Genomic DNA, 55,999 nt, shown 5'->3' with positions numbered 1-55,999 from the left:
GCGCCCACACCGATGAGCTGATCAAGCTGTTCGAGCTCGACGCGACCAAGAAGTGCCGCACTTACTCCAAGGGGAATCGCCAGAAGGTCGCGCTGATCGCCGCCTTCTCCAGCGACGCGGCGCTGTACGTGTTCGATGAGCCAACCAGTGGCCTCGACCCCTTGATGGAAGAGGTGTTCCAGACGCAGGTGCTCGCGCTGAAACGGGCGGGTAAAAGCGTGCTGCTGTCCTCGCACATCCTAAGCGAGGTCGAGCGCATGTGCGACCGCATTGGGATCATTCGCGAGGGCCGCATCATCGAAACCGGTACGCTGGATGCGATGCGGCAGCTGTCGCGCAGCACCGTGCGGGTGACCACCACGGCGCCGCTCGCCGACATCGCCAAGCGCCCGGACGTCCACCAGTTCAAGGCGGAGGGGGACCACACCGCGACGTTCGCCGTCGACTCGGAGAACCTCGGGGCCGTGATCACCACGCTGACTGGGCTTGGCATCGTGACGCTTCAGAGCACGCCACCGACGCTTGAGGACCTGTTCCTGCGCTACTATAACCAAGGTGGTGAGCACGATGGCCAATAAGTTCAAGTCCGTGGGCCTGGTGCTGGCGTTGAACCTGCGCCGGGACTGGCTTAAGATTGTGTTTTGGCTCCTCGGCCTGGGCGGGTTGATGACCGCCGCGGCCGCGAAGTTCGACGGCCTGTATTCGACCCAAAAGGCGATGTCCTCAATCGCCGAGACCCTAAGCACGCCGGCGATGGTCAGCATGTTCGGCCCGTTCACGCCCAAGCCGCCGTATACCGTGGCCGTGATCTACGGCGCGATGATGATGGTCTTCATGGGACTGTTCGCGGCGATGATGAACGTGTACTTCGCCGTGCATGCCACCCGCGTCGAGGAGGACGCCGGTCGCACCGAGTTCATCTTGGCCCACGCGGTCGGGCGCCAAAGCCCGCTGGCCGCGGCGATTCTGGAGCTGGCGGCGATCAACCTGGTCGCCGGCGTCTTGGAGGCACTGGGGCTGCAGGCCGCGAACATGACCGGGGGTTCTGCGGCGGGTAACTGGCTGTTCGGGCTGGGGCTGGCGGCGTTTGGCTTCATGTTCGGCTGCTTCTCGCTGTTGCTCGCCCAGGTCGCAAGCTCCGGGCGCAGCGCGACGATTCTCAGCTACGTCCTGCTCGGCGGCCTGTACGTGGTGCGGATGGGTACCGACGTTCAGAATCCGGACCTGAGCTGGTGGACGGTTTTTGGCTGGATTGAAAAACTCAACCTCTACACCAAGAACACCTGGTGGCCGCTGCTTTTGATGCTCGGCCTGAGCGCGGTGCTGCTGGTCGCGGCCGTTGCGCTGTCAACCGCCCGTGACACCGGGGCCGGGCTGATCCAGCCGCGGCCCGGTCGCGCCCGCGCCTCGCGCTTCTTGGCCGGACCGCTCACGCTGCTGGCGCGGCTTGAGCGCACCAGCACGCTGATCTGGCTGGTGTCCTTGTTCATCTTGGGCGCAAGCTACGGCTCGATTTTTGGCACCGTTGGTGACCTGGTCAAGACCAACCCGGCGATCGGGCAGCTGATGGGGACTGGCGCTTTGCACGCCGCCGGTCGCACCATGGTGTTGACCTTCGCCAACAAGCTGAGCATCATTTTCGCCGTGGTGGCGACGATTCCTGCGGTGATCACGCTGCTGAAGCTCAACGGTGACGAGCGCGGTGGTTACCTCGAGCTGGTGCATGCCAAGCCGGTGTCTCGGCTGCGCCTGTACATCAGCTTCCTGGTCCATGCGGTGCTGGTTGGGTCTGCGGCGCTTGTGCTGGGCATCCTCGGCATGGCCGTGGCCGGCTCGGCCAGCCTGACCGCCACCCCGATCTCGATTGCGCGTTACCTACGGGCCTTTGTCGGCTACTGGCCGGCGATGCTGGTGACGCTGGGCGTTGTGATGGTGGTGATTGCGGTGTTGCCGCGGCTTCAGGCCTGGGTCTGGGCGATTCCAATTTACGGCGTGCTGTCCCTGTACCTCGGGAACATGATCGGGCTGCCGGAGTGGGCGACCAAGATCACCCCGTACGGCTGGGTCAACCTCGTGCCGGCTTCGGCCATTGACTGGGGGGCTTTCGCCTGGATGACCGCGCTTGGCCTCGCCTTGATGGTCGCAGGTTACGTCGGCTACAAGCGGCGCGACCTGCTGACCAACTGAGGGCGCCGTGGGTGCGGCAAGAGACGCGGCCAAGGAACAGCGCATCCTGACCGCGGCGATGCACGAGTTCGCGCGAGCGGGCTATCGCGACGCCAAGACCGACGTGATTGCCAAGGAGGCCGGCGTCTCCAAGGGCCTGGTTTTCCATTATTTTCAGAGCAAGGCGAACCTCTACGTGGCGGCGGTGCGGTGGACGCTGCAGCGGATCAACGCCATCGCCGACTGGACCGTGTGGCAAAAGGCGCCGGACCTGCCGACCATGGTACGACGGGCGATGCGCTACAAGCTGAAGCTGCAAGTCGAGTACCCCGACGAGTTCGCGCTGAGCCTCGCCGCCTATTCGGACGGCAGCCAACTGCCGGAGGCGCTGAGGCCCAAGCTTCAGGCGCTGTGGCAAGACGAGATTCAAGGCGCCGTGCCGCAGCTGACCGGGCCGGTGTTCGGCCGGATGCACCTGCGCGAGGGTGTGGCGGCGACGACGGTGCAAAGCCTGGTGGTGATGATGAGCGACCTGATCTCCACCAAGGCCAAGGCTTTCATGCACCAACACCCCGACGCGACGGTGGCCGACCTCGAATTTCTGGTCGACGACACACTGGCGATTCTCGATGTGATGGAGCACGGCTTCCTGGCGCCGGAAGGGTCGACCGGCAACACCGCCGGCTCAGGCGCCGCGGCGAGCGGTCCCAACGCCCCAGGCGTGGCCGCGTCAGACCCGGCCGCGGCCAGCGGCCCGGGTCAGCCAGTCCCGGGCGGCGTCGGGCCGCAAAAGGCGAATGAGCCGCCGGCCACCAAACGCCCGGCAAACGATAACTGAACTCTCAGGCAGCGGCCATCGACCGCTGCTTTTTGTGTGTCTTGACACACCGAATTCTTAGCGAAAAATAGGCCGGGCCTCACCGCGCCGCTGGTCCGGACCTGTTACGCTGGTGGCGTCTACCATTCTGGTGACCGGAATATTCGAAGAGAAAGTCGGGGGAATTATGTCAGAAGACAATAAGCAATTGCGCTGGTACAACGTCGCCTTGATCGCCTTTGTGGCGGTGTGGGGCCTCGGCAACGTGGTGAACAACTAGGCGCTGCAAGGCCCGTCCGTCATTGTGTCCTGGGTGCTGATTATGGCGCTGTACTTCGTGCCTTACGCCTTAATCGTCGGCCAGCTGGGCTCGGCGTTCAAGGACGAGGCCGGCGGGGTGGCCAGCTGGATTCGCAACACGTCGACCAAGCGCCTGGCCTACTACGCCGCCTGGACCTACTGGGTGGTTCACGTGCCGTACTTGGCGCAAAAACCAAGCGGCATTCTGGTGTCTTTGAGCTGGCTGTTTCAAGGCAACGGCAAGTTCGTCAATGAGGTCGACTCTCGGCTGGTGTCCCTGATCGCGCTGGTGATTTTCCTGGTGTTCTTGTGGTTGGCCTCGCGGGGGCTGACCACGCTCAACCGCATCGGCTCGGTGGCCGGTACCGCGATGTTTGTGATGTCTTTGCTGTTCATCCTGCTGGCGGTGTCGGCGCCGTTCATGGCCCATGCCCCGGTGGCCACGGCTCACTTGGACAAGCTGAAGACCTACCTGCCGAGTTTTGACCTCGGCTACTTCGCCTCGATTTCGATGCTGGTGTTTGCCGTCGGTGGGGCGGAGAAAATCTCGCCGTACGTCAACCGCACTAAAAACGCGGCCAAGGAGTTCCCCCGGGGGATGCTGGTCTTGGCGCTGATGGTGGCCGTCTGCGCGTTGCTCGGTTCCTTTGCCATGGCGCTGCTCTTTGACGCCAACCACCTGCCCAAGGACCTGATGGCCAACGGCGCCTACATGGCCTTCGCCAAGCTCGGCGGCTACTACCACGTCGGCAATATTTTCGTGATTCTCTACGCGCTGGCCCAGGCACTGGCGCAGATCTCGGCCTTGGCCTTTTCCATCGATGCGCCGCTGCGTATTTTGCTGGGCGACGCGGATCCCGAGTTCGTGCCGGCCGGGCTGGCCAAGCTCGACGACCGCGGCACCCCGACGCGCGGCTACCTGATGACCGGCATTTTGGTCAGTCTGCTGATCATGGTGCCGACGCTTGGCATCAAGAACATGAACGCGCTGTACAACTGGATGCTCAACCTCAACGCGGTGGTGATGCCGATGCGCTACCTCTGGGTATTTTTGGCCTACATCCTGTTGAACCAGCAGCTCAAGAAGTTCCCGTCGGCCTACCGCTTCGTCAAAAACAAGTACGCGGGGATGGCCATCGGCGCGTGGTGCCTGGTGTTCACCGCCTTCGCCTGCCTGCTGGGCATGGTGCCGAAGGTCAACTTCGCCAAGGAGCCCGGCACCTGGTGGTTCCAGTTGGCACTGAACATTGTGACGCCGCTGATTCTGCTGGCGCTGGGCCTGATTCTGCCGGCGATTGCGCGGCGGCACCGCGGCAAACAGGCGGCCTGACGCCAGCTTGCCGGGCAGGTTCACCGATCGAATTGGGGCCGGTCGCTTGCGACCGGCTTTTTGGCGTGGTGGGGCCGCGCTGCCGGATTGGGTTTGACACCCGTCGGCTCGCGGCCCATTATTAAGTTAATCCACTGAACGATGGGGGCGTTAGATTGGCTGGATTAACGATTTATATTGGGGATATTTTTCTGGCCGTGGTCAGCACCCTGGGGTTCATGACGGTGTACACGCAGATCGATGCCGGGACCAAAAGGCGGCTGGCGCAAAAGCGCAGCCTCAGCCGCTTGGCCGGCAGCCTACCGAAGCTGGCCTACATCGGCGCCATCCTGATTCTGCTGCGGGGCCTTGAGATTGGGGCCCCGGCCGAGCCGTACTGGCTGTTCGTCAACCTGCAGCTGATCATCTTGGTTTACAGCAACTTCCTGGTGCAGTCGGTGCCGGCCGCCTTGGGGCTGCAGACGCTGGGGCTGGTGCTGTTCGTGTCGACCGGCGGCATCAACTGGGTGACCGGGCCGCTGTACCTGGCCGCCTGCCTGCTGGTGTATTCTGAACGCTTCTGGGGCAAACGCGCGGCGCAGCACCAGCTGCTGTACCTGGTGGTGCCGATTCTGATTGGCGCGGTGTTTTGGCTGGCGGTGGCCACGGAGTTCCCGACGGTCACCCGAGCCGGCGGCATCGCCCATTTTCTGGGCTACGGCTGGGCCTACCTGGCGCTTTGGGATTACGAGCATTATCAACGCAAGGACCAGCAGGTGCTGGCGCAGCTGACCCGCGATGTGCAGTACGACGCGCTGACGCAGGTTCGCAACTGGGCGATGTTCCAGCGCGATTTCTCCACCCAATACGCCGCGCTTGACGCCGAACACCCCAACCTCGCACTGGTGGCGCTTGATGTCGACCACTTCAAATGGATCAACGATGACCACGGCCACCTGGTCGGCAACCAGGTGCTGATGACGGTGGCCAGCCAGCTTGAGGCCAAGCTGCAGCAACGCGACGCCGCCTTTCAGCTCTACCGCACCGGCGGCGAGGAGTTCGCGATGATTCTGCCCGGCCTGACGCTTTCGGAGGCCCAGACGCTGGTGGCCGATTGCCAAAAGCTGCTGCGGGGCCTGGTGATTCGCCACGCGACCGGTGAGCTTCGCATCACCGCCTCCTTTGGCCTGGCGATGGCCACCCCGCAGGACGGCAGCCCGACGGCGGTGTTCAAACGCGCCGACCGCTACTTGTACCAGTCCAAAACCGCCGGCCGCGACCGGGTGACCGTCGAGGGCCAGGCCGCCTGACAGGCGCCATCGAACCACGCAAAAACCGTTCGTCTCGTGATGCGACGAACGGTTTTTGCGTGGGTGGGCTTGGCAGCGGGGGCCCGGCGGTCGGGGGGCGCCGGGGCCGCGAAGCCCGGGTGTTGCGACTTAGTGGCGGTCGACGTAAGGCGCGTATTCCGCGGCCAGGCGGCGGCTCAGCGCCTCGCGCTGTTCGGGCGGGATGAAGGCGGCGGCCGCCGCGGTTTGGTTGAAGGCGAGCAGATCGGCGTAGGTCACGCCGAACAGCTGGCCGAACAGCTCGTACTCGCGGGCCAGCGTGGTGTTGGACACGGTGCGGTTGTCGGTGTTGATCGTGATTTTGGCCCCGGCGGCCCGCAGCGCCTTGAAGGGGAATTCGGCCAGGTTATTGGCGGCCTTGGTCTGCAGGTTGGAGGTCAAACACAGCTCCGCCACCGCACCGGCCGCGACGAAGCGCTGAATCAGGGCAGGGTCTTGCCCGATGGCGGTGGCGTGGCCGATGCGCCGCACCCCGGCGGCCAAGGCGTCCGCGATGTTGGCGGCGCAGTGGCACTCGCCGGCGTGGAAGGTCATCGGCAGGCCAAGCGACTGCGCGAACTGCAGCGAGGCCGCCACGGTGGCCGGCGGGAAGGCGGCCTCATTGCCGGCAAAATCGCCGCCGCCGACCCCGCGGCCGACCAAGGGGGCCGCCGCGGCAAAAATCGCCTGGGTCACCGGCGCCGGGCTTTGGCGCATTCCGCACACCAAGGCGTTGGCCTGCACGCCGAACTCGGCGCTGGCCGCGGCGAGCCCGGCAATCACGGCCTCGATGGCCTCAAGCGCCGACAGCTCACCGTCCATCGAAAACTCCGGGGCGAAGCGAACCTCGATGTACCGCACGTTTTCCGCCGCGGCCTGGGCGACCACGTCGTGAGCCGCCAACCGCAGCGCCGGGGCGGTTTGAAGCAGCGGCCGAATGACATCGAAGGGCCGCAGGTAATCCATCAAGGACTGCGCATCGGGTGGGGCGCAGACCTTGGCCTGCAGCGCCGCGTCGTCTGCCGGCAGTGAGACGTTGGCCTGTGCCGCAAGCCTACGAATGACGGGTAAAGACAGCGACCCGTCGAGGTGGCAGTGAAGTTCGACTTTGCCGAGCTGGTGCAAAATTTGTGCGTCCATGTGAGCCTCCTGATCGTCAATCTGAAACTCTGGTCTGAATACGCTATACTATAGATATTAACACGCAAGGGAGTGGTGACGCATGCGGATGGTTGACTTGATTACCAAAAAACGCGACGGCGGCGAGCTGACGGCGGCCGAGCTGAACTGGCTGATCGCGGGGTACGTCGACAATACGGTGCCGGATTACCAGATGAGCGCCTTTTTGATGGCGACGTACTTCAAGGGGATGACGGACGCGGAGCAAACCGCGCTGGCCATGGCGATGCTGCATTCCGGCGACCGGCTGGACCTCAGCGGCATTCCCGGCGTCAAGGTGGACAAGCACTCGACCGGCGGCGTCGGCGACAAAATTTCGCTGCCGCTGGCGCCTTTGGTGGCCTGCCTCGGGGTGCCGGTGCCGATGATCTCCGGGCGGGGGCTGGGCCACACCGGCGGCACCCTGGACAAGCTCGAGAGCATTCCGGGCTTCACCGTCGCCGAGACCGAGCGGCAGTTCAAAGACCAGGTCGCCACGATTCGCCAGGCCATCGTCTCAAGCTCCAAGGCGCTGGCGCCGGCCGACCGGCTGCTTTACGCCCTGCGCGACGTGACCGGCACCGTCGAGTCGATTCCCCTGATTGCAAGCTCCATCATGAGTAAGAAGCTGGCCTCCGGCACGGACGCCTTGGTGTTCGACGTCAAGGTCGGCAACGGCGCCTTCATGAAGACGCCGGCCCAGGCCGAAAAGCTTGCCCGCGCCTTGGTCGCCATCAGCAAGCAGGCCGGCGTGGCCGCCGTGGCGCTGTTGACCGACATGAGCCAGCCCCTGGGTGTCACCATCGGCAACAGCCTGGAAGTGGCCGAGGCCATCGCCATCCTCAAAAACCGCGGGCCCAAGGACGTGCGGGATCTGACCGTGGCGCTGGCGGCCCACATGCTGGTGCTGGGCCAACGCGCGGCAAGCCTCGAGGTCGCGACCGGAATGTGCGAGGATGCGCTCAAGGACGGCCGGGCCCTGCGCGCGTTCAAGCAGCTGATTGAGGCGCAAGGCGGCGACGTCAGCGTCGTGGCCGATCCGCGCCGGCTGCCACAGGCCAAGTTCAAGGTCCCGGTCACGGCCACGACCGCAGGGGTGGTCACGGCCATCGATGCCAATGCCCTGGGCACCGCCGTGATGCAGCTGGGCGGCGGCCGCCAGACGCTTGATTCCAAGCTTGACCTCGCCGTCGGGCTGGTGTTGCATAAGAAGGTCGGCACCCCGGTGTCGGTCGGCGACACGCTGGCCACGATCCACGCCGATCAAGAAGACGTGGCGCAGGTGGCCACGGCGGTTGCCGCCGCCTACACCATTGGCCAAGCGGCGCCGGCCAAGCAGCCGCTGATTCAGCAGGTGATTCGCGCCTGATTCCGCACCGCGAAAATCCGCCCCTGTGCCGATACATTTTGGCTTCGGGCGTGTATGATGGTGGCAAAAGCACAAAGGAGTGACCGACATGCGTCATCACGAGAACATCACGATTCGCCGCTTCGCCAAGGCCGACCTGACCGCGTTCGCCGATTGGGTGCGACCGCAGATCACCGGCGCCAGCCTGAACATGGCCGTCATCACCGACACCCACGACCGCACCAAGCTGTCGCGCAGCTTTTACGGCCCCAACGGCTACTGGCACCTGCTGGAGCAGCACTGGCTGACCGGCGAGCTGCCGATCGACTGGCGCGTCCACCTGGGCGATCTGGTTGACGGCTCGGAACCCGCCTTTTTGACCCAGTGGCGGCTGCGCAACATCGTCAGCGACTACGCGGCGACCGCGCTGCCTTACGTGATCACCAAGGGCAACCACGACGACAACGACAAGTTCGCCGAGCGCAACCGGCGCTTCACCGGCAGCTTCCACCCCTGGGTCTTCAACGAGTACGTGTTCGCCAAGATGAAGGCGCAAGTCGGGGCCCCGCTCGTGTCGGCCCACGGGCTGTCCGTGTTCGACTGGGCCAACATTCGCGTGATTACCTTGAACACCTCGGATGTGCCGGTGCGGTGGCTCGGTGGCCGCAAGAACTACGACGTCAAAAAGACTTTGGCGGTGACGGCCGCGCAGGTGCAGGAGCTGATCGACGCCCTGCAGTCGGCCGGGTCGCGCGACGTGTTGATCATGAGCCACGCCCCGGTGATGACCAGAAGTGGCAAGCCCGGGCTGCGCTTTAACGGCCGCCAGGTCCACGAGGTGCTTCGCGCGTTCAACGCCAAGCTCGCCGGGCAGGTGACTTTCGGGGAGCACCCAGACTTTGGGGGGCAGGCGCAGTTTGATTTTAGCCACACGAAGGGCACGATCATCGCCAGCCTCGCCGGCCACTGGCACACCGAAGAGGACTTTGCGGTCAACGGGATTCACTACTGCCTGCTGAACACCGCCGCCTTGATGGGGCGCAACCACGGGCTGACCACGCGCTTCAACCGCAAGTGGAACCGCCTGATCAACACACCCAGCGAGTACGCCGGCTACGTGGTGTCGATCAACGCCGCCACCCGCCGGCTCGGGGTGTTCGGCTACGGGGCCGCGACCCCGTCGCGCGTGTTCGGCTACTGAGGCGATTAATGGGATGAATCAAAAGGGCGGATCGCTGCGGTCCGCCTTTTTGATTGGCCGGACCAATCGGCGTGAAGTTGCGCAGGTCAACTTAAAAAATAACAGGGAAGCGCTTGCAAAAATTCGGAACCCGTGCTATACTTTAGTCAAGGTCAAGGAAGGATTGCTCAGCCAGTCAACCAAGTCTCATCAGCTTCGAAGGAAGATCCCGGCAAGTCGTTCAACACAGGATGACGCACTGAGCTCCGGAAACACCAGAAACACAGCATTAACTGCAAAGAACCGGTAACACGAAATTGGAGGTGTGAGTCTAATAACAAGGCTCAACGAACCAAGCGTGACCACTGCGAGTTAAAGGTGCAACACGGGTAATTAGCATAACACCAAACAACGCCAAGTAATTAGGCCGCACCATGCAATACCGCAGTCTAAGCGTACAAGTGAATATCAGAACAGTTTGAGGTGGAACCATCAATTTAATGTCACTGCAAGTTTATCGTCACCAGCTGACAATCACCCTGACCTAGGACGCGCGCATGCCATCAACATGCGCGCGTCTGTTTGTGTGCCGCCACCGCCTTGGGCCCGGTGAACCGATCGCGCAACGGTGAGCTAAAACATTGACGGCCAAAATGGCAGGGCTTACACTAACCTTGGATGATTATTCTAGGACAGGGGGGCGGCCAAAGGCCTTGGCCGCAGCACGCCCACTGCCCATGGGGAACGGTCCGGGACATAAGCATTCCCAGTACCCCGCTCATACCAAGCCGAATCGGGCTTTCAACACACGTGTTTTCGCGTAACGGCGCCCACCTGCGGGCCCGAATACCAGGGTTGGACCTCCACCCACCGGCTGTTTAGTGTTCCGCCTACTCGCTTGCGAGGTAGCTGCGGCGGCGCATTACCGGTGGCTTGTGCCACTCGGCCGCAAGTCGCACCACGCCACTTGCGGCAACCACGATTCTCGCAACCAAGCAGCAAAACGGCCAAGGCCAGCGGCGATGCACGCGCCGCTGGCTTCGGCGCGGCCGCCGCCGGGGCAACCCGCGGCGGCTTTTTGGCGTGTCTGGGGTGGCCGCGGCCCGGGGTCAATTGCCCGTGACTCGAATTGCAGGTACAATGGGCTCAGAGAATGCAGATGGGAGACTGGACAATGAAATTCATTTCTTGGAACGTGAACGGGCTTCGCGCGGTGCTGAAGAAGGACTTTGAGGCGACCTTTGCGGCGCTTGACGCCGACTGGTTTTGCCTGCAGGAAACCAAGATGCAGGCGGGGCAAGTGACGCTTGACCTGCCCGGCTACCACCAGTACTTCAACTACGCCGAGCGCAAGGGGTATTCCGGCACCGCCATTTTCACCAAGCACGAGCCGCTGGCGGTCACGTACGGCATCGGCACCCCGGAATTGGACACCGAGGGCCGCGTGATCACGCTGGAGTATCCCAAGTTCTACCTGATCACGGTGTACACCCCCAACTCCGGCAGCGAGCTCAAGCGCCTAGACTTCCGCCAGGCGTGGGACAAGGCCTTTCTCGCCTACACCAAGACGCTGGCGGCCCAAAAGCCCTTGGTCTACTGCGGCGACTTGAACGTTGCGCATCAGGAAATCGACCTGAAGAACCCGAGTGCCAACCACCACAACGCCGGCTTCACCGATGAGGAACGCGCAGGCTTCACGACGCAGCTGGCGGCCGGCTTCACCGACTCCTTCCGCCACTTCTACCCGACATTGACCGACGCGTTCTCTTGGTGGAGCTACCGCTTCAACGCCAGAAGCCGCAACGCCGGGTGGCGCATCGATTACTTCGTGGCCAGCGCCGGCTTTGTGCCGTTCATGCAAGACGCCAGCATCCACAGCGAGATTTTGGGCAGCGACCACTGCCCGGTCGAGCTTGTGACCGCAGACCTGCTTTAGGAGGCAACATGGATTTTATCGCGATGGATTTTGAAACCGCCAACCGCAAACGCGCCAGCGCCTGCTCGCTGGCCCTGGTGGTGGTCCAAAACAGCCAGATTACCGACAGCTTCTACACCCTGATTGACCCCGAGGACGACTTTGAGCCGATGAACGTGCAGATTCACCACATTCGCCCGAGCATGGTGGTGGGTCAGCCGAACTTCGCCGGCGTGTGGCCGCACATCCAGTCGTTTTTCACCCGCAACCGGCTGGTGGTGGCGCATAACGCGCCCTTCGACGTGTCGGTGATGCGCCGCAGCCTGGAGCGCTACCACCTGGCCGTGCCGCGCTACCAGGTGATCGACACCGCGCAGACCAGCAAGCGGCTGATGCCGGAGCTGGACAACCGCAAGCTCGATACCGTCAGTGCGGCGCTGCACATTCCGCTGACCAACCACCACAACGCGCTGGCCGACAGCTACGCCTGTGCCCGCATTCTCTTGGCCCAGGCCGACCGCTTCGGGCTGGCGGCGCTGGCGCCTTTGACCAAGCTCACGGCGGCGTGATGTGTTAGACTGGTCAAAACGAAAGGAGTCGATAACTTGGTCGCAGAGATTCGCATGCTGCACAACGAGCCGCTGAGCCGTTACACGTTCACCAAAACCGGCGGTCCGGCCGACCTGCTGGCGTTTCCCAAAACCGTCGCGGAGGTTCGCCAGCTGGTCGCCATGGCTTGCGACCAAGGCCTGCCGCTGACGGTGATCGGCAACGCCTCGAACCTAATCGTCCAAGACGGCGGCATTCGGGGGTTGACCATGATTTTGACGGACATGGCCGAGGTCGCCGTCAGCGGCGACCGGGTGACCGCCCAGGCCGGGGCCCGGCTGATCGACACCACCGAGGCGGCCTACCGCGCCGGGCTGAGCGGCTTCGAGTTCGCCTGCGGCATTCCCGGCTCCATCGGCGGGGCGGTGTTCATGAACGCCGGCGCCTACGACGGGGACATCGCCTCGGTACTTGAAAGCGTCACGGTGCTGACGACGGCAGGTGAGCTGGCGACTTACAGCAACGCCGACATGGCCTTCAGCTACCGCCACAGCCTGGTGCAAGACAACGGGGCGATTGTCCTTTCGGCGACCTTCGCACTGACGCCGGGCGATCCGGTGGCGATTCGCACCAAAATGGATGACTTGAACGCCCGTCGCGCCGCTAAGCAGCCGCTGGAGTACCCGTCTTGCGGCTCGGTCTTCAAGCGGCCGCCGGATCATTACGTGGGGCCGATGATTCAACAGGCCGGCCTGCAGGGCCACATCATCGGCGGTGCCCAGATTTCCAAGAAACACGCCGGCTTCATCGTCAATATCGACCACGCCACGGCGACGGACTACCTGAACATGATTCACTACGTCCAGGCCAACATCTTCGAGCAATTCGGGCTGCACCTGGAGCCCGAGGTACGAATCATTGGGGCGGCGCAATAGCCGCCGAGACCGCAATCATCTGATTGCGGCCTTTTTTGTTGGCCGCGGCCCAGCCGGCGCCGCTGGCCGGGATCGCTCGGCGAGCCGCGTTGCCGGTGTCCCCGGCTAGCGGTGACACCGGCCGGCGCTACGTGCGACCTCGCCTTGCACCGCTGCACTTTTCGCGACCCGCCCTCACGCGATCGGGCCTTCACGGTGCCGCACGGGGAACACCGGCCGCGGTTTGCCGCAGGGGCGGCGGTTAGTGGCCGCGCGTGTTCGGTAATCCGCCGCACGGTGGCGGGAATCGCGGTTGAGCCTGCGCCACAGGCGGTCAGACCCGAACGTACCCTGTCATCAAATTGTCATCAATTTTTTTGCGCGGGGGCGTTGCTTTTTGGGGGTCAGTCGGTATAATGGGCTAGAATATTAAACTTAGAGTTTAGTTTTACCAAACAAGGAGGTGTCGCATGGACATCGGTCAGAGGATTCGCGACCTGCGAATCCAAAAGAACCTGACACAAGAGGAGCTGGGAGAGCGAACCGACCTGACGAAGGGGTACATCTCGCAGCTTGAGCACGATCAGGGCTCGCCTTCGATGGAGACATTCTTCGACATCCTGAACGTGCTGGGGCAGACGCCGGCGCAGTTTTTCACCGAAAACCGTGAGGACCAGCTGGTGTACACCGCAGAAGACCAAGTCGAGTACGAGGACGAAGAGCGGGGGTTCAACCTGCGCTGGCTGGTACCGGAGAGCAACGAGAACGAGATGGAGCCGGTTCGCATCAGCTTCGAACCGGGCGGCACCTTCAAAACCTTCGAGCCATCGCCGGCCGAAACCTTCGTCTACGTGACCAAGGGGCGGGTGACCCTCGAGCTCGGCGACAAGCACTACCTGGCCAAGCGTGGCGAGACGATCTACTTTCACGCGACCCAGCAGCACCGCATTGTCAACGCCGCCAAAACCGCCAGCGAAATCCTGCTGGTGGCCACGGCGTCTTACCTGTAAGTCCAGTTAGAGGAGTGGGGAGATTGAGCAACAACACCATCATTGAACTCAAGCACGTCAACAAGACCTACGGCGACACCGTCGTTCTCAAGGACGTGAACATCGAAATCGAGCGCGGCAAGTTCTACACGCTGCTGGGGCCTTCCGGCAGCGGCAAAACGACTATCTTACGCGCCATCAACGGCTTTTTGGACGTGACGTCCGGCGACGTTTTGTTCGAGGGCAAGCGGGTGAACGACATCCCGGCCAACGAGCGGCGCGTCAACACCGTTTTCCAAGACTACGCGCTGTTCCCGCACATGAACGTGTTCGAAAACGTCGCGTATGGCCTGCGCATCCAAAAGCTGCCCAAGGCCGAGATCAAAACGCGGGTGAAGGACGCCTTGCACATGGTGCGGCTGGACGACCTGGCCGACCGCGAAATTTCCGAGCTGTCCGGCGGCCAGCAGCAGCGCATCGCTATCGCCCGGGCCATCGTGCTGGAGCCTTCCGTGCTGCTGCTCGACGAGCCGTTGTCGGCGCTTGACGCCAAGCTGCGCAAGGACATGCAATACGAGCTGCGCGAGCTGCAGCAGCGGCTGGGCATCACGTTCTTGTTCGTCACCCACGACCAGGAAGAGGCGCTGGCGTTGTCCGACGAAATCTTCGTCATGAATGACGGCGAGGTCCAGCAAAGCGGCACCCCGGTGGACATCTACGACGAGCCGATCAACCACTTCGTCGCCGACTTCATCGGGGAAAGCAACATCGTCTCCGGCTACATGATTGAAGACTACCTGGTGGAGTTCAACGGCAAGCAGTTCGAATGCGCCGACGCCGGCATGCGGCCGCACGAGCAGGTCGAAGTCGTGCTGCGGCCCGAGGACCTCGACTTGACGGCGGTCGACAAGGGCAAGGTGACCGTCACGGTCGACACCCAGCTGTTCCGCGGCGACTACTACGAAATCGTGGCCTACGATGGCGCCCAAAACGAGTGGCTGGTGCATTCCACCAACCCGGCCAAGGACGGCGAGACGGTGGGGCTGACCTTCGATCCGGAGGACATCCACGTCATGCGCCTGAACGAATCGGAGGAGGACTTCGACGCGCGGCTTGAAAGCTACGAAGGTGAATAGGGGGGAGTCAGTTGAAGAAAAGTACCACCAACGCGGCCTTTTACGTGCCGTACGGGTTGTGGCTGGCCCTGTTCGTCGTGGCGCCGGTCCTGCTCATCATCTACCAAAGCTTCTTTGACATCAGCGGTCACTTCACGCTGAGCAACTATGCGACGTACTTTCAGTCCGGCACCTACATCCTGATGACCATCAACTCGGTGGTGTACGCGTTCATCATCACGGCGGTGACGCTTTTGATCTCGTATCCCACCGCGTACTTGCTGCACTACGCCAAGCACAAGCAGCTGTGGCTGTTGCTCATCATCCTGCCGACCTGGATCAACCTGCTGCTCAAGGCCTACGCCTTCATCGGCATCTTTTCCCAAGACGGCGGGGTCAACGGCTTCCTCGCGATGTTTGGCATCGCGCCCAAGCAGTTCCTGTTCACGGACTTCTCGTTCATTCTGGTGGCGAGCTACATCGAAATTCCGTTCATGATCCTGCCGATTTTCAACGGCATCGAGGAGCTCGACCAGGGCTACGTGAACGCGTCTCGCGACCTGGGGGCCAAGGGCTGGCAGACCTTCACCCGCGTGATCTTGCCTTTGACCATGAGCGGCGTGAAGGCCGGGGTGCAGGCGGTGTTCATCCCCAGCCTCAGCCTGTTCATGCTGACGCGCCTGATTGGCGGGAACCGCGTGATCACGCTGGGGACCGCGATTGAGGAGCACTTCCTGGTCACCATGAACTGGGGGATGGGCTCGACCATCGGCGTCGTGTTGATCATCGCGATGTTTTTGATCATGTTCCTGACCGGGGAACGCAAGCGGAAAGGGGGCCGGGCCTGATGAAAAAATGGAAGTGGTCTAACCTCTACCTGATCTTCGTCTTCATTCTGCTGTACGTGCCGATTTTCTACCTGGTCGGCTACTCCTTCTCCGCCGGCGACTCGATGAGCAACTTCCACGGCTTCACCTGGCAGCACTACCTGGACCTGTTCGCCGACACGCGGATGATTCAGATTGTGGTCGACACGCTGCTGCTCGCGCTGTTGTCCAGCCTGATTGCCACCATCGTCGGCACGATGGGGGCCTTGGCGATTCACCGCACCAGCCGGCCGGTGATCAAAAACACCGTGCTGAGCATGAACAACATCCTGATGGTGTCGCCCGACGTCATCATCGGGGCGAGTTTCCTGATCTTCTTCACCGCGCTGAAGGTCCCGCTGGGCTTCCTGTCGGTGCTGCTGTCGCACATCGCCTTTTCGATCCCCATCGTGGTGCTGATGGTGCTGCCCAAGCTCAAGGAAATGCGCCAGTCCATGCTGGACGCGGCCCGCGACCTCGGCTCCACCACCACCCAGGTGCTGACGCACATCATCATGCCGTTCATCACCCCCGGGATTTTGTCCGGGTTCTTCATGGCTTTCACCTACTCGCTGGATGACTTTGCCGTCACCTTCTTCGTTACCGGCAACGGCTTTCAGACCCTGGCCGTCGAAATCTACGCCCGGGCCCGGCAAGGCATTAGCCTGGAGATCAACGCGCTGTCCGGCGTGATGTTCATCTTCGCGCTGCTGTTGGTCATCGGCTACTACTTCATCCAGCAAGGCGCCCAGACGCGCAAGGCCAAGCACAAGGGGGGCGAGACACTGTGAAGAAGCTCATGAGCATGATCGTGGCGATTCTCGCCGTGGTCGCCGGGCTGGCCCTGTGGTCGGCCAACTTGAAAAAGACCCAAGGCGCCACCGGCGGCAACACGCTGAACTTCGCCAACTGGGGCGACTACATCGACCCGGCGTTGATCAAGAAGTTCGAGAAGCAAACCGGTTACCACGTCAACCAGGAGACCTTCGACTCCAACGAGGCGATGTACACCAAGATCCAGCAAGGCGGCACGTCCTACGACCTGACCGTGCCTTCCGAGTACATGGTCGAGAAGATGATTAAGGCCAACATGCTGATTCCGCTGGACAAAAGCAGGCTGACCGGCCTGAAAAACTTCGGCAGCCTGTACATGAACCGCTCCTTTGACCCCGGCAACAAGTACTCGCTGCCCTACTTCTGGGGAACGCTTGGCATCATCTACAACGACCAGTACGTCAAGCGCTCCGAGGTTGAACACTGGGACGACCTGTGGAACAAGAAGTGGCGCGGTGACATCATGCTGATCGACTCGGCGCGTGACATCCTGGGCTTCTCCCTGGTGTCGATGGGCAAGTCGATGAACACGACCAACCCGACGACCCTACAGCTGGCCAAGACCAAGCTCGACGCCCTGTCGCCGAACGTCAAGGCGGTGGTCGCCGATGAAATCAAGATGTACATGGCGGAAGGCGAGGCGCCGCTGGCCGTCGACTGGTCCGGTGAGGCCGCCGACATGATGTGGGACAATTCGCACCTGCATTACGTCGTGCCGACCGAGGGTTCCAACCTCTGGTTCGACAACTTCGTGATTCCCAAAACTGCCAAGCACCTGAAGGCCGTCTACGCCTTTTTGAACTTTATGAACGACCCGAAAAACGCGGCTCAAAACGCGGATTACGTCGGTTACTCGACGCCCAACGACGCCGCCTTGCGCCGCCTGCCCAAGAAGGTCCAAAACGACAAGCAGTTCTACCCGGATCAAGACGTCATTCGCCGCTCCGAGGTCTACAAGGACCTAGCACCCAAGACCGTGGGGCTGTACAATGACCTGTTCCTCGAGTTCAAAATGTTCAGAAAATAGCTTTCTCGGATTGAAAAGGCTTGCCCAAGATGGTATGAATCGCCATCAGGGCAAGCCTTTTTGTTTTGCGATTGTCATCGCGAGTCATCCGAAGCCATCGGTTCGGCGGTACTTTCGGCGGTACATTTTTTTGTACCGCCGGTAGCGTGGTCAAACCCTTTGAAAACGTCGAGGGACGCAACTTTTGTCGGCCTGGTGTAGTCTGCTGTCATCTGCAGGTTCTTGTGTCCGAGGTAGTGCATGACGTCGATTTGTGCTGCACCTGATCCGATAGCCCTGGTCGCAAAGTAGTGGCGGAACATGTGTGGCCGAAGCGATAGTCCGGTTGCGAGGTTGACGTCCTTCATTTTCCCGTGCATATAGTCCGAGGAGACGGGCCGGCCAACAGTGTTCACCCACAGCCATTTGGTGGCGTGGTCCGGCACACCGTTCTTCTTCCGCAGGTTGTCGCTTGCCAAAATTGCATAGTGTAGCATTGCCACCATCTCACCGTCTGTCCAAATCGTACGGTAGGAAGGCTTATTTTTGAGCGGCCCGCCGGTCGGGTAGTCTTCGCCACGTTGCAAATCAACCTTGACGGCTGCTAGTTCTTCTCCGGTCGCCTCGTCCTTCTGGAAGCTGATGCTGCTGGTTCGTAGCCCGAAGATCTCTCCACGTCGCAGTCCAAGTGTCGCAACATTAATCATGCAGTACGTATACCTGTCGAAAATCTGCTCGGCTGCCATCATCCATCGGTCGAAGTCTTCGGGATTGATGTCTACCGGTTTCGGTTCGATACCGTGGAGCTCCATGCGGCGCAGCACGTTCTTCTGAATCACGTCTTCTGTCTCAGCCGCGTTCAGCGTGGTCATCATCACACGGTGGATTGTCCGCACGGTGCCAAGACGCAGTTTCTTGTCGTCGGCGAGCGAGTCGAGAAATGCCTGGTACTCTGGACGCTTGATACTGCTCATCGGCCGACTGCCAAAAACCACACGGATGTGATTGTTGAAGTACCTTGTGAACGCGTCGTAGGTTGACTGCCGCCATGCGCCATACTTCATCTTCCGCTCCGCCATTTTGTCGAAGTAGTCACCAAGCCGAACTGACGCACCAGTGAGCGTGTTCAGCTGGCCAGATGCCAGGCTGGCCTCGAAGTCTTTCAGCGCCCGGTCGGCGTCGCGCCAAGTGTGAAAACCGCTTGGGTGAAATTCATCGCGCTTTCCTTGACTATTTTTGAAGCCGCGCCGCACGCCGTAGCGCGTGCCTTTTCGCGTCTCGTAGCTAAACAGCCCCGGATGGCGGGGGACTGGCGTCCATGCCCTCATGTCAATTCCTCCTTTGATTGTTGACAAACGTATGTTCGTTAAATGTGTTAAAATATAGCTGGTATTCCAGCAGGGATTGCGTAGAATCTCTTGTTGGTTTTCCAGCCTGTTGTGGTTATAATGTGCTGAAGAAAAGGGGGCGCGCTAGATGGTAAAGAAGCTTGTAATTTACTTGTGGATGTCATCGTTTTTTGCGATGCTACTGGCGTTCATTACTCATCTTTTTGGGTATGCTTATGACCCGACCGCTTGGCTTTTGCCTTCTTTTTTTGGTTGCGTTTTTCTTCTTTCGGTTCAAATCGGGCCCCATCGGACTTGGTTTGACTATGAGGTTCGATTTCGGTTCCGGAATTTTTGAGTTTGGGGTTTAGGCTCGCGATGCCTTGTTGAGCTGCTGGACTTATATCAGTGGTTTTTTCTTTTTGCTGCAGTGCCTTTAGCTCTGATTCATCTTTTGCCAGTTCGATTTTTTTGCGTTTATTGTCTAAAAATTGTGAATGCCGATCCTGAACCCATCCAATTAGGCCTTCTTCTTTAATGGATTTTCCACCAAGAATTTTTAGTGCAGAATTAATTCCAAAGAAAATCCCGCCAGCCGTTACAGCGCTAGCTACTACCTCGCCAGATTGCTGCATGTACGGAGCAAAGGACACTAATATCGCATGCAGCGTATCCTTGTCCAGTAGTTGCGCAATGAAGGTGAGCGTTATTGGTGAATTCTTCTCGGTATCAATACGTAGCGAGGTACTTTCGTCACCTGACACAACTGAAGAGGCAATCTCAGTTAACGCCTGTAATTGTTGGACGGACAAACCGTTGTTGACTTGGGTGGCAATGACCAAGTTGATTCCATTTTCATCTTGAAAAAGCGGCGAAATCAACTTATTGATGGCTGAATGCCCGTCTTCAATTCGCAAAATTGTCTGCTGAGCGTTTAGGGCAAATAGCAGATTTTTCGGAAGATCAGCACGTTTGAAAGTTTTTATCCAGCAAACGCTTCGACGTTTGATGTCGTCAGTAAGACTATAATTGATGCCATCACGAATGCGGTTTTCAATTCTCTCCTGAAGCAGGTGTTGCGGCTCATCATATGCAGGGCCGTCTATCACTCCAATAGCAAAGATATCGGAATTCCGACCTGGGACGATTACCACATCACCAACGTTGAACTCATAAACAAATTGTCGTATTTGATTTGAGTGTAAAGTGATTGCCAGTTTTGAATCCTCGGGATAGGCTTGCGCCACTAGTTGCCGAATATCTGGAATCCCTGTGGTACCTTTTATGGTGTCAGGGCAACAAAGTGCTTCCATGGTTATTTTGTTAAACCCAAGGCTAATAAAACCGCCTTCAATGAAATCAGTTAAAAACCTTCCACCACGAGCGCGCATCAGCCAGTAATGTGTACCAGCTGGAATTGAAAGCAGGCTATCTGACTCGCTCAGATCCAAGTCTAATTGTTCTGGACGTTTTTCTTTTTCCACGTTGTGTTCCTCTGCTCCATATGGGGGGGCATTTCGTTGCCGTTCAAATCTGCCAAAATTCTGAAAGAAAAGTCCTGGCATGGGGTTCCGTCTACAATCCCAGCAGCTCTCTCTTCTTAGTGTCGAACTCGTCCGAGTATTCCTTGAAATAAAAGCCACGATGTGGGGCCAAAGAATTACCACGTAGCTTTATCGACAACCACCAAAATTACGGGGGCACCGTAATAGTTGGATTTTATGCCCGTCTTTAGTGCCGTAGTGGTGACACTTGACTTACCATTTAAGCTGCCTTGAAGCGTGACTCGATCGGACAGAACCAAAGTCCGTCCCTTTGGCCGTTTGAAGGTCGCAAGGAAGAGGGGCGACTTTTGACCAGGTGGTGCCAAGAGAACATGGTACTGATGCATCTGATCCGCTCCAAAATCAATGATGTCGAATTTGTCAAAGGAGACACCAGCGCCGCGGCTAAGTAAGACGTCGTCCGACTGCTTCATAATGCTTTCTAAATCAAAGGCCTGTTCGATGGGAGTGTATTGACCGTCCTTGGATTTCTTGGCTGCGGCTGCTTTAGCTGACGAAGCGCTGGCGGCCTTTGCTTCTTCAGCCTCGTCAGCAGCATTTGCTTTCTCGATGGAGGCGTCGGCCGCGGCTTGTTTCTTTGATTCAGATGCCGCAAATTCGTCTAAATCGTCGGTAGCGTCGTGGACATTGTGCTTGACGGTAATCGTGGCCGTTTTGTACTGCCGCTTGTATGTCATTTTCACTTGCAGCTTCGCGTCTTTGGTTGTCACCACAATGGGGAACGTGACATACCCATCTCCACCGGCCGCAAGAGTCGTTGGCTGATTCTGGCCAGAGTCATCTTGCATCTCAGCAATTGCGCCGCTTTTCCAGTGTACTGTTACGGTAGTCTGGTTGTTTGCGTAATCTGGAACCTTCACAACGTCGCCGTCTTCATCGAGCTTGCCGGCATATCCAGGCTTGTCTTTCTCTGCCTGCTTAACTTGATCGTTGAAGCTGTAACCCTTCTCCTCTTCCTTTTTACACCCAGCCAAAAGCATAACGGCCACGGCCATAGGAAGAACCCAGCATTTTTTCATACCCTCAACCCCTATAATTCAGGGAACCCGTACCCGTGGACCACGTCATCGTATGTAGCGGGCAGTTCCCGGTTCTCCTCGACATACAGCAGCACCAACAGCTTCTCAGCGAAGCAGTCGGCTTCGTACTCGGCCTTGTCGTTGCCACCGCGAGCCAGGCGGTAGTAGCTGGCAAGGCCCTCGTGCAAGATCACATGGCCCAGCTCGTGCGCCATCACGAACAGCCGCTCTGGCGTGTCCTTGACCTGTGGGTTCAGCAGCACGGTAGGTTGGCCGAAAACGTAGACGGTCTTGCCCATGATGCCAGGTCCCAGATCACGCCACCTGACGTCGATGTTGAGCTGCTCAGCGATTGTGAAAGGATCAGCGGTGCCATATCGGTGCGCGATGAATGGGACCATATCGTTAATTGCCAAAGGCGCTACCACCTTTGTGACGCTGTTTGAGCTTGTCCCAGAAGATCTGGGTTACTGCGAGCTGCAGCTTTGCTTTCTCGTCGTCGCTTAGTTTGTTGCCGCCGAAATTGAAGGTGTTCATGGCGTCTGGATCATCAAGCCACTGCTTGAGATCTGCAACGTCTTCTGTGGTTGCCCATTCCGGAGTGTGGTTTGCCCCTCGAATATAGTCTGACGTTACGCCATAGAAGTCCGCGAATCGGCCAAGCTCCTCGGCAGACACAGCGCGGGTTCCGCTTTCAATTTTGTTGATAATTGTATTGTTGATTCCAATGCGCTTACCAAGTTCAACCTGAGAAAGGTTCTGGCTTTCCCGAAGGTTTATCAGTCGTGTTCTAATAGCATCTGCTTCCATATTAACCTCCTGATATTGCGCATTACGCAAACTAAATATAGCACGAATTGCGACTATCGCTATCTATGTTTCTTAAATCGCAAAAAAGGTGTTGACTTTGCGAAAATCGCTATGTATGATAGCACCATAGAGATTGCTAATATCGCAAAGGAGGTGATCATTTGAGCTTTGAAGTTAATCTCAAGCTGATTCGCGAGTCACGTGAGCTTCAAGGAATCACACAGACCCATATGGCAAAGGTACTAGGTTTACCAGCGGTTGATAAGTATAGCCGTCGCGAGGCGGGGGCCTATCGATTCAAGGCCACGGAAATTCCTGTTGTCGCAAGCGAACTCGGCATTCCGTTGGAAAAAATTTTCATCTCATCTTTGCGAAAATCGAAATCAAAGGAGGTAACTCAATGAACGATGAAGTGAAGGCACATGCGCGTGCCATCGTTGAAATTCTGCGCAAGCATGGGAACCCATATCAGCGGGTTGAGATCGACTGCGAGGGAGCACGAATTGTTTCAACGGACTACTTCGAGCCACTAGTCAACAAGGCAACTGAACCTACACGCCCAGCTGCCTTGTCAGAAAACTCTTCAAAGTATTTGTTCCCAGGCTGTTCATTCCCAGGACCATTAGCAAGCGAGGCTGAGTACCGCCGGCACTATGACGAATATGTGCGCCGATGCATCTACTGAATTGTATAGCCACGGTTTGTCAGCTCGTCCGTGACCCCGGATGCAGAGCAACTGAATGACTTGATCTCGAAGACACTCACTGTTTGACCGGTTTTCAGCGCTGGGCGTAGCTCGGCACGTAGCTGTGACGCTCCCGAGTCGACACGGACGGCCATCTGATTATGGCTGACTTCGACCCAGTTATCTGGATCGAGCTGTTCTAACAGAGCCTTGATGCGAATGGCGTTATCTTCGCCAGATTCTTGAAAGGTCACCAAATAGTTTTTCATTACAATCACCTCCTTTGAGGCGATTATCTCACATGTCAAAGAGCGAAAGAAGGAGAGAACATGATCAACAAGGCTGAACTAATTGCTAAGTACGAGGAACTCCGGGATTGCCTGGAGGATGACCGCGACAAGGCCCTGGAATCTGGATTCACGCTGGAGGCATCAGCGCTGACCGATCTAATCATGCTGGCCCGGCTAATCATCATGGATCTACGGAACTTGGAGGTGAGAGCATGAGCCGCAAAGAAAAAATCGAGTACATCTTCAATCGGCTCGCGGAGAGCGGGCGCCAGTATTCTCGGCGCCAGCTGGAGGCCAAGAGCGATAAGGTGCTTGACGCCATGTATCTGCTCGTATCAGACGCGGAAGACCGCGAGATTCAAGACGAGGCAGCCTCGATTACCATCTGACTCAAGTATGGCGGTACCGCCCGCAAGCCGTGCCGCCACCAATTGACACCGAAGGGAGGTGACAAAATGGCAATTGACATCATTCAAGAGTTCGAGGACGGGCTCAACCGCACCGGTATGTCGAAGAAGGAGCTTGCCATGGCGGTGCATGTCACACAGTCGGCAGTGAGCCGCTGGATTGAGCGGCGCAGCATTCCAGAGATGACCCTGGCCGACCTGATCCACGCAGTCCCGGACAGCTACTTCCAAGCGGCTGCGACCGAGGTACTGACCGGGGTAGACGTGTTCCCGGACGAGCTGCACAGCACTGATCCTCTCACCGTCTACATGGCGATGAGCGGGGCGCTGGTGCGAATGGAGCGGGCCACGGCAGAGATGCAGGAGGCCATGGGCAAAGCGCCGGAGAGGCGCAGCAAAGCCGATTGGCGGCACATCGAGAACTACACAACAATCGGGCGCTCGGTGATCACGTACATGAACGTGTTCTTCGGACTTCTCGAAGACCAAGGGAGGCGAAAAGATGGACGTAGCAGTCAAGACTAGCGACGACGAAGCATTCGCAAAGCTGATCGCAACCATGCTCGTTGAGCAGGTGAAGCCGGTGCTGCGGGACCTGGTCAGACAAGAGGTCAGCGCGGCACTACCGCATCACGGCATGACGCGGCAGGAGGTTCGCAAGGTGATCAAGGTCGCCGATGACCGCCTGGCAGAAGCGACCATCCGGCAGCTCCCAAGCTATCCGGCAGGAACACAGCGCCGGTACTGGTCTGGAGCGGTTGACAAGTATCTGACCGAGAACTCGGTCAATTGAAGGAGGAAACAGGCATGGTAGCAGGAATCGCAGTTCTGATGCTCGGCACCATCGGCGGCCTGGGGATGATTGCTTCGGCTGGCGTTGAACCGACAAACCGCTTCATGACGCGCCACCCGCGCGTCAAGGAGTTCTTCGGATGGGAGGAAGACGAACCGGACGAGGACGACAAAAAAGCCCCAGCGGCGGCCACCGCTGAGGCATCAGAACCAAATCAAAACATTATTTACCTAAGTTTATCACATCAACAGCCAACGCGAAAGGCGGTCAAGTAATGGAACACACAATCACAATCACCACCGAGCTCAAAGAGAACGGAGTAGCAACACTCATCAGCTCTGAAGCAACATCATCCGTTGAGGTTTCGGCCGCACTTGAAGCGCTAGTCTCCTACATCGCAAAGGATGCTGGGAAGAAGCTCTCATTGGTTGCAACTGCCCTGCTCATGACCCTGATGGCGAAAGAGGGTGCCGAAGTTGATTGATCAGAAGACAACCGCTCCAAGCTTCATGCCAGACCCGAATGCCGCGCTGTACGAGCAGGCCATGGACGAAATCACGGCCTTTGGCCAGGCCGATACCCGTTACGTCAAGGACGAGATCACCGCAGGCTACGCGCTGCTGCGCTTGGCCAAGATGAACGCCGAGGACGCAGCCGTGCGTAGTCAGGCCGGCCACTACATCGAGCAGGTGAATGCTTGGGAAAAGGCGTGCTTGGAGAGCCACAACAGCGGTCGCAACTACCTTGAGCATGAGCTTGTAGCCTTCGTCGCAAACCAGCGACAGCACGACAAGAGGTACAAGCTCGACACGCCGTTCGGCAAGGTGACCGTCACAGTCAAGAAGACGGCGACGGTCCACATCAGCGACCCCGACCAGTTGCTGGACTTCGTCAAGCACAGCTGGGACGAGGACACACAGGCAGAGGTGATCACCCGCAAGGAGAGCATCAAGCTCGCCGACCTCAAGCCCGCCATCAAGATTGTTGGCGACAAGGTTGTCGATGAGAACGGCGAGGCGGTGCCAGGACTGGAAGTACAGCCGGTGGGGACGGAGACCCCGAACATCAAGCCGGCCCCAATCGTGAAGGAGCTATGACGATGAAAGTCACAAAAGCACAGCGTTCGCAAATCAAGGTCCCCATCCTGCTGATGGGAGCCAGCGGCTCAGGCAAGACGCTTAGCGCCCTACTGATCGCCAAGGGGATGCTCGAGAAGATACAGCCCGACCTGGAAGAGGCCAAGCAGTGGGAGAACATCGGCGTCATCGACACCGAGCACCAGCGCTCGAGCCTGTACGTCAACACAGAGCATGACGGTGTCACCATCGGCAGCTTCACCAAGGTTGATCTCGAAGCACCATTCACTGCCGACCGCTACGAGGAAGCCTTTACGCTACTCAAGCAAGCAGGATGCCAGGTGATCATCATCGACTCCACATCGAGTGCATGGTCGGGAGAAGGCGGCATCCTGAACAAGGTTGACGAATACGGCGGCCAAATCGGCGATTGGAAGAAGGTCGGCCCAGACCAGCAAAAGCTGCTGAACCTGCTGACACGCAACGACGTCCACGTGATCGCCACAGCCCGCAGCAAGCAGGGCGTTGAAGTCACTCGCACCGACACCGGCAAGGTGAAGGTCGAGAAGGTCGGTTTGAAGCCTGAGATGAAGGACGGCACCGAGTACGAGTTCGCCATCACCTTCCAACTTTACGAGAACCACATTGCCCAGGCGATGAAGGACAACAGCTCCATCTTCGCTCAGCCGCAGGTGCTGGATCGTGAAGTCGGCCGCAAGATTGTTTCCTGGGCTGAGCTAGGCGTCGACCTGGTTGCCAAAATGCGGGAGCGCAAAATCAAGGCACAGGACGCCATCGTCAAGATGACGACTGAGAGTCAAGCGGTCCTGCTCAAGCTGGCAGCGTTGGAGCTAAAGCTAGGCAAGCCAGAACTCAAGGACTGGACGATGGATGAGCTGACCAAAGGTTACAAATACCTGGCCGGCGTGAAGGCGAAGGAAGCGGCACAAAGCGCCGCACAGCAGAAGACGGAGGCACAAGCATGAGCTTTACTTACGACGAAAACAACGCTGGCATCAAGCCACTTGAAAGCGGGGAGTACGAGGTCTATCCGAGCGCTTGGGAAACCCAAGTTGCCAACTCCGGCAACAACATGATCCTGATGAACTACCGTGTCCGCAGCGACGTAGAGCAAAACTGCGCAGGCAGTGAGATTCGCCGCGACAACTACGTGATCACGCCAAACTCAATGTGGCGGTTCAACGCACTGACTAAGGCTGTCGGCGGGGTGCCGCAAGGTTTCGACTTTGGCACACCGGAGAACTGGGCCGAGGCGATGCTTGGCAAGCCATTCCGCGTCAGCATCGAGATGGTCACCGCCGACAACGGCAAGCAGTACTCCGACGTCAAGTCCCTGATGCAGACGCAACACCCGCAGATGACTGAGCAGCCGGTGGTCAAACATCACTCAGCCGGTCAGCAGGCTGCCACCGCGAGCCGCTACGGGGCACCAGCACAGCCGCCACGGCCGGCGGCACCGGACCCGTTTGCTGATGCCGGCAAAGGTACCATGGACATCAGTGATGACGACCTGCCATTCTAGGAGGATGCCATGACACAGATTCGAGACAGCGGGTAAGGGGGCGGTAAGTTGGCAAGACCAATCAAGAAGGGATTGGACTACTACCCTCGCGACACGGACTTCGTTCACAAGCTGGCCGTGCGCAAGATCATGAAGGCAAATGGGCCGGCATCAGTTGCGGTCGTGGATTGCATTGAAGGTTACATTTACTCGGAACGCGGGTACTACATGAGCTACGACGAAGACGCTCGGTTTTTGATTGCTGACGATGTTGGGGTCAAAGAATTGTTCGTTGACGAAGTGGTGCAAAAGGCTGTCCAAGTTGGGTATTTCGACGCTGGCATGTTTGCTGGGCAAAATATACTGACAAGCACGGACATCCAAAAGCGCTACAAGTCTGCCGCAGCTCAGAAGAAGGATAGCTCGATTGAACCCGAGTACGACCTAATGCAGGACGAATGCAAAGATGATAACGAGGTTTCCAATCCTGTAAACTACTTGGAAACTCGGGTTTCCAAGGCTGACAATCCCCAAAGTAAAGTAAAGGAAAGTAAAACAAATAAAAGTAAACCAAATGACAGTCTGTCTGGCGGGCACGCGCACGAAGAATTAGCATTCGATCGCTGGCAGTCCGTCTGGGGCTTCCCAAATGCCGTTGCCCAACAAGACCTTGTCGACTGGGTTTCCGAGTTTGGTGACGAGTTGGTGACGTGGGTGATCGACTACGCCGCTCGCCGCGCCGTGCAAGCCAAGGCTGCCGACAAGTACCTCGATCGCGTGCTGACGCAGTACCGCGAGCAGGGCATCAAGACGGTCGAGCAGGCCGAGGCTGAGGCTAAGGCTCACGAGCAGACGGCCAAAGCTAACGCGCCACGCCAGCAACGCTTTGGTAAGCCTGCACGCCAGGAGACGGCTCCAGAGTGGCTACAGCCTGGCTATAAAGCACCAGAGGTGCCATTCACTGATGACCAGAAAGCCAGCCTCAAGGCCCGTCTGGATGAACTTAAAGAGCTAGAGGCCAGCAAGAATGGCTAGCCACAAGATCACTGTGCCAGGAGAGCCGGTGCCACAGGGCCGGCCACGTGTCTACCGCACACCATACGGAGTGCGTGGCGTTGACCCGCCCAAGTCACGCAGCTACAAAGCACTGGTCTCTTGGCACGCACACCAGCAATGGCACGGAGAGCCGCTAGACGGCGCTCTGAAAGTCAGAGTTGACGTCTACCGGTCAATTCAAAAGAGCGGCTCAAAACGTCAGCACGACGCTAAAATGCTGGGCACAATCCGCCCGACGGTCAAGCCGGACGTGGACAATTACTACAAGGCCGTGTCAGACGCGCTAACGGGCATCGCCTGGCACGACGACAACCAAATCGTGGCCATCACTGTCGCCACGTACTACGACGACGGCGGTGGCCCGAGGGTGGAAATCGAAGTGGAGGAACTATCATGAGCATCAAAATCGAAATTGGTAAGTACGTGATTCGGCAAACTGACTTCGCGCAGTACACGGTCGGAGAAACATACTACGGCAAGGATGGCCGCCTGGTCCCGCTACGGCCACACTACTTCCCCAGCATGACCTGGGCCCTGGACTATGTTCGCCAGAAGCTGGTGCTGGAGAAGGACATCAAGACGGTCGATGACCTGAAGGCGGCAAACGAGTCGGCCATGGCCAGCATGAAGTTTTGGGTCGCTACCACACCGATGAAGGATCTTGAGGTTCCAGCGAAGGGGGCGATGGCATGAAGGCTTTAGTGCCAGGGGAAACGTGTCACGTGATCAAGTACCACGCAGCCTTCCCAGCGGTCGGGGTCGTTGAACCTTGGTACGACTTCCACGGCGTAGTGGTCAAGGTAAACGAGAACTCTGCCATCATCGACGTTAGCAAGTCGCCAGAGCTCACTAAGCGCAGGATTCATGCTACCGGTACCGGACGTATCAACGTATCGGTAAAGCACATCGCGGAGAAGATGATACCAGGCACACGCGGAAATTCGGCAGTCGAGAACGCTCGCGCTCAGCGTATGGCGGTCGGCAAGCAGGTGCTCGAGTGTTACCGCGCCGGACTGACGCGAAGCCAGACCAGCAAGAAGCTTGGGCGTACTGTCAACTATATCATCCGTTGCGAGACAGACTTAGGTATCGCCTGCCCTCAGGAGATGTCAGCACGAGCTTTGAAGCCAGATGGCACAATCCAATACTTCGCCAACCGCTATCAGCCGATGCTCAAGCTGGGGATGCAGAAGGAGAAGCTAACCACCAATCAACGCCTTGAAATTGGCGGTACGACCTACGAGACGGGACACTGGGTCATTTTCGAGGGTGTGGCGCGCATCAAACAGGAGGCAGCGAAATGAAAAGTGGACATGGCGTGATGGTGCTTACGGTCCCCGGAAGCGGGACCTGGCACGTTGCTGGGGATTCGGATAAGGACACGCTGCCGTCTCTGTGCGGGGCCGTCGAGCTATACGTCAGCCCCCACAAGGATGGCGAGCCAGTTCAGTTTACGCGCGACGGGGTAGCCTGCTACGTCGAACCTTTCGACAACAGCATGAAGGTGTGCAGTCGATGCCTAGCTGCGGCATACCACAGGGGGTGGCTGCAGGTCGTTTCGGTGAAGGGGGTAGCCGAATGACAGACAAGATGATCTACATTCCGATTCACGTGTCCGGGGACTACGAAGACTACGTCGAGAACGTGGTTGGCGTATATGACTCGAAGGAAGCAGCGCTCGTAGCTGCGGAGCGTGAGGCCACCGAGTGGAACTGCGACCAGAGCCGCGGCGTTTACGACGACCAGATTGTGCTGCGGCGCTATCCGCTTAACCGCAATATCTTGAGCAACACATGGGAAAATCGGATGTACGGGCCTGCGCTGCGCGATGGATTCGAGAAGACGCTGTACGAGCTGGACGATGCGGGGAATCTGGTCAAGGTTGAGGAGGACGAACGATGAGCTTATGGGCTGTGAAGAACGACAAGGGCGAGTATGCCCATATCGACATGGACGAACTCACGTGGGAGACGGGTTTCGCCACGCTGTGGTTTGGTGTCAATGAGCCGTATGCAAAGCGCACTGCTTCCGATTACGGTGGCCACGTGGTCGAACTGATCGAGGCCCCGGCGAAGGTCGTGGTGAGCGCGGAAGAGGCGGAGATGCTGGAAACGGCAAAAAATCCAACCTTCAGACCGTCCAGCGTGATTACGTCATACTCAAACGATCATCATGGTTGGGACTTAACCAGCGACCTTGAGGACCGCCTCATGCGCGCCTACGTCCTCGGCTGGACGGTCGAGAAGCCGAAGCGGTGGAACGTAAAGGTACCACACGTGGACGGCGCCTACTACATGAAGTTACGCAACGGGAAGCTCTCCGCCAACTCTGTGTTTGGTAACAAGGACCACATTCAGCAATTTACTGACGCCGAAATCTAGCACTACGGCTTGCATGATTGTGAGAAAGTGGAGGTGACTGACAATGACTAGGAAAATTGTGAGCCTTGAGAGCCTGATTGCAATGGACGTTTGTCAAAATGATTATGACGGGCACGAGTACAACTGCACTAGGTACATTAGCGTTGGGCACCCATATGGGGAGCAATATACGAGCGATGATATGGATGGCAAAGGAAATATTATTCGCGTTGAAAATCATACTGACCGCGATGTGGTATCAATCGAATACGCACGCAACGTGATATGCGGCAATCCTGGAGCATATATTGTGAAGCTCAAGGACGGATGCAAATTGAGCTTACCAGAAAACAGTTTTATAGCCGAAACTGTGGAGGTGAAGGACTGATGGCGAATAAAGCTGACATAGACGCGGCACAAAAGGCCATTGATGCCGCGAACAATGCGATTAATAAGCTTGATCTGTGTGGTCTTTATGATTGCGCGTGGCAATCCAACAACGGCTATCAACGTATTATCGATTACAACAAGGAACAGTTGGGGGTGACTGACGATGAGCAATGAGACGAAGCGAGACGTGTTCGAAGTAGCGATGAATCACGCGACGAAAAGCGGTTGGGTTGATTATAGCGAAATGATGAGTAGATATGACGCCGCCCTGCCAGATGATATGCCGGCGATTCCAGAAGCGGTGGGTAATCAAATCGTAGAAGATCAGGGCGAACATCTAAGCGATGAACTACATTGGGCAGCTCAAGGGGCTTTGGGTGATCGCGAACTGTCTAACTGGATTGCAGACAATGAGGACACTTTTGCCCTTGCATGGGTGCTAGGTATCTGGCGCGTGGAAGAAACAGGGGAAATCGTGAAATTGGAGGCGGAGGTGCGAGATGAGAAAGATTGAAGTAGATGTTGAGAAGTACGTTCGGCCAGGCAAGACACACGAGACTAGGTACTGGGGAGGTGACCAGCGATGATCCATCTGACCATCATCGGCGTTCCAGTTCCGCAGGGGCGGCCAAAGTTTTCAGCCCGTGGCGGCTTCGCTAGGGCCTATGACCCAAAGACCTCACGCGACTACAAGTTCACGGTTGCCACTCAGGCATCGCAGCAGTACCACAGCGAGCCGCTGACGGGTCCCGTCGCCTGCCACGTTAAAGTGTACCGGCCGATTCAAAAGTCCGGCAGCAAGCGTCTCAGAGCCGCAAAAGCGGCGGGCCTAATCCGGCCCACGGTCAAAGGCGACACCGACAACTATTTCAAGGCAATCACAGACGCACTGACCGGCCTGGTCTGGATTGACGACGCACAGATCGTCGATTCGAGCTGCAGCAAGTACTACACAGAAGACCCGCGCGTAGAAATCACAATCGAAGAAATCAAGTAGGAATTATCATGAAGGAACTCAAGGACAACAGCATCACCGTTAAGGGCAGCATCCTGTCCATGCAAGAAAAGACCGTCAACAAAGGACAGGTCGTGGACCTGCACATCCGCATCCCAATCGATCAACTACTGCCTGATGTGCGGAAGAAGACTGACCAGCGATGACTAACTGCAATCGCGAGCGCCTCGCGCGGTATTGCCAGTGGTGCGGGAGGAAATTATAACGGCACACGAAAAAAGCGCACCCCTGAAGGCACGCTCACACAAGACGATTATAGCATAAGGGGTGTGTGGCATGGGACTGGTACCAGACATAGACGAGCAGGCAAGCCGAGACAACGCACGTGATCTGCTCAAGGACTTCAGACGCATCGCACGGATGGCGGGGCGGCCACTCACAGACATCAAGTCGCCGACGGTCACCGACATTCCCAGAGCCACCGGCTACGGCAACTTGCAGGAGAAGCGGCTCACAGAGACTTTCGACGCTCAGCAGACGCTGGAGACCATCATCCAGGCGTTGGCGCTACTTCCGGTGCAGAGCTACTGGGTGCTTTTCTACTCGTACTGCACGCCAGAGCCACTGACCGGGTACGAGATCGCGGCCAGGCTCAACGTGGACAACGACGGTGTTGTCCGGTATATGAGGCACCGGGCGCTGATGGAGTTCGCAGAGGCATTTCCCGGTGAGAAGCTACTCGTCTTCTGCTGAATCTTCGGAATTTCAACGGAATCCCAACATTTTGTACCGCATAAACATCGGAACTAAACTTTTTTCAGACATATGATAGTAGCATCGAAGGTCCGCTGGTAGCGACCATCGAGCGCCGAGAGGTAAAGCTCACAGCCTGTGCAAGCCAGGCACGGCGCCTTCGCCCGAACCCCTAACTCGGGCGGATAGTAGAACACCTGTTTCACCCAAAATTTTCTCCTTTAGCTGGTACCCGCCAGCGGGCTGCCAGTCGGTCAGACGGCTGGTGGTCATAGCGCGAGTGTGCGACGCCACAAAAAAGAAGAGGAAGTGACATCCTCTGTCCTAAAAGCCACAGCACACAGAAGCCGCCCTTGAGGCGGTTTTTTCGTGAGGTCATGTGATGAGCCAAATGCGATGGACCAAGTTCGGCTACGTCTGCAAGAATGAGGCCGACATACTCGGCAGGATCTACGCCGAAGAAAAGAAAAGCAAGAAGCACGACAAGCGAGCTAAGCCTGCTGAAGGCCGCCCAAGCAAGCCGCGTTCGTGCGAAAAAGAACACGGAGGTGTGGTGATATGTGATGACGCTAAAGCCAAAACAACAACGATTTGTTGACAATTATGTACAGTCGGGTAATGCCTATCAGGCCGCGGTTTCCGCTGGCTATTCCAAGGCATACGCCAAGGCTCAGTCATCAAAAATGTTGGAAAATGTCGGAATAAAATCAGCCATCGAAAAACGAATGGCTGAGCTTGAATCCGAGAAGATTGCGAATGCCGATGAGGTACTGCAGTATCTTACGACGGTGCTTCGAGGCGAAGCAAGCGAGACCATTGTGGTGGGTACTGGAGACGGTGCAGAAGCGGTTGACAATTCTCCCAGCATCAAGGACCGCATGGCTGCTGGCCGCGAACTACTCAAGCGATACCCGGGGACGGACAAGTTGCTCGATGCGCGGACGCGACAGACCGAGGCCGCTGCTGACATAGCTGAAATGCAGCGCGACGAGCTTAAGGGCATCGGGTACAAGAATCCGTTGATTGAAGCACTGGCTAAGGGCGCGGCGGCACTGTTAGCGAAGGGAGATGACAAGAGTGAAGACAAACGTCAAGGCAGTTAGCTTCTCGCCGAAGCAGCAGAGCTTCATCTTCTCGCCGTTTGACCACCTGTTCGACGTCAACGAGGGCAGCATCCGTGCCGGCAAGACGGCGGCCGACGACTCGCGCCTGGCTATGTTCTACATGATCAGTCCGGACGAGAACCACCTGGTCAGCGCGTACAACCAAGAGCTGGCGTACAACCTCTTCATCGAGGGCGACGGCATGGGACTGGCCTACATCTTCGACGGCTGCAGTCACCTGCGGCGAGATCGGTCGGGCGATCACCTGGCCATCGACCTGCCGAGCGGGCACAAGAAGATCTACTTCAAGGGCGGCGCCAAGTCCAACAGTGCCAACGCCATTCGAGGCATGTCGCTGGGCTCCGTGGCGTACTCCGAAATCAACCTGCTCAACCTCGAGTTCCTCAACGAGACGTTCCGGAGGACGGCTGCGGCCAAGGTGCGCTATCACCTGGCCGACCTCAACCCACCGGCGCCACAGGACCCGATCATCAAGTTCTTCCAGGAGCGCGACGCGCACTGGCTACACTGGCGCATGAGCGACAACCCGATCATGACGCAGCAGCGGCTGGCCGAGATGGAGACGCAGCTCAAGAAGTCGCCGTACCTGTACAAGCGCGACTGGCTGGGCCTTCGGGTGATGCCAGAGGGCCTGATCTACTCCATCTTCGACCCGGACACGATGACTGACGCCACGCTGATCGGTGAGCCGGTCGAGATGTTCTTCGAGACCGACGCCGGGCAGGACGACGCTACTACCATGAGCTGCAACATCGTCACACGGCGGGTGGTGGACGGCGAGTGGAAGTACGTGCTGAACCGAGTGGCGAACTTCTACCACTCCGGCCGAGAGACCGGTGAACAGCGCGCCATGTCAACGTATGCGGCACAGCTCAAGGAGTTCATCTTGTGGTGTACCCGGCACTTCGGCCTGCAGTACAGCGTGGTCGAGGTGGACCCGGCGGCGCTAGCGCTGCGCATGGAGCTGGTCAAGCTGGGCATCGACGCCAGCACGGCCAACAACAACGGCCACGAGGTGGTCGGCGGGCGTAAGGGTATTGAGGTCGGCATTCAGCGGCAACAGAACCTGATGGCCAGCGGTCAGTTCCGTGTGGTCGAGGTGCCGGACGGGTGTCCATACGGCCACTACGATTACACCAAGGAGCTCGGCATGTACGTTCGCGACGAGACGAGCGGCCACCCGGTCGACGCTAACAACCACGCAATGGACGAGAGCCGCTACGCCGCGAACCATTTTTATGCGAATTACATGTGAGGTGATAGACGATGCTGCATGATCTGTGGCTCAAATTGAAGGGGGTGTTTGCTCGCATGGGACTTATCAGCTCAATCAAGACGCTGGCCGACGTGCCTAACCTGACGGTGGACGACGCTGACCTGCAGCGCGTGACTGCTTGGATGTCGACGTATCAGGGCCATCCAGAGTGGTCGGTGTACAACTGGCAGGACGTCAAGGGCGATCCGCACCGCGACGCGCTGCTGTCGCTGCACATGCCTAAGGTCAGCGCCAAGAAGATGGCTAGCCTGGTATTCAACCAAGCGGCGACCATCACGGCCTACGAGGCCGGCAAGGATCCGAAGGCGGGTAAGACGACGCCGGACGACGATAACAACGACCAGAACCTGATGCTGCAGGAGATCCTGCGCCGCAACCACTTCAAGGTCAATCTGGAGCGCTGGCTGGAGTATTGCTACGCCACCGGCGGCATCATGGCGCGGGAGTACGTCAACGATGGCGAGGTGAAGATTCGCTTCGCCGCCGCCGACTCCATCATTCCAATCAGCCAGGACGCCAACGGCATCACCGAGTGCGTGATCGCCAGCTCGAAGGTGGTCGACGGCAAGCACTACACGCTGCTGGAGTGGCACCGTGAGGACGAGCGCTACTACATCGTCGAGAACCAGCTGTACCGCTCGACCTCGACCGACGGCAGCGACCTGGGCACACGTTGCCCACTGGCGGAGGTCTACCCGCAGCTCAAGGAGAAGTCGCTGTACGACAAGGCGACCTACACCCGGCCGACCTTCCAGTATCTCAAGCCGAACATCGCCAACAACTTCAACCTGGACAGCCCGCTGGGTGTGCCAATCTACGCCAACGCGATGGACACGCTGCGGATGCTCGACGAGGCGTACAACGGCCTGATGCAGGAGATGCAGATGGGCCGGCGTCGGATCGTCGCGCCTGACTATATGCTCAAGCGCGCGCCTGATGTCAGGACGGGTAAAGAGTCCTGGTACGTTGACTGGCGCGAGCGCGTGTACCAGCCGCTCAAGATGGACCGCACGGGTGCCAACAAGGACGAGGTGCGCGACATCACGCTGCCACTGCGCAACGACCAGTTCATCGCGACGATCAAGGACCTGCTGAAGGTGTATGCCACGCAGATCGGGTTCAGCGCCTCGACGTTTAGCTTCGACGGCGCGACTGGCCTGCAGACGGCGACTGAGGTGGTCAGCCAGAACTCCGAGACCTACCAGACCAAGAATAGCCACGAGACGCTCGTGGAGCGGTTTATCCAGGACATCGCAACATCATGTCTGGAGCTCGCCAAAAACGCCACAGCGGTCAAATATAGCGCCTCAGCGGACGTTACGGTGATGGTCAACTTCGACGACAGCATCGCCAAGGACCGCGACGAGAACGCCAAGTACTACCAGACCGTGACCGGCAACAAGCCGCTGATGCCTCAGCGTGAGGCGATCAAGCGTGCCAACGGGCTCGACGACCAGACGGCTGATCAGTGGCTGGCGGAGATCAAGCAGGAGGACGCAGGGCCTGACGACGTGGACGACATCTTGACGCAGACGGCAGGTGAGGACAATGGCGCTTAATCCCAAAGACCTGGACGCGCTGTCCACCGGCGCTGAGAAGCTGGCAGCCACCCTGGGCGATCTGGCGTGGGGCTACATCGTCCAGACGCTCGCAAAGCACATCGACGGCAAGGACGACCTGAAGCCAGACGAGTGGCGCCAGCAGATCATCAATCACGCCGGCGAGGTTGCCACGGCAGTACGTGCAGCCGGTCGGCAACCGTTCCAGTCTGTCGCCCGCCAGCTCGACGAGTACGTCGCCACAGTGCCGATCGCTCAACAGCAGAAGATGGAGCCGTGGTTGGCGTCGCTCGCCGAGCAACACGTATTCACGCCACCCAAGTCGCTGCAGGAGTCCAAGGCCGTGACGGGGATCGTCGAAGCTGCCCGCGCCCAGTCACGTAACTACGTCGCCATGGCCGAGCGGGGGATGAGCAAGGAAGCAACCCGTGTCTTCAAGGGCATCGTGTCCGACGCCGCGCTGGCCATCAAGAACGGCAAGGCGCCGCGCGAAGGCATGGCGCAGGCGGCCGAACAGTGGGCGGAGCAGGGTGTACCAACCCTGGTCGACAAGGCCGGCCGACACTGGCAGCCCGACACCTACCTGCGGCTGGTCGTGCAGACGCAAGTCAAGCAGACCACCAACGACGTCATGATCGCTCGCACCAAGGAGACCAGCGGCCTAGTCAAGGTCAGCAGCCATCTGGCATGCCGCCCGACACACCTGGACTACCAAGGCCGCGTGTACTCGGTCACAGGTGACACAGCGGAATACCCCGACCTGTACCAGGCTACAAACTTTGGCAGCGCAGGGGGGCTCGGCGGCATCAACTGCCACCACTACGTCATGACCTACGTGCCTGGCTACGATACGCCGGACATGGACACACTAGACCCCGACAGCAATAACGCCGCGTACGCGCTGACCCAAAAGCAGCGGCGCCTTGAGCGCGAGGTCCGGGCGGCCAAGCGGGAGCAGGTGGCGGCTAAAGAGTTCGGCAGTGACGCACGTATCGCCAAAGCCAATAGGCTGGTGCGTAGCCGTCAGCACCAGCTCAAGACGTTTGTTGACAGCCACCCGAACGCTCTGCGGCGGGACTACTCGCGCGAGAAGATTCTTGCGGCGACGGGCAGGGAAGCAGAGAAGGCTGCTGCCAGCTCTCAATACGTTGCAGATTTGCGATATCTTAGGAGCAAAGCATTTCAGGGCCGATTGCTTTCTGACAGAGAGATGGGTGGGATCGCTAAGCAGGTTCAATCCGTGACGACACAGATGCTGCGTCATCGAAACGGGACACCTTACGAAGACATTGCGCTATTGGATAGGGATACTGGAGCAGTGCTGAGCCTATATGACGGATCGGTTACTGAACACTCGATTGATAAGTATCCGCATTCTATGCTGGAAACTATCAGGAACGCCGAGCGAAATTCAATGGTTGTGGTTCATAATCACCCGATGAGCGTTCCGCCGTCGCCTAACGATCTGCGCGCCCTGCAGTCAAATTACAAAGGCAAAACAGCTTATGGAATTGTTGCTGGTCATGATGGTACAATGTACGTGTACACAAGGGCGACTAAGCCCTTGCCAGATTCAGCGGATCTAAACATGATGATTACGGCAGCTGCAAAAAAGGAACTAACCGGATCCAAGGACACAAGGTGGCTGAGAGCACTCAACAAGGTAGGTGAGGAGTATGGATTCAAAGTCCGAAAAGTTTGATGTGATTGAAGATGACCGCTCCTTTGTGGAGTGGTGGAACAGCTGGAATCCAGAAAACGTCGAGAAGGACGAACAAAAGTAGCATCCACATTGTGGGTGCTTTTTTAGTACCACGACCTGAGTAAGTCGATAAACTGCTCCATTTTTATACCCAAAAAGGGGGAGAAACAATGTTAAATCATCTGATTATGTTCGCGCCTGACGCGGGCGCTGGTGAAGGCGGCACCCCTGCTGGTGCCGCTGCCGGTGCCGATCCAGCCGCGAACGCAGCTCCAGCCACTCCAGCCGAACCGGCGACGCCTACGGGCCCGTCTGCGGACGAAGTACAGGCGGGACTGCTGAAGGACCTAGGCGTCGGCAGCCTTGACGACCTGAAGGCAATCATCGAGGCCAAGAACCAAGCCGATGCTGCTAGCCGCAGCGACCTGGAGAACGCCCAAGCTAACCTCACCAAGTCGGAGAAGGCCACGGCGGCAGCTACCGCCCGCGCCGACGCGGCAGAGGCCAAGCTTGCGGCTGTGACCCAGGGCGTCAGTGCTGATCACATCGACGACGCTCTGGCACTGGCTCACGCCGATTTGGCCAACAAGGTCGGCGGGGCTAAGACAATCGATGATGCGCTCAAGGGCGTGCTCGACCGTAACCCGGCGTTCAAGAGCGAGGCGGCGCCGGCAGCCAACCCAGACGGCAGCGCGATCGTCGGCAACGAGCCGACAGGTAACGCCACCGGCACCACGCTCTCCGACTTCGTCAAGATGAAGACGGCAGAGCAGCTCGAATTCAAACGCACTCACCCAGCCGAATACGCTGGGCTTTTTAAGTAAAGGGAGGAATTAACCATGGCAGAAATCACGCCAACTACTGCATCTCAGATGGTCGACCCGGAAGTTATGGGCAACATCATCTCCGCTGAATTGCCGAAGCGCCTGGCCTTTCGCCAGCTAGCTCCGGTGGACGACACGTTGGAGGGCCGCCCTGGCGACACTATCACCGTGCCACGCTTCAACTACACCGGGGACGCCAAGGACGTCGCTGAAGGCGAAGCGATCCAGTACGATCAGCTGACGACCGGCACGACCTCGCTCACCATCAAGAAGGTAGCCAAGGGGCTGTCCTTCACCGATGAGTCCACGCTGATCGGCTACGGCGATCCCGTCGGCGAAGGCCGCAAGCAGATCACCAATGGCATGGCCGCTAAGATGGACTACGATGTGCTCAATGCGGCGCTTGATGCACGCTTGACGATCGCTGAGCCGGCTACCCTGGACGTGTCCCTGATCGACGCCGTCGAGAACGCCTTCGACGACGACAACAGCCCATACAAGGCAGAAGACCAGGCGGCTTCGTCTACCGGCGTCATCTTTATGAACCCGAAGGACATGCGGACGCTGCGTGCGGCGATTATGAAGACCGAGTCCGGCGACTGGACCCGGCAGACCGATCTCGGCGACAGCGTGCTGGTCAGCGGCTCCATCGGCCGTGTACTCGGATGGGAAATCCAGACCAGTAAGAAGATTCCGGTTGGCACTCAGCTGGCCATCAAGCCGGGCGCGCTCCGCACGTACATGAAGCGCGGCGTCAACGCCGAGTCCGCTCGCGACATCACGCACAAGACCACCCTGTTCAACGCCGACGCAATCTACGGTGTTGCGATTTACGACGACACCAAGATTCTGGTCATCGGGGCCAACTCCGAGGTCGCTGGTGACGGCGCCCAGGACCCGGCTGTAAAGCCGACCTCCCCTCGTGGCTCCAAGCGCGTGAAGTCTACCAAGGACACCACGAACCTGTCCACCAAGGTAGCTGCTGATACCGCTCCGGTCGAGAATCCCGACGCGGGAAAATAACCGCACCGTCGGCGCTTAACGCCGAGCCTACTGCAGACGGTGCAGATGTGACTGTAGGCTGAAAGGAGGCCAATCATGGCTGAGAAGCTTGTGATCTACAAGAAGGGGGAGGACACTCCTTCCTTCACCGGTGATGCGACTAGCGCTGCGATCACCGGGCTGGCGCCCAACACGGCGGTCGCTGCTGGCGACTACCAGGGCGCCTTTTCTGACGGCACCAAGACGTCCGACAAGGTCGACGTGCCAGCCTTCATGGTCAAGGACGCCGCGCTCAAGGCGCCGACCGTGACGCTGACTGTCGGCGATGCCAAGCTCGACTACACAATCAAGCTGGGCGCCGCAAACGGCGGCTCCGCTGCCACCGCACTCAAGCTGAGCTACTCGACCGACGGTAGCAAGTGGACCGACGTGGCGATCGCCGACCCGGCTAAGCTGACCGGGACCGTGGACGGTCTGACCAACGACACCGAGTATCAGGTCAAGGTCGTGGCCACCAACGCCGCTGGTGATAGCCCGGCGTCCGCCATCGTCAAGGCCACGCCGGTGGCTGCGGCCGAAGGCTAGCTAGGAGGTGGCAGCCATGCTAGTCGATCAGGAGTATTATGCCCAGACGTTCATGGGCCAGCCTGTGCCCGAAGCCGTCTGGCCGAGGTATGAGCGTGCCGCCGAAGAGGCTGTGAACTCCCTGTGTCACGGCTTTTTTGATGCTCATGGACTGGCCGACCTGCAGCTCGTGACGGACCAGACGCGCGTCAAGAACGCCATCTGTGCCCAGATCGAGTTCTACCAAGACCAGGGCGGTGTCACTACCAACGAGCGCGCCGCAGCGCAGGAGGGCGCTAAGTCCTTCACGCTCGGCTCATTCTCCATGACAGCCCCGACCGGCGCAGCGGCAAGCGTCGAATGGACTGGTGCCGTTGACGATCGGGTGGTGCGCTACCTGCAGCCGACGGGCCTGCTATACGGTGGGGTGCATCAATATGGCTAAGGACGTGCGACCGATCCCAATGCGTGCGCTGGTGGACAGTATCGAGGTCATCGAGCACCAGTCCGCCACTTCGACCGACAACCTCGGCGAGCCGGTGCGGCACCGATTCGAGCGCGTGCTCGTGCAGCCCGTCGACAAGCGGCAAGTGACCGGCGGTGCCGGTGACAGCGCCCAGCTACAGCACATCGGCAACACGCTGGTCTTCATCGACGCGATCAACTCGGTCAATGTAGACGGCTACTCCGTCAAGCTCGGCGACAAGGTCGAGTACGGCGGCGTGACGCGGCAGGTGATCCAAATCGACGCGCTCAAGGCATGGCTACCGACGCCGCATCACTGGGAAGTGTGGTTGCAATGACCACCACCGTGGAGTTTGGCCGCTGGGCCGATGAGCTGGCCAACCCGGCCGACGTGGAGCGCGAGTTGGCGAGCAAGGTGCGTGAAGACGCGGACCCGTTCGTGCCACGCCAAGACGGCAATCTGTCCGGGGATAGTGCAGACATCATCGACAGCTCGATCATCTACGGCGCGCCCTATGCGCACTATGTCTGGTTCGGCCAGGTGATGGTCGGGCCCAAGCCGAAGCAGTACGTCACCGGTGGACTCGCGCTGAACTACTACACGGGCAAACACAAGCAAGCCGGTGCCGACTGGGTCGAGCGTGCCGCTGATGTCAACATGGCCGGCTGGGAGCGATTCGTAGGAGAGAGGATGACGCAATCATGACCAAGACCCTAGACCTGGACAGCCAGGTGATCAGCTTCATCAAGGCGACCGTGTCGCTGCCGACTGGTATCGACTTTGGGCGCCAGGACTCAAGCGGGCCAGGCGTTGTGTACGTCATCAAGCCGACCAACGAGGTCAAGCGCTACTACGGCGGTCGTGTGCGCCGCGCGTACGCCTTTACCATCATGACGAAGCTGGCGCGGCCGATCGACGCGATCGGTCTGCTGAGCCAGATTGTGGACGCGGTGGAGCATGCGCGCAGCGGCGACATCAAGTCCGCCAACGGTAGCTTCCAATTCGTCAAGGCCGAGATGACTGACAGCCCAGCGTATCGCAGCGCCGTGGAGGATAGCGGGGAGACCTACTCCGTCTACGGCGCTAGTTTCAAAACGACAATCATTCTAAACAACTAAGGAGGCAGTTATATGACTGCAAAGACTGCAAAAGACCTGCTCACGCACGGGAGCATCGAAGAGAACTTCCTGTCTGAATATTTCGTGGGCAAGGCAACGAGTGCTGACGCGGTGCCGGAAGACGTCGCCTACATTGGCGACGGCATCGAGACCATCGACGTCACTCAGGAGGACAAGAAGAACTCCAAGTCCTACTACAACGGTGGCGGGCAGGAGACGACCACCGTCACCGGCTCCACGCGCTCTCTGGCGCTCAGTGGGGACCGTTCCACTGGTGATCCGGCGCAGGACTTGCTTGCGGCGCTGGCCGACCAGACCGGGGCTGCGCGCAACGTATGGCTGCGTGAGCTCGACTACGTCCAATCCGACGACGGTAAGTCGCTGGAGCTGACCAAGGTCCGCACTGGGATCGCGACCGTCAGCGACATCACGGACAAGGGCGGTAACGCGACCGACCCTGGCGCATTCAAGGCCACGCTGACCTACGCCGCCAAGCCAACCGTACTTGATGCGGCCACCGATGCGGATAAGATGACGTCTGTCCTCACGGAGACCCCGTCCATCAACGCGGAGATCCTCGGCGAGACTGCCGTGGTCAAGGGAGCAGCCCCGGCACCAGCGGGGTAATGACAGCGCCGGCCAGCCTGAAAGCTGAGCCTACTGGGGACGGCGCGAAAGTAACTGTAGGCTAACCAGTTCCACACGGTCGTCGGTCGGATCAAACTGCCGGCGATCCTTATCACTCAAAAAAGAGGAGAGAACATCATGACCGAAACTATCAAGATCACCGTACCCGAGACCGCAATCAACTTTGACATCGGCGGCAAGGTCTACACGCTGTCACTGGCCGACAAGAGCCGCGCCAAGATCACCGAGGAGTATCGGGCCATCGAGACCCACGAGATCGCGGCGAACAAGCACATCGAAGACCTGCAAGGTGAGCTGCAGTACAAACTGTCGCACGTCAAGCGTGACCTGACCGATCAGCAGGCCAAGCAGCGTGAGGAGGCCCTGCAGGCGGACTTCACCCGCAAGTTCAACTTCGCGGCCGATCAGGCGGAGACATACGGCCAGCAAGCCTACCCGGCCTTCCTCGATACGCTGTTCGGCGCCGGCTCTGGTGCGGAGATCTACGAGACGTGCGGCCGCAACACGGTGGCCGTCAGCAAGGTCATCGGCATCGTTATGGCCAAGATGAACGCAGCCAACGACGTCGAGGACTACATGCAAAAGTATGCGAAGGAAGTCGACGCGCTCAAGCAGGAAGCTGAAGGTGACGTGCATGGACTTAACGGGGAAAAATGAGAACCAGATCACGGTGGACGGGGTCACGTATCAGCTGAACCTCGGCTACGCGGTCGTGCTCGAAGTCTTCCGAATCCTCGCTGACGACGGCCTGTCAGCGCAGGAGCACGTGGAGCTGGTCACGCGGCTACTTGTACGCGGCAGTGCTAGCGTCGCTCCTGCGGCTCGTGACGGCCTCCTGCAGGCCATCATGGATGAGAAAATTGACCTAGCAGAGAACCGGTTGGCGGCCTCCATCTTCAAAGCGAAAGGTAAGGCATTCGATTTCGACGCCGACGCTAGCCGGATCGCCGCTAGCTTTATGCAGCAGTATCACATCGACCTGACTAACGCTCGGGAACGCGCCAAGCTCTCCTGGGCGTTTTTTAATGCACTCCTGGACGGATTGGGCCCGGACACGCCGTTCCGGCAAGCGACGGCCTACCGAATGATGGAGATCCCGAAGGACGCAACCGACGAGCAGCGCGACCACATCCTCAAGATGAAGAAGCTGTACAGCCTCAAGACGTCCACCGCTAAGCCTGGCTCTATCGAGGCGCAGATGATCGGGCTTGATCGCCTGCAGCGGATCAAGCTGCTCGCACGCATGAAGAAAGAAGGTGACATGAATGGCTGATGGAACGGTCAAGATTGACGTCAAACTGATCACGAGTACCGCCACGGCGGCCGCCACCGCACTCAAGTCGACGCTGAAGGACGTCGACGTCAAGCCAGAGGCGGCGACCAACGCCAAGAAGTTGGCCACGGCGCTCGATGAGACGAAGGACGCTGCCAAGGGCGCCGCCGAAGCCACCAAGGCGGACGCTACTGCTAAGAAGCAGGAAAGTGACGCCGCAGACAAGGCCACCGACTCGACCAAGAAGAAGACCGACTCGACCAAAAAGGACACCGACGAGACCAAGCGCAACAGCGATGAGACCACGAAGGCCGTCGACGCGCAGAAGCAGATGGCGTCCTCACTCGAAGCTCAGGGCAAGTATTGGGACAGCCTGTCGAAGGCGCAAGAGCAGGCGGGGCTTAAAACTTCGGCCGCAGTGTCCCACCTGAACGGTCTCAAGTCCGAGTTGGGACAGACGACCATCGAGACCAACGAGGCGCGTAACAAGCTCGTGCAGCTGTCGGTGGCCGAAGGTGAGAACTCGGCCAAGACTAACGAGGCGCGCAACGCCTACGTCGAACTGGCCGGCAAGCAAGCCGCGCTGGGTCTTGAGACGCAGCGACTCGAGTCAAAAATCGGCGGGCTCACCCCACAGATGGCCGCCGCCGCGGACAAAGTGCGCGCACTGGGCGATCGCTTCACGTCGGCGGGTGAGAAGCTGAGTGCCGTCGGCTCGAAGATGACGATAGGCATCACGGCACCGATCGTGGCCGGATTGGCATACGCCGGCAAAGCAGCCGTCACGTTCGACAGTGAAATTCAGTCGATGGGTTCACTGCTGGACGATGGTACGGTGTCCGCCGCTGGCCTGAAGGCTGAGCTGACAGGACTGGGCAATGCCTCGAAGAAGTGGTCGACGCAGTACGGCGTGTCCACCTCCAACATCAACAACGGGATGTCGGAGCTGATCAAGAAGGGCTACAGCTACAACCAAGTCCTGGGCGCCATGCCGTCGATTCTGGATGCGGCGCGGGCCTCGGGTGATGACTTTGGTGAAGTCATGTCCGTAGCCACGTCCACGCTTGAGCAGTTTGGTTTGAAGTCCAACAACACGGCGCAGATGCTCAAAAACACGCAGCGGGTCACCGACTCGCTGACCTATGTAGCCAATGCAACCTCTTCCGGCTTTCAAGACTTGGGACTGGCAATGCAATATGTTGGTCCAGTCGCAAGCGGGATGGGTATGAGCCTTGAGCAGACTGCCGCAATTCTTGGTAACTTAAGCCAGGAAGGTATTGAAGGCGAGAAAGCAGGCACCGGCCTCAGGTCTGTACTATCGAGTCTGACTGTTCAGTCCGGTCAAGCGGGACCTGCCATGAAAAAGTTAGGTGTCAATGTTGCCGCCTTTAAGAGCGGCGCTATTGGGTTACCGGAAGTAATCGACGAAATTGCTGAGACGACTAAGGGCTGGAAGGATGCACAAAAGGCGGCTGTTTTGCAGCAGGCGTTCGGTATTGATGGCCAGTCTGCCATGAATATCCTTATCAACGAAGGCAGCGCGTCGCTACGCAAACTAACCAAGGATACTCAAAACTCTACCGGCTACACCAAGAAGCTGGCCGAGACGATGAACAACACCTCGCAGGCCAACGTCGATAAGTTCAAGGCATCACTCAATACTTTGGCCATCACGGTGGGCGCAAAGCTCCTGCCGCAGATTACCGACCTGGTGAAGAAAGGAACTGACCTGGTCAACTGGTTCTCCGAGCTAGATGAAGGCACGCAGGACATGATTCTGAAGTCAATTGCGGCAGCCGCCGTAATGGGCCCAGTCATCTCTGGTGTCGGAAAACTGAGCACCGGGCTTGGCGTGCTGTCGCGAATGGGTGGCGGCGCAATTGAGTTCCTTGGTCGCTTCACTGGAGGGGCGGCAAAGACTGGTAAACAAACTGGCTTGCTTGCTGGATTATTCGGCAAGCTGACTGGTGCAGCGCCGGCGGCCGGCGCGGGTATCGCGGAGGCAGCTACAGCAGCTGAAGGCGCTGGTGCGGCGATGACTGGGGCTGGAGTCGGGACGACCGGCTTTGTCGCCAGCCTTGCGCCGTTAGCACCAGCCCTGTTGGTGGCCGGTGCTGCGGTTGCTGGCGGTATCGCTTGGTGGGAGCTGTACGGTAAGAAAGCAGCAGAATCCGCTGATCGTACTAAGCGGTGGGGCGCGGATATTGGCCCCGTCGCTGACAAGGCAGCTACGCAGTTACAACAAGCTTCCGGCAAGATTGCTGGCGCCTTCGACGATACGAACCATACGGTGAAGGAGAATGCCGCAACTATCGTCAAGGGATTTGACGACATGACGAAGGCAGCCAAGGCGGCCGCGGACGAATCTGACAAGGTGGCTAAGAAGCTTGCTAAATCTCTTGGCGGTGAAGCCGGATCCAATCTTGAAGCTGCGGCGGCCAAAGAAAAGGCAGCAAATGCAAAGCGCATTGCGCAGATACAGTCTGACCAGAAGAAAGTTGACGTCATCACAGCGGCGGCCAAAAAATCTGGTGTCGCGCTAACAGCAGAACAAATTCAGGTGCTTGATAACCTTCGTGCTGACAGCGCAGCTTCGGCAGTAAAGACTCTCAAATTGTCAGGCAAAGAAGAAAACAACGTTCTGAAGGCCATCCTGGGTGAAAAGGTGACCATGTCTCGTCAAGCAGCCGACAATCAGTTGCAGGACATGACCAACTCTTACCACAAAGAAGTATTGGCTAACGAGAAGGCACAGGACCAAATTAAAGACAAACTCAAGAACAACGCAACTGAACGAAATGCTGCACTCGAAGGATTGGAGAAAGACCACCAGGCCAAGATGAATGGCATTTATCGCGGCACCATTCAAGCGATGAAGGTTCGTGGCGACACCGAAGACGAGATCGTCAAGAACATGTCGTATGCCTTCAAGATGTCTGCTTCTGATGTCAAGAAGGCTCTCAAAAGTTACGACGATTCGATGGCGAAGAGCACCAAGTCGACTAAGAACTTTGCGGCCTCTGTCGGCGACGGCATGAGTGAGGCGACTAAGAAGGCCGGCAACGAGTGGAATAAGCTGGTGCTTGATCCCAAGACTGGGAAGGTTGTCACCAACCTGCCTGAAGTGCTCAAACAAACGGCGTCTACTCAGCAAGGGTGGAGTCAGCTTGAATTTGAACTTAAAAATGCCCACATCACTAGCAATGCCAAGCAAGCCATCGTGGAGGCGATGGCTGCGACAGACCAGTGGAAGAAGCTTCCTACATGGGAGAAGACTGCCATTATCCGTACGCAAGGCCGCGAGCAACTTGCCAACGTGATGGAAGACTTTGTCGACTGGGACTCCCTGGACCCGAAGGAGCAGCAAGCAGTCGTGAAAGGAGACTACGCTCCGTTGATTGACGCGCTCACCAAGAGCGGCGATTGGGATAAGCTGACGCTTAAAGAGAAGACTGCGCTGGTCAAGGACAAAGCCTCCCTGCCACTTATCAACATGCTTGAAGCATCAGGAGACTGGCAGAAGATGACGTTCAAAGAGAAGATGGCCATCGTCAACGCAAAAGGGGCAGGTGATCTTGCTACCCTGGCGCAAAAGTACGATGGATTTGTCACACTGCCAGACGCAGTTAAGAAGGCTGCGTTGAAGGACCCAGGTTTTCTTGAATCAGTAGCAAACGACTCGATTAAGTATGGCAAGTTCAAAGATTTACCGGACGCCATCAAAAAGGCGATTCTAAATGATGAAGACCTGCAGCAGAAGCTAATTGATGCAGGTGTGATTATTGATAAGTACAATCTACTCAAGCCGAACAAGAAGAAGGCGACGGCAGATACTAACAGCGTACAAAATAACTTCGGGCTGGGTACAGCGGCAGTAAACAAATACAAAAACACTAGCCCGGGCCCTACTAAGCATGCGAAAGGCAAGAACGACGCCTCCAAGGAAGTGGACGCCGCTACCAAGTCGGCTCAAAAGTGGGCTGGTCAGGGTATGGGCCCGACAAAGGTCGCGAAGGGCTCGAATCCCGCTAGCAGCCCGATCGACCAGGCAACCAAATCAGCAAAGGCGTGGCAAGGCCAAGGCATGGGTAGCACGAAGACGGCCAAGGCGCTTGATCATGCTAGCGGCCCCGCTAAAACAGCAAGGGATGCAGTCTCCAAGTTTGCATCTGGCAAGTCGACCTTCACCAAGACACTGAGTGTGGTGGCAAACTTCGGCAAGGGCGTCGCAAAGGTGCTCGGATTCCGAACTGGTACTTCCAACTTCCATGGTGGCGGGGCCATCATCAACGACGAAACCGGTCCCGTATACCAGGAGCTGCTGACCTTACCAAACGGCACCATGGCTGTGGCAAAAGGGCGCAACGTGTTTCTCCCTGGCCTTCCCGCCGGCACCGCGATCACCCCGGCCCGCAAGACGGCGCAGCTGATGCAGTCGGGTGTGATCCCGCGCTTCGCCGGCGGTACCAGTGGTGGCACCAACGATGTGCTCGACCGCCTGACCGGCTTCACGCCGGAAATGGCGTCCGGCTTCACGCCTGAAACGTCGTCGGTGCAGATGTCGCTGGATAGCGGGTCTTCGGTCGCCATCAAGGGACTGAGCAAGTCGATCGGTCAGCTTGAGCAGGCTGTGGCCACCATGCTCCAGCAACGCGCGGCGACGCCGGACGTGCTGGAGATCCACACGCACGCCCACCTCGACAAGCGCGAGATGACGGACGAGATGGCAGCACCGCTGCGTGTGAAGATGCAGCAGATTGACGATATCAAGAACCAGAGAAGAGGTATTCGAAATGACAGACTATCCAACTAGTCCTAGCGTGCATGTCAAGTACGATGGCGTCGAGTTGACGGAGTGGATCACCATCTCGGATATTCAGCGCAACATTGGCCCAAACCGAACAATCACAGCAGACAAGATTGGAATCGTGGCCGGCAAACGCGTCATCAGCGCAACCGATGACGATAACGTCATCAAGATCACTGGCGACATGAACTACTCGCTTGTCGCCAAGCGCCGCGAACTGGCAGCAGCTTTGGCAAAGCTAGAACCGACGATTCTCACCATCGACGACGAGCCAGACAAGTACTACCTGGCCATCGTTAGCGAGCAACCACAACTTGTGGAGGACCAGTTTCACGGCGAAGTGACCATTACGTTTCATGTTCCTGATGGCGTAGCTCACGCTGCCGATGAGCGACTCTTCCCGATCGGCGCCGACGGGAGCGTGACGGTCTCAAATGACGGAACCGCTGAGACCCCGCTGGACATTGACGTGATCTTTACATCTGACGCCAATGCGATTGGGTTTACCAGCGAGGACAACATCCTACAATTTGGGACGCCCGAGGCTAACTCCGACGACAGCGACTTTGTGGCGTCAAAGGTGCTGATCAGTGACTATATGGAGCCGGCTTCCAAGGAATTGTGGACGGTTAACGCCGGAAAGATTCGCTGGCGCGCAGACGATGGCGATCACACGTCTAAGGCCGATGGCACGCTGTCTTGGCAGAGCAAGTTGGTCAGTGTGGCTAGCTATGGCAGTTTCGACCATAAGACCGAGGCCGGATATTGGCACGGGCCGACGCTCAACAAGGAACTGACCGAAGCTGCCGACAACGTGGAGGCCGTCTTCTTCGTGACCTTCAAGCCGAGCAAGAGTGGCTCCAAGTGCCAGGGATTGCTCGAAGGTAACCTGGTCGATGCTGACGGTAACTTTATCGCCGGCTTCGAACTCAAGGACAACGTGCAGACGGCTAACGCGGTCACATACAGCTTTTTCGTCGGCGATGAACGGGTCAATACGACCGCGCTGCCTGCTAAGGTGCTCAAGGAAGGTAGCGGCTTTTACGGCACTGCCACGATCAAAAAGGTTGGCAATAACTTCACCTTCCGCCTGGCACGGCTCAATGGCAAGACTGGACGCGAGACCTGGGGGAGTCCGACGCTCAGCCGAGTAAACAACACGGTGGCGATGCTTCCAACGTCGCAGATCGCATTATACGGCGCACAGTGGCGAGACTTTCCGGCGATGCAGATTGAGTTTGCTCACGTAAAGGTGACGAAAATCAACACGGAAGACGACACGCTTATCCCGCTGACTTTCACCAGCGGCGACGAGCTACACGTCGATGGTGAGACCAACCAGGTCTACATCAACGGGGTCAGAAATGACTCCTATCGTGTGCTTGGCAGCAGTCAGATGCTCAAGGTCGGAAAAGGCGACACCACCATCTACGCCATGTCTGATGGCACCTTTAGCGGCACACTGACAGAAAGGGAGAAATACTTGTGATTATCCATGTCATTGATCGTAACTACAACGCACTCACCACCATCGACACCGCCGCGTCGTCAGGCGTAAGCCTGCAGGACCTTAAGATCACTCCCGGTCTTGACGGCGGCACGCTGCTGACAATCATGGAGGCCACCGTCTCCAAGGACACGAACGAGAGCGCGCTGATCGCACCCGGCGTCTACCTCGCGTGGCAGGACGGCGCCGGGAAAGACGTCTGTGTGTCCGTCACTTCGACTAACGGTGAGGATGAGACCAGACGGCCCATCATAGCCAAGGACCTCGGCATGGAGCTGTACAACGGCAGTGCCTCGGTCTTCGCCTCGACGGCGCCGCAGTATCTTGACTACTACGTTGAGCGCGAGCTCTACGACAGTGGCTGGGCGATCGGCGTCAACGAGCTAGGCCACGACGTCAAGAAGCTGGTCGACACGTCCGGTGATGAGACGCCGCTGGCTCGCCTGCAGCGCATCTGCACGGCTTTTGACTGTGAGATGACCTTCAGCTTGGACTTCCAGAATCTGCGCATCAAACGTAAGCTCGTCAACATCTACCACCACATCGGCGCCGACAAGACCGACAAGGTCTTCTATTCGGGGCGCGATGTGGTGACCATGCGGACGTCGGTCAACACCGACAACGTGATCACCGCAATCCAGGACTCGAACAGCGGCTTCGACGACCTATCGACCGGCGATGGCCGCTATTTCACACGGCTGGGCGAGTCGATCATCTACGACCGTGTGGCCAACGCGCAGTATGGCCGCGGCAACACGTCGGAGGAGCGGTTCAGCGGCTTCATCACGAAGTCGGCCGCTTCCACGGCGTCGACGCCGATGGACTGCTACACGGAGCTGCTCAAGATTCTACAGTCCAGCAACGAGCCGAGTTTCAGCGCTGAGGTCGAGCTTGTCTTCCAGGACGGCGACTTCGGAGTCGGCGACTCGCTGACTTTTGTGGACGAGGACTACAATCCCGCACTGCGGCTCAAAGCGCGCGTTGCCAGCATGGAGCTGCATCCAGACGATCAGACACAAAATACCATCATCATCACCAACGCCACCCAACTTGCCAGTCGTATCAGCAGCGACCTGCTGGCCAAGAGCCGGCAGCTTGAAGACACGTCAGTCTACACGCTCAAGCTAAGCACCGACAACGGCGTCGGCTTCGTGGACGGGGTAGCCAAGACCACGACCATCACACCAACGGTCACGCGCGACGGTGAGGACATCACGTACACGCTAAAGCCTGGCGACCTGCTGTGGTACAAGGTAGACAAGCAAGGCGTCCACGACACCGAGTGGGAGACGGCCAATGCCAACGCGCTGGCCGTCACCGTGGCCGACACGGACGTTGTCGAGTCCGGCCAAGTCAGGTGCGCACTGCTGCTCATCAAGAAGCCGCTGGTGCAGGCGATTTACTTTATCGACGGTCTCAAAGATGTGGCGCGCAAGGTGCTGCGACTGCGGACTGACGACACGGTGGTCAGTGCGCACATCTCTGACACGCACTACGCGACGGACACCATCACGCGCGACGACCTGGAAAACTACTCCAGAAGCGCGAACCACGTCAAGAACGTGGCGGAGCTGTCGCAGCTGGTGGACCTAGACTACATCGTCCAAAACGGTGACACGCACGACGGCGGCACGGCGTCGAAGGACATCGCGCTGTCGAACTTTCGGGAGATTGTGAGTGACCTCGGCCTCGCCAAGTGTCCTTACTTTGTGGCGTGGGGTAACCACGACAACAACTGCTGGGGCGACACCAGGACGAACAGTATCAGCAAGGTTATCCGTAACTACAAGCCGTCGGTGCCAGGCACTAAGGGTTTGCACGGCAAGGGTGCCCAGATGCTAAGCAATGCCGAGATGTACGACGTGGCCACGCAGCCGAGCACCATCTTCGGCATCGTGACCGACCCGGAAAACCCGCAGGGCGGCTACTACTACTATGACGTGCCAGGCAAGCCGATGCGCGTGATCGTGCTCAATGCCCAGGACGTGCCAGACACACTCGACACCGACGGGTACATCAAGTATCAGGGCCTAAACGTCGCCGGGTACCGGCAGCCGCAAATCTCATGGCTGTACCATACCCTGATCGACACGCCGGCCGGCACCACCGTGGCGATCTACCAGCACTTCGGGTTTGGGTACCGGTACTCAACCACGATGGCCTACGTGCCATACAACTACGAGATGATCGATGGCATCATCGACGCCTTCGTCTCGGGCGGCAAGTACAGCGGCAGTTACACGGCTAACGCTGACTTCAAGGCCAGCGTGGATTGCGACTTCGGCGGTCAGAAGGGCCTACTGGCCTTCTTGGCCCACGGGCACTTCCACAATGACCGCATAAACACGGACTCTAACAATATTCACAGTTATTCGGTGGGATGTTCAGTTAGCCGGCCAAAGAAAGACCAGGCCGACCGGCCGCTAGGCAAACTGCAAGAAGACTTGTGGGACGTGGCGGTTGTGAATACAGCCACACAGCACGTGAACCTCGTGCGATTTGGCGCCGGAAAAGACCAGGAATTTGATTATTAGGTGGTGAAACTATGCTCGTACAAAGCGAAATCAGCTTAGTCAAAGTGAAGAACGGCCAGGACGGTGGTGAGGGGACGCCGGGGCCACCCGGGGCCGATGGGCGTACCTCGTACACGCATACCGCATACGCAACGTCAGCAGACGGGACCACTGGTTTTAGCGTTGATAATGCGGACGGTAATGCGACGTACTGGGGCACGTGTACCGATTTTAGCGAAGCTGACCCGACTGATCCAAGCGTTTATACATGGGCCAAGTTTGTTGGTCCGCAAGGGGCGCAGGGTGCCGATGCAATTGTGTTAAATATTACCAGCGTCAATGGCAACATGTTCAAAAACACCGGCATCAGCACTATCTTGACTGCAACAATCACTATTAGTGGAGCCGTAATCGATACCTCGGCAAAGATGCAAAGTGTGCTAGGCTCATCAGCTTATCTAGAGTGGTCTGAGAAGAAGGTCGGTGAACTAGAATTTTCAACGTTGGCGCGTGACGACCCGAGGTTATCTGATGGTGGATTTATGCTAACCGTCAATGTCGATGATGTAACTAACAAGAGCACATTTAAGTGCGATTTATGTGAATAGGAGCAATGAAAATGGCAACGATTAAAGCAAGTTCGCAAACGGACCTGATTGACCTGACGGATGGATACAGCGTAATTTTGTCCAACGAGTCGCATGTGTTCACTGGTGATACAGACAGCGTTTCTAGTACACAAACAGTAACAACAACCGTGATGGCATTGTGTGGGTCCGAACAGGTGGCAGCATCCGTCGGCACGATCACCGGTGCAACCGGGATTACTGCGGTCAGCGACGGTAAGACGCCAGCACCAACCATCACGATTACGGCAACGTCTGCTTGTGTTACGGCGGGGACGCTGACGATTCCCGTCATGATTGGCGACATCACCATCAATAAGCAATTCAGCTACTCCATCGCCTTCAAGGGTACCAACGGGACTAATGGTAAAGATGGGGCGGCTGGTACTAGCATCAGCGTCAAGAGTAGTGCTGTGACTTATCTTGCTGCGGCTGATGGTGTGACTACGCCAACGACCGGTACCTGGTCGGCGACAATTCCATCAGTGCCACAAGGGCAGTATCTGTGGTCAAAGACGGTTGTCACTTACTCTGATGGCAAGACAACCACCACGTATGGTGTTACGTACTACCCCAAGAACGGGACAAACGGGGCGGGGGTTACTGTGTCTTCCAACGTGACCGAGTACATTGTCGGAGCAGATGGAACCACCACGCCGACCGGCACCTGGGCAACGACAATCCCAACGGTGGCAGCAGGCAAGTATCTATGGACACGGGTCACAGTTAAGTACTCAGATGGTAAGTCTACGGTGTCTTATTCCGTTGCCCGCCAAGCTACTGATGGTACTAACGGTAAGGATGGCGCGAACGGCGCTGATGCATTGACGATGGTCATCATTTCCAGTGCTGGTACTATTTTCAAAAACACATCTGTTGCAACCACGCTCACAGCACATGTTTACAAGGGTGCATCCGAAGTTACGGGTGCGGCACTCACAGCCCTCGGCACCATCAGCTGGTACAAGGATGGGGGCACTACCGCAGTCGGCACAGGCCAGACCCTCACCGTTGCTGCTGGGGACGTGACCAGCAAGGCGAGCTACACCGCACAGTTAGCGGGGTGATTAAATGGCAGTTAAGGCACAAGCGTCCATCTCATTGGCGCTGGTCAGTGATGGCAAGGCAGGTGCAACTGGACCAGCTGGCCCCCCGGGCCCGGCCGGCAAAGACATCACGTCATACGCCAGCGGAACGGTGATTCCATCCACGGTGCCGCCTGCCAATTCACAGTTCTGGCTAATCGACAGCGCTGGCATCGCCACAAAGTTCTACAGATCTGATGGGACTAACTGGATTGAGCAGCCGATCTCTGCATCGGCCATCTCGGCAGCCACCTTCAATGGGTTGACATTCAACGGGGTTATTTTCAACGGCTCAAAATTCGTCAGCAGCTTCTCCAGGCAGTCAGTGGATGCCGCCGGAGTGCAGTCAGAGCTGACGACGACGGGTTCGGGCACGGCCACCCTAGGCGACGGCTACTTGGTCATTGATGGCAAGATTGACGATGCTAGTTCTGACGAAGCCTTTCACACTGAGGTTGGCCCTTCGGGCGTGTCAAACCGCGTTACGTCGGATCTCGGCGTGGAGAGAAGTGTATCGCTATCGATGGGCGAGCTCTCCTTGTACTCAAAAGAAAGCGATGCGAGTCCGGCATATATCGGGACGCTCACTTCGGAGAAACTTCAGCAGATCAACAACACCGGTAATATGCTGTGGTCTGGGGCGTGGAAGATGGCTGCGTCCACAACGCTGACGGTGGAGAAGAACATCAACGAATGTCTCAATGGATGGGCGCTGCTCTGGTCTGGTGGCGATACAAACGCTCCGCAGAACTATAACTACACAACAACCTACATCAGCAAGGGATTCGCAGCCCGTCATAGCGGTGCCGGAGTGCATATGGACTTAGGTGGCACAAAGACCTTAGATGCTGCGTTTAAGTACTGTTACTTTACGCAAACTACGATTAAAGGTAACGATGCTAACGCAACTGGCACTAGTAATAATTACGTGCTGCGGGAGGTGTTCGAATGGTAAAAAGTAAAACAGTTGATGGAGTGCTTATGCACCTATGTACCGTCGAAACCAATGCAGAAGGATATGTATCAGGTGCGGGTATGGATGACAACGGCGACACGTGGCTGATTGCTGACGAGTTATCTGGGTTAGTGCTAGATGCGACTA

General features: G+C 58.2%; 63 protein-coding genes and 2 pseudogenes (1 of these 65 cut by a window edge). 58 read left to right on the top strand and 7 right to left on the bottom strand.

Annotation, left to right across the window (positions count from 1 at the left end):
• The 5 genes and pseudogenes from NUH19_RS04825 to NUH19_RS04805 all read left to right on the top strand — a co-directional run.
• Positions 1–578, top strand: partial view of an ABC transporter ATP-binding protein gene (locus NUH19_RS04825; protein WP_262315572.1) — the 3' portion only. It extends 331 nt beyond the left edge of the window; 578 of the gene's 909 nt are visible here — the last part of the coding sequence; the start codon falls outside the window, past its left edge; its stop codon occupies positions 576–578.
• The gene (locus tag NUH19_RS04820) at positions 568–2,187 is read left to right on the top strand and encodes an ABC transporter permease (protein WP_262315421.1); all 1,620 of its coding nucleotides are present in this window, start codon (positions 568–570) and stop codon (positions 2,185–2,187) included. Before NUH19_RS04825 ends, NUH19_RS04820 begins: the two co-directional genes overlap by 11 nt.
• Positions 2,188–2,194: 7 nt before the next feature.
• Complete coding sequence (locus NUH19_RS04815) at positions 2,195–3,004, top strand: TetR/AcrR family transcriptional regulator (RefSeq protein WP_262315420.1); 810 nt, start codon at positions 2,195–2,197, stop codon at positions 3,002–3,004.
• Positions 3,005–3,170: 166 nt separating this feature from the next.
• A pseudogene (locus NUH19_RS04810) lies at positions 3,171–4,613 on the top strand (APC family permease).
• Between the two features lie 155 nt (positions 4,614–4,768).
• Complete coding sequence (locus NUH19_RS04805) at positions 4,769–5,902, top strand: GGDEF domain-containing protein (RefSeq protein ID WP_262315419.1); 1,134 nt, start codon at positions 4,769–4,771, stop codon at positions 5,900–5,902.
• Positions 5,903–6,031: 129 nt separating this feature from the next.
• Here the strand turns inward: NUH19_RS04805 and add are convergent, their stop codons facing one another.
• Positions 6,032–7,060 (bottom strand): adenosine deaminase, encoded by a 1,029-nt coding sequence (add, locus tag NUH19_RS04800; RefSeq protein ID WP_262315418.1) that lies wholly within the window; start codon positions 7,058–7,060, stop codon positions 6,032–6,034.
• 82 nt (positions 7,061–7,142) lie between these two features.
• Here add and NUH19_RS04795 point away from each other — a divergent pair, with 82 nt between their 5' ends.
• The 10 genes from NUH19_RS04795 to NUH19_RS04750 all read left to right on the top strand — a co-directional run bounded on the left by NUH19_RS04795 (position 7,143) and on the right by NUH19_RS04750 (position 17,815).
• The gene (locus NUH19_RS04795) at positions 7,143–8,447 is read left to right on the top strand and encodes a pyrimidine-nucleoside phosphorylase (protein ID WP_262315417.1); all 1,305 of its coding nucleotides are present in this window, start codon (positions 7,143–7,145) and stop codon (positions 8,445–8,447) included.
• A gap of 88 nt (positions 8,448–8,535) precedes the next feature.
• On the top strand, positions 8,536–9,627 hold the full coding sequence (locus tag NUH19_RS04790) for a metallophosphoesterase family protein (protein ID WP_262315416.1): 1,092 nt from the start codon (positions 8,536–8,538) through the stop codon (positions 9,625–9,627).
• A 1,153-nt stretch (positions 9,628–10,780) separates the two neighbouring features.
• Entirely contained in the window at positions 10,781–11,542 is a 762-nt protein-coding gene (locus NUH19_RS04785; protein WP_262315415.1) for an exodeoxyribonuclease III, read from the top strand.
• Between the two features lie 8 nt (positions 11,543–11,550).
• Positions 11,551–12,090: a 3'-5' exonuclease gene (locus NUH19_RS04780; RefSeq protein ID WP_262315414.1), complete on the top strand. Its 540-nt coding sequence runs from the start codon at positions 11,551–11,553 to the stop codon at positions 12,088–12,090.
• A 54-nt stretch (positions 12,091–12,144) separates the two neighbouring features.
• Complete coding sequence (gene murB / locus NUH19_RS04775) at positions 12,145–13,005, top strand: UDP-N-acetylmuramate dehydrogenase (protein WP_262315571.1); 861 nt, start codon at positions 12,145–12,147, stop codon at positions 13,003–13,005.
• A 449-nt stretch (positions 13,006–13,454) separates the two neighbouring features.
• A complete protein-coding gene (locus tag NUH19_RS04770; protein ID WP_262315413.1) occupies positions 13,455–13,994 on the top strand; it encodes a helix-turn-helix domain-containing protein in 540 nt (179 codons plus the stop codon).
• A gap of 23 nt (positions 13,995–14,017) precedes the next feature.
• Positions 14,018–15,109 carry an ABC transporter ATP-binding protein gene (locus NUH19_RS04765; RefSeq protein WP_225049093.1) on the top strand — a complete coding sequence of 364 codons (1,092 nt, stop codon included), beginning with the start codon at positions 14,018–14,020 and terminating at the stop codon, positions 15,107–15,109.
• Between the two features lie 11 nt (positions 15,110–15,120).
• The gene (locus NUH19_RS04760) at positions 15,121–15,936 is read left to right on the top strand and encodes an ABC transporter permease (protein ID WP_262315412.1); all 816 of its coding nucleotides are present in this window, start codon (positions 15,121–15,123) and stop codon (positions 15,934–15,936) included.
• The gene (locus tag NUH19_RS04755; protein WP_262315570.1) at positions 15,933–16,745 is read left to right on the top strand and encodes an ABC transporter permease; all 813 of its coding nucleotides are present in this window, start codon (positions 15,933–15,935) and stop codon (positions 16,743–16,745) included. The genes NUH19_RS04760 and NUH19_RS04755 overlap by 4 nt, the downstream gene beginning before the upstream one ends.
• Complete coding sequence (locus NUH19_RS04750) at positions 16,742–17,815, top strand: ABC transporter substrate-binding protein (protein ID WP_262315411.1); 1,074 nt, start codon at positions 16,742–16,744, stop codon at positions 17,813–17,815. Before NUH19_RS04755 ends, NUH19_RS04750 begins: the two co-directional genes overlap by 4 nt.
• Positions 17,816–17,889: 74 nt before the next feature.
• Here the strand turns inward: NUH19_RS04750 and NUH19_RS04745 are convergent, their stop codons facing one another.
• The 5 genes from NUH19_RS04745 to NUH19_RS04725 all read right to left on the bottom strand — a co-directional run bounded on the left by NUH19_RS04745 (position 17,890) and on the right by NUH19_RS04725 (position 22,516).
• Positions 17,890–19,122 carry a tyrosine-type recombinase/integrase gene (locus tag NUH19_RS04745; protein ID WP_262315410.1) on the bottom strand — a complete coding sequence of 411 codons (1,233 nt, stop codon included), beginning with the start codon at positions 19,120–19,122 and terminating at the stop codon, positions 17,890–17,892.
• Positions 19,123–19,334: 212 nt separating this feature from the next.
• On the bottom strand, positions 19,335–20,606 hold the full coding sequence (locus NUH19_RS04740) for a hypothetical protein (RefSeq protein ID WP_262315409.1): 1,272 nt from the start codon (positions 20,604–20,606) through the stop codon (positions 19,335–19,337).
• A 176-nt stretch (positions 20,607–20,782) separates the two neighbouring features.
• The gene (locus tag NUH19_RS04735; RefSeq protein ID WP_262315408.1) at positions 20,783–21,706 is read right to left on the bottom strand and encodes a hypothetical protein; all 924 of its coding nucleotides are present in this window, start codon (positions 21,704–21,706) and stop codon (positions 20,783–20,785) included.
• An 11-nt stretch (positions 21,707–21,717) separates the two neighbouring features.
• Positions 21,718–22,122, bottom strand: coding sequence for an ImmA/IrrE family metallo-endopeptidase (locus NUH19_RS04730; protein WP_262315407.1), 405 nt, complete (start codon positions 22,120–22,122; stop codon positions 21,718–21,720).
• Positions 22,112–22,516: a helix-turn-helix domain-containing protein gene (locus NUH19_RS04725; RefSeq protein ID WP_262315406.1), complete on the bottom strand. Its 405-nt coding sequence runs from the start codon at positions 22,514–22,516 to the stop codon at positions 22,112–22,114. Before NUH19_RS04725 ends, NUH19_RS04730 begins: the two co-directional genes overlap by 11 nt.
• A gap of 161 nt (positions 22,517–22,677) precedes the next feature.
• Between NUH19_RS04725 and NUH19_RS04720 the strand changes: the two genes are divergently transcribed.
• Both NUH19_RS04720 and NUH19_RS04715 read left to right on the top strand, forming a co-directional pair.
• Complete coding sequence (locus NUH19_RS04720; RefSeq protein ID WP_262315405.1) at positions 22,678–22,920, top strand: helix-turn-helix domain-containing protein; 243 nt, start codon at positions 22,678–22,680, stop codon at positions 22,918–22,920.
• Positions 22,917–23,201 carry a hypothetical protein gene (locus NUH19_RS04715; protein WP_262315404.1) on the top strand — a complete coding sequence of 95 codons (285 nt, stop codon included), beginning with the start codon at positions 22,917–22,919 and terminating at the stop codon, positions 23,199–23,201. Before NUH19_RS04720 ends, NUH19_RS04715 begins: the two co-directional genes overlap by 4 nt.
• Here the strand turns inward: NUH19_RS04715 and NUH19_RS04710 are convergent.
• Positions 23,195–23,470 (bottom strand): hypothetical protein, encoded by a 276-nt coding sequence (locus NUH19_RS04710; protein WP_262315403.1) that lies wholly within the window; start codon positions 23,468–23,470, stop codon positions 23,195–23,197. The two genes, NUH19_RS04715 and NUH19_RS04710, sit on opposite strands and share 7 nt — an antisense overlap.
• Positions 23,471–23,530: 60 nt before the next feature.
• Here NUH19_RS04710 and NUH19_RS04705 point away from each other — a divergent pair, with 60 nt between their 5' ends.
• From NUH19_RS04705 to NUH19_RS04505, 41 genes and pseudogenes are all read left to right on the top strand, one after another.
• Positions 23,531–23,707: a hypothetical protein gene (locus NUH19_RS04705; protein ID WP_262315402.1), complete on the top strand. Its 177-nt coding sequence runs from the start codon at positions 23,531–23,533 to the stop codon at positions 23,705–23,707.
• Complete coding sequence (locus NUH19_RS04700; RefSeq protein WP_262315401.1) at positions 23,704–23,880, top strand: hypothetical protein; 177 nt, start codon at positions 23,704–23,706, stop codon at positions 23,878–23,880. The genes NUH19_RS04705 and NUH19_RS04700 overlap by 4 nt, the downstream gene beginning before the upstream one ends.
• A gap of 36 nt (positions 23,881–23,916) precedes the next feature.
• A pseudogene (locus NUH19_RS04695) lies at positions 23,917–24,423 on the top strand (helix-turn-helix domain-containing protein); the annotation flags it as partial.
• A complete protein-coding gene (locus tag NUH19_RS04690) occupies positions 24,401–24,691 on the top strand; it encodes a hypothetical protein (RefSeq protein ID WP_262315400.1) in 291 nt (96 codons plus the stop codon). The pseudogene NUH19_RS04695 and the gene NUH19_RS04690, both read left to right, overlap by 23 nt.
• Positions 24,692–24,705: 14 nt before the next feature.
• On the top strand, positions 24,706–24,966 hold the full coding sequence (locus NUH19_RS04685; RefSeq protein WP_262315399.1) for a hypothetical protein: 261 nt from the start codon (positions 24,706–24,708) through the stop codon (positions 24,964–24,966).
• Complete coding sequence (locus NUH19_RS04680; protein WP_262315398.1) at positions 24,966–25,175, top strand: hypothetical protein; 210 nt, start codon at positions 24,966–24,968, stop codon at positions 25,173–25,175. Before NUH19_RS04685 ends, NUH19_RS04680 begins: the two co-directional genes overlap by 1 nt.
• On the top strand, positions 25,168–25,788 hold the full coding sequence (locus NUH19_RS04675; protein ID WP_262315397.1) for a host-nuclease inhibitor Gam family protein: 621 nt from the start codon (positions 25,168–25,170) through the stop codon (positions 25,786–25,788). The genes NUH19_RS04680 and NUH19_RS04675 overlap by 8 nt, the downstream gene beginning before the upstream one ends.
• 2 nt (positions 25,789–25,790) lie before the next feature.
• On the top strand, positions 25,791–26,753 hold the full coding sequence (locus NUH19_RS04670; protein ID WP_262315396.1) for an ATP-binding protein: 963 nt from the start codon (positions 25,791–25,793) through the stop codon (positions 26,751–26,753).
• Positions 26,750–27,310, top strand: a complete 561-nt coding sequence (locus NUH19_RS04665) for a DUF669 domain-containing protein (protein WP_262315395.1) — start codon at positions 26,750–26,752, stop codon at positions 27,308–27,310. The genes NUH19_RS04670 and NUH19_RS04665 overlap by 4 nt, the downstream gene beginning before the upstream one ends.
• 48 nt (positions 27,311–27,358) lie before the next feature.
• Positions 27,359–28,324 carry a Lin1244/Lin1753 domain-containing protein gene (locus NUH19_RS04660; RefSeq protein WP_262315394.1) on the top strand — a complete coding sequence of 322 codons (966 nt, stop codon included), beginning with the start codon at positions 27,359–27,361 and terminating at the stop codon, positions 28,322–28,324.
• Positions 28,317–28,742, top strand: a complete 426-nt coding sequence (locus NUH19_RS04655; protein WP_262315393.1) for a RusA family crossover junction endodeoxyribonuclease — start codon at positions 28,317–28,319, stop codon at positions 28,740–28,742. Before NUH19_RS04660 ends, NUH19_RS04655 begins: the two co-directional genes overlap by 8 nt.
• On the top strand, positions 28,739–29,038 hold the full coding sequence (locus NUH19_RS04650) for a hypothetical protein (protein WP_262315392.1): 300 nt from the start codon (positions 28,739–28,741) through the stop codon (positions 29,036–29,038). The genes NUH19_RS04655 and NUH19_RS04650 overlap by 4 nt, the downstream gene beginning before the upstream one ends.
• Positions 29,035–29,649 (top strand): hypothetical protein, encoded by a 615-nt coding sequence (locus NUH19_RS04645; protein ID WP_262315391.1) that lies wholly within the window; start codon positions 29,035–29,037, stop codon positions 29,647–29,649. Before NUH19_RS04650 ends, NUH19_RS04645 begins: the two co-directional genes overlap by 4 nt.
• Positions 29,650–29,923: 274 nt before the next feature.
• Entirely contained in the window at positions 29,924–30,247 is a 324-nt protein-coding gene (locus tag NUH19_RS04640) for a hypothetical protein (RefSeq protein ID WP_262315390.1), read from the top strand.
• On the top strand, positions 30,244–30,726 hold the full coding sequence (locus tag NUH19_RS04635) for a DUF1642 domain-containing protein (RefSeq protein WP_262315389.1): 483 nt from the start codon (positions 30,244–30,246) through the stop codon (positions 30,724–30,726). Before NUH19_RS04640 ends, NUH19_RS04635 begins: the two co-directional genes overlap by 4 nt.
• Positions 30,727–30,769: 43 nt before the next feature.
• Entirely contained in the window at positions 30,770–31,093 is a 324-nt protein-coding gene (locus tag NUH19_RS04630) for a hypothetical protein (protein ID WP_262315388.1), read from the top strand.
• On the top strand, positions 31,093–31,269 hold the full coding sequence (locus NUH19_RS04625) for a hypothetical protein (RefSeq protein ID WP_262315387.1): 177 nt from the start codon (positions 31,093–31,095) through the stop codon (positions 31,267–31,269). Before NUH19_RS04630 ends, NUH19_RS04625 begins: the two co-directional genes overlap by 1 nt.
• The gene (locus tag NUH19_RS04620; RefSeq protein ID WP_262315386.1) at positions 31,259–31,609 is read left to right on the top strand and encodes a hypothetical protein; all 351 of its coding nucleotides are present in this window, start codon (positions 31,259–31,261) and stop codon (positions 31,607–31,609) included. Before NUH19_RS04625 ends, NUH19_RS04620 begins: the two co-directional genes overlap by 11 nt.
• Positions 31,610–31,678: 69 nt before the next feature.
• Positions 31,679–32,092 carry a RusA family crossover junction endodeoxyribonuclease gene (locus NUH19_RS04615; protein WP_262315385.1) on the top strand — a complete coding sequence of 138 codons (414 nt, stop codon included), beginning with the start codon at positions 31,679–31,681 and terminating at the stop codon, positions 32,090–32,092.
• 8 nt (positions 32,093–32,100) lie between these two features.
• Entirely contained in the window at positions 32,101–32,256 is a 156-nt protein-coding gene (locus NUH19_RS04610) for a hypothetical protein (protein ID WP_262315384.1), read from the top strand.
• 130 nt (positions 32,257–32,386) lie between these two features.
• The gene (locus NUH19_RS04605; RefSeq protein WP_262315383.1) at positions 32,387–32,803 is read left to right on the top strand and encodes an ArpU family phage packaging/lysis transcriptional regulator; all 417 of its coding nucleotides are present in this window, start codon (positions 32,387–32,389) and stop codon (positions 32,801–32,803) included.
• Positions 32,804–33,366: 563 nt separating this feature from the next.
• Positions 33,367–33,906 (top strand): terminase small subunit, encoded by a 540-nt coding sequence (locus NUH19_RS04600; RefSeq protein WP_262315569.1) that lies wholly within the window; start codon positions 33,367–33,369, stop codon positions 33,904–33,906.
• A complete protein-coding gene (locus NUH19_RS04595; RefSeq protein ID WP_262315382.1) occupies positions 33,881–35,182 on the top strand; it encodes a PBSX family phage terminase large subunit in 1,302 nt (433 codons plus the stop codon). The genes NUH19_RS04600 and NUH19_RS04595 overlap by 26 nt, the downstream gene beginning before the upstream one ends.
• 56 nt (positions 35,183–35,238) lie before the next feature.
• Entirely contained in the window at positions 35,239–36,762 is a 1,524-nt protein-coding gene (locus tag NUH19_RS04590) for a phage portal protein (RefSeq protein WP_262315381.1), read from the top strand.
• Positions 36,752–38,464, top strand: a complete 1,713-nt coding sequence (locus NUH19_RS04585) for a phage minor capsid protein (protein ID WP_262315380.1) — start codon at positions 36,752–36,754, stop codon at positions 38,462–38,464. The genes NUH19_RS04590 and NUH19_RS04585 overlap by 11 nt, the downstream gene beginning before the upstream one ends.
• 170 nt (positions 38,465–38,634) lie before the next feature.
• On the top strand, positions 38,635–39,288 hold the full coding sequence (locus NUH19_RS04580; protein ID WP_262315379.1) for a hypothetical protein: 654 nt from the start codon (positions 38,635–38,637) through the stop codon (positions 39,286–39,288).
• A gap of 15 nt (positions 39,289–39,303) precedes the next feature.
• On the top strand, positions 39,304–40,311 hold the full coding sequence (locus NUH19_RS04575; RefSeq protein WP_262315378.1) for a N4-gp56 family major capsid protein: 1,008 nt from the start codon (positions 39,304–39,306) through the stop codon (positions 40,309–40,311).
• Between the two features lie 75 nt (positions 40,312–40,386).
• Positions 40,387–40,875 carry a fibronectin type III domain-containing protein gene (locus tag NUH19_RS04570; RefSeq protein ID WP_262315377.1) on the top strand — a complete coding sequence of 163 codons (489 nt, stop codon included), beginning with the start codon at positions 40,387–40,389 and terminating at the stop codon, positions 40,873–40,875.
• 16 nt (positions 40,876–40,891) lie between these two features.
• Positions 40,892–41,299, top strand: a complete 408-nt coding sequence (locus NUH19_RS04565; RefSeq protein WP_262315376.1) for a head-tail connector protein — start codon at positions 40,892–40,894, stop codon at positions 41,297–41,299.
• A complete protein-coding gene (locus NUH19_RS04560) occupies positions 41,292–41,657 on the top strand; it encodes a minor capsid protein (RefSeq protein WP_262315375.1) in 366 nt (121 codons plus the stop codon). Before NUH19_RS04565 ends, NUH19_RS04560 begins: the two co-directional genes overlap by 8 nt.
• A complete protein-coding gene (locus NUH19_RS04555; protein WP_262315374.1) occupies positions 41,654–42,025 on the top strand; it encodes a minor capsid protein in 372 nt (123 codons plus the stop codon). The genes NUH19_RS04560 and NUH19_RS04555 overlap by 4 nt, the downstream gene beginning before the upstream one ends.
• Positions 42,022–42,438 carry a hypothetical protein gene (locus NUH19_RS04550; protein ID WP_262315373.1) on the top strand — a complete coding sequence of 139 codons (417 nt, stop codon included), beginning with the start codon at positions 42,022–42,024 and terminating at the stop codon, positions 42,436–42,438. The genes NUH19_RS04555 and NUH19_RS04550 overlap by 4 nt, the downstream gene beginning before the upstream one ends.
• A 12-nt stretch (positions 42,439–42,450) precedes the next feature.
• Positions 42,451–43,065, top strand: a complete 615-nt coding sequence (locus NUH19_RS04545) for a phage tail tube protein (RefSeq protein ID WP_262315372.1) — start codon at positions 42,451–42,453, stop codon at positions 43,063–43,065.
• Positions 43,066–43,203: 138 nt separating this feature from the next.
• Positions 43,204–43,743, top strand: a complete 540-nt coding sequence (locus tag NUH19_RS04540; RefSeq protein WP_262315371.1) for a hypothetical protein — start codon at positions 43,204–43,206, stop codon at positions 43,741–43,743.
• A complete protein-coding gene (locus tag NUH19_RS04535) occupies positions 43,721–44,359 on the top strand; it encodes a bacteriophage Gp15 family protein (RefSeq protein WP_262315370.1) in 639 nt (212 codons plus the stop codon). Before NUH19_RS04540 ends, NUH19_RS04535 begins: the two co-directional genes overlap by 23 nt.
• The gene (locus NUH19_RS04530; RefSeq protein ID WP_262315369.1) at positions 44,352–49,172 is read left to right on the top strand and encodes a phage tail tape measure protein; all 4,821 of its coding nucleotides are present in this window, start codon (positions 44,352–44,354) and stop codon (positions 49,170–49,172) included. The genes NUH19_RS04535 and NUH19_RS04530 overlap by 8 nt, the downstream gene beginning before the upstream one ends.
• Positions 49,153–50,655, top strand: a complete 1,503-nt coding sequence (locus NUH19_RS04525) for a distal tail protein Dit (protein ID WP_262315368.1) — start codon at positions 49,153–49,155, stop codon at positions 50,653–50,655. The genes NUH19_RS04530 and NUH19_RS04525 overlap by 20 nt, the downstream gene beginning before the upstream one ends.
• A complete protein-coding gene (locus tag NUH19_RS04520; RefSeq protein ID WP_262315367.1) occupies positions 50,652–53,207 on the top strand; it encodes a phage tail spike protein in 2,556 nt (851 codons plus the stop codon). The genes NUH19_RS04525 and NUH19_RS04520 overlap by 4 nt, the downstream gene beginning before the upstream one ends.
• 11 nt (positions 53,208–53,218) lie before the next feature.
• Positions 53,219–53,794, top strand: coding sequence for a hypothetical protein (locus tag NUH19_RS04515; protein WP_262315366.1), 576 nt, complete (start codon positions 53,219–53,221; stop codon positions 53,792–53,794).
• A gap of 11 nt (positions 53,795–53,805) precedes the next feature.
• Positions 53,806–54,879 carry a hypothetical protein gene (locus NUH19_RS04510; protein WP_262315365.1) on the top strand — a complete coding sequence of 358 codons (1,074 nt, stop codon included), beginning with the start codon at positions 53,806–53,808 and terminating at the stop codon, positions 54,877–54,879.
• 4 nt (positions 54,880–54,883) lie between these two features.
• Positions 54,884–55,852: a hypothetical protein gene (locus NUH19_RS04505; protein ID WP_262315364.1), complete on the top strand. Its 969-nt coding sequence runs from the start codon at positions 54,884–54,886 to the stop codon at positions 55,850–55,852.
• Positions 55,853–55,999 lie beyond the last annotated feature (147 nt).

The organism is Lacticaseibacillus parakribbianus (genome assembly GCF_025490915.1).
In the GTDB taxonomy this organism is placed as follows: domain Bacteria; phylum Bacillota; class Bacilli; order Lactobacillales; family Lactobacillaceae; genus Lacticaseibacillus; species Lacticaseibacillus parakribbianus.
Note: the sequence above shows the minus strand (reverse complement) of the source record. Positions and strands in the feature narration are given on the sequence as shown.

Bases quoted from the DNA above. Each gene is read 5' to 3' on its own strand.
- NUH19_RS04820 (WP_262315421.1), top strand. From the start codon at position 568: ATGGCCAATAAGTTCAAGTCCGTGGGCCTGGTGCTGGCGTTGAACCTG.
- add (WP_262315418.1), bottom strand. From the start codon at position 7,060: ATGGACGCACAAATTTTGCACCAGCTCGGCAAAGTCGAACTTCACTGC.
- NUH19_RS04795 (WP_262315417.1), top strand. From the start codon at position 7,143: ATGCGGATGGTTGACTTGATTACCAAAAAACGCGACGGCGGCGAGCTG.
- NUH19_RS04790 (WP_262315416.1), top strand. From the start codon at position 8,536: ATGCGTCATCACGAGAACATCACGATTCGCCGCTTCGCCAAGGCCGAC.
- NUH19_RS04785 (WP_262315415.1), top strand. From the start codon at position 10,781: ATGAAATTCATTTCTTGGAACGTGAACGGGCTTCGCGCGGTGCTGAAG.
- NUH19_RS04780 (WP_262315414.1), top strand. From the start codon at position 11,551: ATGGATTTTATCGCGATGGATTTTGAAACCGCCAACCGCAAACGCGCC.
- murB (WP_262315571.1), top strand. From the start codon at position 12,145: ATGCTGCACAACGAGCCGCTGAGCCGTTACACGTTCACCAAAACCGGC.
- NUH19_RS04770 (WP_262315413.1), top strand. From the start codon at position 13,455: ATGGACATCGGTCAGAGGATTCGCGACCTGCGAATCCAAAAGAACCTG.
- NUH19_RS04745 (WP_262315410.1), bottom strand. From the start codon at position 19,122: ATGAGGGCATGGACGCCAGTCCCCCGCCATCCGGGGCTGTTTAGCTAC.
- NUH19_RS04735 (WP_262315408.1), bottom strand. From the start codon at position 21,706: ATGAAAAAATGCTGGGTTCTTCCTATGGCCGTGGCCGTTATGCTTTTG.
- NUH19_RS04725 (WP_262315406.1), bottom strand. From the start codon at position 22,516: ATGGAAGCAGATGCTATTAGAACACGACTGATAAACCTTCGGGAAAGC.
- NUH19_RS04715 (WP_262315404.1), top strand. From the start codon at position 22,917: ATGAACGATGAAGTGAAGGCACATGCGCGTGCCATCGTTGAAATTCTG.
- NUH19_RS04710 (WP_262315403.1), bottom strand. From the start codon at position 23,470: ATGAAAAACTATTTGGTGACCTTTCAAGAATCTGGCGAAGATAACGCC.
- NUH19_RS04705 (WP_262315402.1), top strand. From the start codon at position 23,531: ATGATCAACAAGGCTGAACTAATTGCTAAGTACGAGGAACTCCGGGAT.
- NUH19_RS04700 (WP_262315401.1), top strand. From the start codon at position 23,704: ATGAGCCGCAAAGAAAAAATCGAGTACATCTTCAATCGGCTCGCGGAG.
- NUH19_RS04690 (WP_262315400.1), top strand. From the start codon at position 24,401: ATGGACGTAGCAGTCAAGACTAGCGACGACGAAGCATTCGCAAAGCTG.
- NUH19_RS04685 (WP_262315399.1), top strand. From the start codon at position 24,706: ATGGTAGCAGGAATCGCAGTTCTGATGCTCGGCACCATCGGCGGCCTG.
- NUH19_RS04680 (WP_262315398.1), top strand. From the start codon at position 24,966: ATGGAACACACAATCACAATCACCACCGAGCTCAAAGAGAACGGAGTA.
- NUH19_RS04670 (WP_262315396.1), top strand. From the start codon at position 25,791: ATGAAAGTCACAAAAGCACAGCGTTCGCAAATCAAGGTCCCCATCCTG.
- NUH19_RS04665 (WP_262315395.1), top strand. From the start codon at position 26,750: ATGAGCTTTACTTACGACGAAAACAACGCTGGCATCAAGCCACTTGAA.
- NUH19_RS04655 (WP_262315393.1), top strand. From the start codon at position 28,317: ATGGCTAGCCACAAGATCACTGTGCCAGGAGAGCCGGTGCCACAGGGC.
- NUH19_RS04650 (WP_262315392.1), top strand. From the start codon at position 28,739: ATGAGCATCAAAATCGAAATTGGTAAGTACGTGATTCGGCAAACTGAC.
- NUH19_RS04645 (WP_262315391.1), top strand. From the start codon at position 29,035: ATGAAGGCTTTAGTGCCAGGGGAAACGTGTCACGTGATCAAGTACCAC.
- NUH19_RS04640 (WP_262315390.1), top strand. From the start codon at position 29,924: ATGACAGACAAGATGATCTACATTCCGATTCACGTGTCCGGGGACTAC.
- NUH19_RS04635 (WP_262315389.1), top strand. From the start codon at position 30,244: ATGAGCTTATGGGCTGTGAAGAACGACAAGGGCGAGTATGCCCATATC.
- NUH19_RS04630 (WP_262315388.1), top strand. From the start codon at position 30,770: ATGACTAGGAAAATTGTGAGCCTTGAGAGCCTGATTGCAATGGACGTT.
- NUH19_RS04625 (WP_262315387.1), top strand. From the start codon at position 31,093: ATGGCGAATAAAGCTGACATAGACGCGGCACAAAAGGCCATTGATGCC.
- NUH19_RS04620 (WP_262315386.1), top strand. From the start codon at position 31,259: ATGAGCAATGAGACGAAGCGAGACGTGTTCGAAGTAGCGATGAATCAC.
- NUH19_RS04615 (WP_262315385.1), top strand. From the start codon at position 31,679: ATGATCCATCTGACCATCATCGGCGTTCCAGTTCCGCAGGGGCGGCCA.
- NUH19_RS04610 (WP_262315384.1), top strand. From the start codon at position 32,101: ATGAAGGAACTCAAGGACAACAGCATCACCGTTAAGGGCAGCATCCTG.
- NUH19_RS04605 (WP_262315383.1), top strand. From the start codon at position 32,387: ATGGGACTGGTACCAGACATAGACGAGCAGGCAAGCCGAGACAACGCA.
- NUH19_RS04600 (WP_262315569.1), top strand. From the start codon at position 33,367: ATGACGCTAAAGCCAAAACAACAACGATTTGTTGACAATTATGTACAG.
- NUH19_RS04590 (WP_262315381.1), top strand. From the start codon at position 35,239: ATGGGACTTATCAGCTCAATCAAGACGCTGGCCGACGTGCCTAACCTG.
- NUH19_RS04585 (WP_262315380.1), top strand. From the start codon at position 36,752: ATGGCGCTTAATCCCAAAGACCTGGACGCGCTGTCCACCGGCGCTGAG.
- NUH19_RS04580 (WP_262315379.1), top strand. From the start codon at position 38,635: ATGTTAAATCATCTGATTATGTTCGCGCCTGACGCGGGCGCTGGTGAA.
- NUH19_RS04575 (WP_262315378.1), top strand. From the start codon at position 39,304: ATGGCAGAAATCACGCCAACTACTGCATCTCAGATGGTCGACCCGGAA.
- NUH19_RS04570 (WP_262315377.1), top strand. From the start codon at position 40,387: ATGGCTGAGAAGCTTGTGATCTACAAGAAGGGGGAGGACACTCCTTCC.
- NUH19_RS04565 (WP_262315376.1), top strand. From the start codon at position 40,892: ATGCTAGTCGATCAGGAGTATTATGCCCAGACGTTCATGGGCCAGCCT.
- NUH19_RS04560 (WP_262315375.1), top strand. From the start codon at position 41,292: ATGGCTAAGGACGTGCGACCGATCCCAATGCGTGCGCTGGTGGACAGT.
- NUH19_RS04555 (WP_262315374.1), top strand. From the start codon at position 41,654: ATGACCACCACCGTGGAGTTTGGCCGCTGGGCCGATGAGCTGGCCAAC.
- NUH19_RS04550 (WP_262315373.1), top strand. From the start codon at position 42,022: ATGACCAAGACCCTAGACCTGGACAGCCAGGTGATCAGCTTCATCAAG.
- NUH19_RS04545 (WP_262315372.1), top strand. From the start codon at position 42,451: ATGACTGCAAAGACTGCAAAAGACCTGCTCACGCACGGGAGCATCGAA.
- NUH19_RS04540 (WP_262315371.1), top strand. From the start codon at position 43,204: ATGACCGAAACTATCAAGATCACCGTACCCGAGACCGCAATCAACTTT.
- NUH19_RS04535 (WP_262315370.1), top strand. From the start codon at position 43,721: ATGGACTTAACGGGGAAAAATGAGAACCAGATCACGGTGGACGGGGTC.
- NUH19_RS04530 (WP_262315369.1), top strand. From the start codon at position 44,352: ATGGCTGATGGAACGGTCAAGATTGACGTCAAACTGATCACGAGTACC.
- NUH19_RS04525 (WP_262315368.1), top strand. From the start codon at position 49,153: ATGACAGACTATCCAACTAGTCCTAGCGTGCATGTCAAGTACGATGGC.
- NUH19_RS04515 (WP_262315366.1), top strand. From the start codon at position 53,219: ATGCTCGTACAAAGCGAAATCAGCTTAGTCAAAGTGAAGAACGGCCAG.
- NUH19_RS04510 (WP_262315365.1), top strand. From the start codon at position 53,806: ATGGCAACGATTAAAGCAAGTTCGCAAACGGACCTGATTGACCTGACG.
- NUH19_RS04505 (WP_262315364.1), top strand. From the start codon at position 54,884: ATGGCAGTTAAGGCACAAGCGTCCATCTCATTGGCGCTGGTCAGTGAT.